The organism is Halopseudomonas salina (genome assembly GCF_008641105.1).
Genome location: NZ_VTTI01000003.1, coordinates 253,667 through 309,635 on the forward strand (window position 1 = coordinate 253,667; position 55,969 = coordinate 309,635).

58 protein-coding genes and 2 tRNA genes (2 of these 60 cut by a window edge) are annotated in these 55,969 nt (G+C 57.0%); 37 read left to right on the plus strand and 23 right to left on the minus strand.

All coding sequences use genetic code 11. The features are described 5' to 3' along the window. Positions 1–46, minus strand: the start of a protein-coding gene (gene ppnN / locus FZF01_RS06460) for a nucleotide 5'-monophosphate nucleosidase PpnN (protein ID WP_150277325.1). 1,322 nt of this gene lie to the left of the window's left edge; the window shows 46 of its 1,368 coding nt (coding positions 1–46); its start codon is at positions 44–46; its stop codon lies beyond the left edge, outside the window. A 364-nt stretch (positions 47–410) separates the two neighbouring features. On the opposite strand from ppnN, the gene FZF01_RS06465 reads away from it, so the two are divergent. The 3 genes from FZF01_RS06465 (at position 411) to FZF01_RS06475 (ending at position 3,608) form a co-directional block, all read left to right on the plus strand. Beyond that, entirely contained in the window at positions 411–959 is a 549-nt protein-coding gene (locus FZF01_RS06465) for a PRC-barrel domain-containing protein (RefSeq protein ID WP_150277326.1), read from the plus strand. Positions 960–1,107: 148 nt separating this feature from the next. After that, complete coding sequence (locus FZF01_RS06470; RefSeq protein ID WP_150277327.1) at positions 1,108–2,517, plus strand: dihydrolipoyl dehydrogenase; 1,410 nt, start codon at positions 1,108–1,110, stop codon at positions 2,515–2,517. Positions 2,518–2,600: 83 nt separating this feature from the next. Next, complete coding sequence (locus FZF01_RS06475; protein ID WP_150277328.1) at positions 2,601–3,608, plus strand: zinc-dependent alcohol dehydrogenase family protein; 1,008 nt, start codon at positions 2,601–2,603, stop codon at positions 3,606–3,608. 8 nt (positions 3,609–3,616) lie between these two features. On the opposite strand, the gene arsJ is transcribed toward FZF01_RS06475, so the two are convergent. The 4 genes from arsJ to FZF01_RS06495 form a co-directional block, all read right to left on the minus strand. Then, the gene (gene arsJ / locus FZF01_RS06480) at positions 3,617–4,843 is read right to left on the minus strand and encodes an organoarsenical effux MFS transporter ArsJ (protein ID WP_150277493.1); all 1,227 of its coding nucleotides are present in this window, start codon (positions 4,841–4,843) and stop codon (positions 3,617–3,619) included. Between the two features lie 20 nt (positions 4,844–4,863). Beyond that, positions 4,864–5,871 (minus strand): ArsJ-associated glyceraldehyde-3-phosphate dehydrogenase, encoded by a 1,008-nt coding sequence (locus tag FZF01_RS06485; protein ID WP_150277329.1) that lies wholly within the window; start codon positions 5,869–5,871, stop codon positions 4,864–4,866. 35 nt (positions 5,872–5,906) lie between these two features. Continuing rightward, positions 5,907–6,302 carry a metalloregulator ArsR/SmtB family transcription factor gene (locus tag FZF01_RS06490; protein WP_150277330.1) on the minus strand — a complete coding sequence of 132 codons (396 nt, stop codon included), beginning with the start codon at positions 6,300–6,302 and terminating at the stop codon, positions 5,907–5,909. 68 nt (positions 6,303–6,370) lie between these two features. Then, positions 6,371–7,279, minus strand: coding sequence for a CHAD domain-containing protein (locus FZF01_RS06495; protein ID WP_150277331.1), 909 nt, complete (start codon positions 7,277–7,279; stop codon positions 6,371–6,373). A gap of 241 nt (positions 7,280–7,520) precedes the next feature. Here FZF01_RS06495 and FZF01_RS06500 point away from each other — a divergent pair, with 241 nt between their 5' ends. Further along, positions 7,521–7,868, plus strand: coding sequence for a DUF3135 domain-containing protein (locus tag FZF01_RS06500; RefSeq protein WP_150277332.1), 348 nt, complete (start codon positions 7,521–7,523; stop codon positions 7,866–7,868). On the opposite strand, the gene FZF01_RS06505 is transcribed toward FZF01_RS06500, so the two are convergent. Next, positions 7,857–8,153 (minus strand): hypothetical protein, encoded by a 297-nt coding sequence (locus FZF01_RS06505; protein WP_150277333.1) that lies wholly within the window; start codon positions 8,151–8,153, stop codon positions 7,857–7,859. The two genes, FZF01_RS06500 and FZF01_RS06505, sit on opposite strands and share 12 nt — an antisense overlap. 103 nt (positions 8,154–8,256) lie before the next feature. Between FZF01_RS06505 and FZF01_RS06510 the strand changes: the two genes are divergently transcribed. Beyond that, positions 8,257–8,538, plus strand: coding sequence for a peptidylprolyl isomerase (locus tag FZF01_RS06510; RefSeq protein ID WP_150277334.1), 282 nt, complete (start codon positions 8,257–8,259; stop codon positions 8,536–8,538). A 41-nt stretch (positions 8,539–8,579) separates the two neighbouring features. Here FZF01_RS06510 and FZF01_RS06515 read toward each other — a convergent pair whose 3' ends face one another. Together FZF01_RS06515 and FZF01_RS06520 are read right to left on the minus strand one after the other, a co-directional pair. Next, a complete protein-coding gene (locus tag FZF01_RS06515; RefSeq protein WP_188434301.1) occupies positions 8,580–9,434 on the minus strand; it encodes a CAP domain-containing protein in 855 nt (284 codons plus the stop codon). A gap of 301 nt (positions 9,435–9,735) precedes the next feature. Then, positions 9,736–9,927, minus strand: coding sequence for a CsbD family protein (locus tag FZF01_RS06520; protein WP_150277336.1), 192 nt, complete (start codon positions 9,925–9,927; stop codon positions 9,736–9,738). A gap of 141 nt (positions 9,928–10,068) precedes the next feature. Here FZF01_RS06520 and FZF01_RS06525 point away from each other — a divergent pair, with 141 nt between their 5' ends. Then, positions 10,069–10,296 (plus strand): hypothetical protein, encoded by a 228-nt coding sequence (locus FZF01_RS06525; protein WP_150277337.1) that lies wholly within the window; start codon positions 10,069–10,071, stop codon positions 10,294–10,296. A gap of 18 nt (positions 10,297–10,314) precedes the next feature. Here the strand turns inward: FZF01_RS06525 and FZF01_RS06530 are convergent, their stop codons facing one another. Both FZF01_RS06530 and FZF01_RS19670 read right to left on the minus strand, forming a co-directional pair. Next, positions 10,315–10,743 carry a universal stress protein gene (locus FZF01_RS06530; RefSeq protein WP_150277338.1) on the minus strand — a complete coding sequence of 143 codons (429 nt, stop codon included), beginning with the start codon at positions 10,741–10,743 and terminating at the stop codon, positions 10,315–10,317. Between the two features lie 6 nt (positions 10,744–10,749). Further along, positions 10,750–10,878, minus strand: coding sequence for a hypothetical protein (locus FZF01_RS19670; RefSeq protein ID WP_263363760.1), 129 nt, complete (start codon positions 10,876–10,878; stop codon positions 10,750–10,752). Between the two features lie 11 nt (positions 10,879–10,889). Between FZF01_RS19670 and FZF01_RS06535 the strand changes: the two genes are divergently transcribed. Then, positions 10,890–11,255 (plus strand): GNAT family N-acetyltransferase, encoded by a 366-nt coding sequence (locus FZF01_RS06535; protein ID WP_223825434.1) that lies wholly within the window; start codon positions 10,890–10,892, stop codon positions 11,253–11,255. Positions 11,256–11,482: 227 nt separating this feature from the next. Continuing rightward, the gene (locus tag FZF01_RS06540; protein WP_190325444.1) at positions 11,483–12,199 is read left to right on the plus strand and encodes a TorF family putative porin; all 717 of its coding nucleotides are present in this window, start codon (positions 11,483–11,485) and stop codon (positions 12,197–12,199) included. A gap of 181 nt (positions 12,200–12,380) precedes the next feature. On the opposite strand, the gene dcd is transcribed toward FZF01_RS06540, so the two are convergent. Both dcd and apbC read right to left on the minus strand, forming a co-directional pair. Beyond that, positions 12,381–12,947, minus strand: coding sequence for a dCTP deaminase (gene dcd, locus FZF01_RS06545; protein WP_150277340.1), 567 nt, complete (start codon positions 12,945–12,947; stop codon positions 12,381–12,383). Between the two features lie 97 nt (positions 12,948–13,044). Further along, a complete protein-coding gene (apbC, locus tag FZF01_RS06550) occupies positions 13,045–14,139 on the minus strand; it encodes an iron-sulfur cluster carrier protein ApbC (protein WP_150277341.1) in 1,095 nt (364 codons plus the stop codon). A gap of 142 nt (positions 14,140–14,281) precedes the next feature. On the opposite strand from apbC, the gene FZF01_RS06555 reads away from it, so the two are divergent. Continuing rightward, positions 14,282–14,376 (plus strand) — tRNA-Sec (locus FZF01_RS06555). 30 nt (positions 14,377–14,406) lie between these two features. Here FZF01_RS06555 and dctP read toward each other — a convergent pair. Then, entirely contained in the window at positions 14,407–15,552 is a 1,146-nt protein-coding gene (gene dctP / locus FZF01_RS06560; protein ID WP_223825421.1) for a TRAP transporter substrate-binding protein DctP, read from the minus strand. 86 nt (positions 15,553–15,638) lie between these two features. On the opposite strand from dctP, the gene FZF01_RS06565 reads away from it, so the two are divergent. The 3 genes from FZF01_RS06565 (at position 15,639) to FZF01_RS06575 (ending at position 19,606) form a co-directional block, all read left to right on the plus strand. Next, positions 15,639–16,388: a TRAP transporter small permease gene (locus FZF01_RS06565; protein WP_223825422.1), complete on the plus strand. Its 750-nt coding sequence runs from the start codon at positions 15,639–15,641 to the stop codon at positions 16,386–16,388. Between the two features lie 15 nt (positions 16,389–16,403). After that, positions 16,404–17,684, plus strand: coding sequence for a TRAP transporter large permease (locus tag FZF01_RS06570; protein WP_150277342.1), 1,281 nt, complete (start codon positions 16,404–16,406; stop codon positions 17,682–17,684). Between the two features lie 296 nt (positions 17,685–17,980). Continuing rightward, positions 17,981–19,606, plus strand: coding sequence for a methyl-accepting chemotaxis protein (locus FZF01_RS06575; RefSeq protein ID WP_188434300.1), 1,626 nt, complete (start codon positions 17,981–17,983; stop codon positions 19,604–19,606). 22 nt (positions 19,607–19,628) lie between these two features. Here the strand turns inward: FZF01_RS06575 and FZF01_RS06580 are convergent, their stop codons facing one another. Continuing rightward, a complete protein-coding gene (locus FZF01_RS06580) occupies positions 19,629–20,264 on the minus strand; it encodes an alpha/beta family hydrolase (RefSeq protein WP_150277344.1) in 636 nt (211 codons plus the stop codon). A 366-nt stretch (positions 20,265–20,630) separates the two neighbouring features. Here FZF01_RS06580 and ccoN point away from each other — a divergent pair, with 366 nt between their 5' ends. From ccoN to FZF01_RS06645, 13 genes are all read left to right on the plus strand, one after another. After that, complete coding sequence (gene ccoN / locus FZF01_RS06585; protein WP_150277345.1) at positions 20,631–22,058, plus strand: cytochrome-c oxidase, cbb3-type subunit I; 1,428 nt, start codon at positions 20,631–20,633, stop codon at positions 22,056–22,058. A gap of 11 nt (positions 22,059–22,069) precedes the next feature. After that, positions 22,070–22,678, plus strand: coding sequence for a cytochrome-c oxidase, cbb3-type subunit II (ccoO, locus tag FZF01_RS06590; protein ID WP_150277346.1), 609 nt, complete (start codon positions 22,070–22,072; stop codon positions 22,676–22,678). 5 nt (positions 22,679–22,683) lie between these two features. Further along, positions 22,684–22,893, plus strand: a complete 210-nt coding sequence (locus FZF01_RS06595) for a cbb3-type cytochrome oxidase subunit 3 (RefSeq protein ID WP_150277347.1) — start codon at positions 22,684–22,686, stop codon at positions 22,891–22,893. Beyond that, positions 22,890–23,789: a cytochrome-c oxidase, cbb3-type subunit III gene (ccoP, locus tag FZF01_RS06600; protein ID WP_150277348.1), complete on the plus strand. Its 900-nt coding sequence runs from the start codon at positions 22,890–22,892 to the stop codon at positions 23,787–23,789. Before FZF01_RS06595 ends, ccoP begins: the two co-directional genes overlap by 4 nt. Before the next feature lie 135 nt (positions 23,790–23,924). Then, positions 23,925–25,337 (plus strand): cytochrome c oxidase accessory protein CcoG, encoded by a 1,413-nt coding sequence (gene ccoG, locus FZF01_RS06605; protein ID WP_150277349.1) that lies wholly within the window; start codon positions 23,925–23,927, stop codon positions 25,335–25,337. A 6-nt stretch (positions 25,338–25,343) separates the two neighbouring features. Next, positions 25,344–25,859: a FixH family protein gene (locus FZF01_RS06610; RefSeq protein ID WP_150277350.1), complete on the plus strand. Its 516-nt coding sequence runs from the start codon at positions 25,344–25,346 to the stop codon at positions 25,857–25,859. 3 nt (positions 25,860–25,862) lie between these two features. After that, complete coding sequence (locus FZF01_RS06615) at positions 25,863–28,313, plus strand: heavy metal translocating P-type ATPase (RefSeq protein WP_150277351.1); 2,451 nt, start codon at positions 25,863–25,865, stop codon at positions 28,311–28,313. Beyond that, positions 28,310–28,564, plus strand: a complete 255-nt coding sequence (gene ccoS, locus FZF01_RS06620) for a cbb3-type cytochrome oxidase assembly protein CcoS (RefSeq protein WP_150277352.1) — start codon at positions 28,310–28,312, stop codon at positions 28,562–28,564. The genes FZF01_RS06615 and ccoS overlap by 4 nt, the downstream gene beginning before the upstream one ends. Next, positions 28,561–29,307 (plus strand): sulfite exporter TauE/SafE family protein, encoded by a 747-nt coding sequence (locus FZF01_RS06625; protein WP_223825423.1) that lies wholly within the window; start codon positions 28,561–28,563, stop codon positions 29,305–29,307. Before ccoS ends, FZF01_RS06625 begins: the two co-directional genes overlap by 4 nt. A gap of 107 nt (positions 29,308–29,414) precedes the next feature. Then, a complete protein-coding gene (gene fnr / locus FZF01_RS06630; protein ID WP_150277353.1) occupies positions 29,415–30,146 on the plus strand; it encodes a fumarate/nitrate reduction transcriptional regulator Fnr in 732 nt (243 codons plus the stop codon). A 22-nt stretch (positions 30,147–30,168) separates the two neighbouring features. Continuing rightward, complete coding sequence (locus FZF01_RS06635; RefSeq protein ID WP_150277354.1) at positions 30,169–30,714, plus strand: adenine phosphoribosyltransferase; 546 nt, start codon at positions 30,169–30,171, stop codon at positions 30,712–30,714. 70 nt (positions 30,715–30,784) lie between these two features. Continuing rightward, the gene (locus FZF01_RS06640) at positions 30,785–31,663 is read left to right on the plus strand and encodes an ion transporter (RefSeq protein ID WP_150277355.1); all 879 of its coding nucleotides are present in this window, start codon (positions 30,785–30,787) and stop codon (positions 31,661–31,663) included. A gap of 126 nt (positions 31,664–31,789) precedes the next feature. Then, positions 31,790–32,434, plus strand: a complete 645-nt coding sequence (locus tag FZF01_RS06645; protein ID WP_150277356.1) for a response regulator transcription factor — start codon at positions 31,790–31,792, stop codon at positions 32,432–32,434. Here the strand turns inward: FZF01_RS06645 and FZF01_RS06650 are convergent. Next, a complete protein-coding gene (locus FZF01_RS06650) occupies positions 32,424–34,232 on the minus strand; it encodes a hybrid sensor histidine kinase/response regulator (protein WP_150277357.1) in 1,809 nt (602 codons plus the stop codon). The genes FZF01_RS06645 and FZF01_RS06650 overlap by 11 nt on opposite strands. Positions 34,233–34,386: 154 nt before the next feature. Between FZF01_RS06650 and FZF01_RS06655 the strand changes: the two genes are divergently transcribed. The 4 genes from FZF01_RS06655 (at position 34,387) to glpK (ending at position 38,218) form a co-directional block, all read left to right on the plus strand. Beyond that, positions 34,387–34,956, plus strand: a complete 570-nt coding sequence (locus tag FZF01_RS06655; protein WP_150277358.1) for a hypothetical protein — start codon at positions 34,387–34,389, stop codon at positions 34,954–34,956. 132 nt (positions 34,957–35,088) lie between these two features. Beyond that, positions 35,089–36,126, plus strand: a complete 1,038-nt coding sequence (locus FZF01_RS06660) for an NADP-dependent oxidoreductase (RefSeq protein WP_150277359.1) — start codon at positions 35,089–35,091, stop codon at positions 36,124–36,126. A gap of 76 nt (positions 36,127–36,202) precedes the next feature. After that, the gene (gene ybaK, locus FZF01_RS06665; protein WP_150277360.1) at positions 36,203–36,706 is read left to right on the plus strand and encodes a Cys-tRNA(Pro) deacylase; all 504 of its coding nucleotides are present in this window, start codon (positions 36,203–36,205) and stop codon (positions 36,704–36,706) included. Between the two features lie 30 nt (positions 36,707–36,736). Next, entirely contained in the window at positions 36,737–38,218 is a 1,482-nt protein-coding gene (gene glpK, locus FZF01_RS06670; protein ID WP_150277361.1) for a glycerol kinase GlpK, read from the plus strand. 29 nt (positions 38,219–38,247) lie between these two features. Here the strand turns inward: glpK and FZF01_RS06675 are convergent, their stop codons facing one another. Then, on the minus strand, positions 38,248–39,408 hold the full coding sequence (locus tag FZF01_RS06675; protein ID WP_150277362.1) for an AI-2E family transporter: 1,161 nt from the start codon (positions 39,406–39,408) through the stop codon (positions 38,248–38,250). A gap of 196 nt (positions 39,409–39,604) precedes the next feature. Here FZF01_RS06675 and FZF01_RS06680 point away from each other — a divergent pair, with 196 nt between their 5' ends. Together FZF01_RS06680 and FZF01_RS06685 are read left to right on the plus strand one after the other, a co-directional pair. After that, entirely contained in the window at positions 39,605–40,717 is a 1,113-nt protein-coding gene (locus FZF01_RS06680; RefSeq protein ID WP_150277363.1) for a YcjF family protein, read from the plus strand. Further along, positions 40,695–42,245, plus strand: coding sequence for a GTPase family protein (locus tag FZF01_RS06685; protein WP_150277364.1), 1,551 nt, complete (start codon positions 40,695–40,697; stop codon positions 42,243–42,245). Before FZF01_RS06680 ends, FZF01_RS06685 begins: the two co-directional genes overlap by 23 nt. 8 nt (positions 42,246–42,253) lie before the next feature. Here FZF01_RS06685 and FZF01_RS06690 read toward each other — a convergent pair whose 3' ends face one another. Beyond that, positions 42,254–43,420, minus strand: a complete 1,167-nt coding sequence (locus tag FZF01_RS06690; protein ID WP_150277365.1) for a nucleotide sugar dehydrogenase — start codon at positions 43,418–43,420, stop codon at positions 42,254–42,256. A gap of 318 nt (positions 43,421–43,738) precedes the next feature. Here FZF01_RS06690 and FZF01_RS06695 point away from each other — a divergent pair, with 318 nt between their 5' ends. Next, positions 43,739–45,793 (plus strand): TonB-dependent receptor family protein, encoded by a 2,055-nt coding sequence (locus FZF01_RS06695; protein ID WP_150277366.1) that lies wholly within the window; start codon positions 43,739–43,741, stop codon positions 45,791–45,793. A gap of 99 nt (positions 45,794–45,892) precedes the next feature. On the opposite strand, the gene FZF01_RS06700 is transcribed toward FZF01_RS06695, so the two are convergent. Further along, the gene (locus FZF01_RS06700; RefSeq protein WP_150277367.1) at positions 45,893–46,843 is read right to left on the minus strand and encodes a DMT family transporter; all 951 of its coding nucleotides are present in this window, start codon (positions 46,841–46,843) and stop codon (positions 45,893–45,895) included. A gap of 110 nt (positions 46,844–46,953) precedes the next feature. Between FZF01_RS06700 and FZF01_RS06705 the strand changes: the two genes are divergently transcribed. Further along, on the plus strand, positions 46,954–47,898 hold the full coding sequence (locus tag FZF01_RS06705; protein WP_150277368.1) for a LysR substrate-binding domain-containing protein: 945 nt from the start codon (positions 46,954–46,956) through the stop codon (positions 47,896–47,898). A 131-nt stretch (positions 47,899–48,029) separates the two neighbouring features. On the opposite strand, the gene FZF01_RS06710 is transcribed toward FZF01_RS06705, so the two are convergent. Then, positions 48,030–48,106, minus strand: a tRNA-Pro gene (locus tag FZF01_RS06710). 78 nt (positions 48,107–48,184) lie between these two features. Continuing rightward, on the minus strand, positions 48,185–48,772 hold the full coding sequence (gene mobA, locus FZF01_RS06715; RefSeq protein ID WP_223825424.1) for a molybdenum cofactor guanylyltransferase MobA: 588 nt from the start codon (positions 48,770–48,772) through the stop codon (positions 48,185–48,187). A gap of 68 nt (positions 48,773–48,840) precedes the next feature. On the opposite strand from mobA, the gene moaB reads away from it, so the two are divergent. Together moaB and FZF01_RS06725 are read left to right on the plus strand one after the other, a co-directional pair. Further along, on the plus strand, positions 48,841–49,377 hold the full coding sequence (gene moaB, locus FZF01_RS06720; RefSeq protein WP_150277370.1) for a molybdenum cofactor biosynthesis protein B: 537 nt from the start codon (positions 48,841–48,843) through the stop codon (positions 49,375–49,377). Further along, positions 49,374–50,582 (plus strand): molybdopterin molybdotransferase MoeA, encoded by a 1,209-nt coding sequence (locus FZF01_RS06725; RefSeq protein ID WP_150277371.1) that lies wholly within the window; start codon positions 49,374–49,376, stop codon positions 50,580–50,582. Before moaB ends, FZF01_RS06725 begins: the two co-directional genes overlap by 4 nt. 59 nt (positions 50,583–50,641) lie before the next feature. Here the strand turns inward: FZF01_RS06725 and grxD are convergent, their stop codons facing one another. After that, on the minus strand, positions 50,642–50,962 hold the full coding sequence (gene grxD / locus FZF01_RS06730; protein ID WP_150277372.1) for a Grx4 family monothiol glutaredoxin: 321 nt from the start codon (positions 50,960–50,962) through the stop codon (positions 50,642–50,644). An 88-nt stretch (positions 50,963–51,050) separates the two neighbouring features. Beyond that, positions 51,051–53,141 carry a molybdopterin oxidoreductase family protein gene (locus FZF01_RS06735; RefSeq protein WP_150277373.1) on the minus strand — a complete coding sequence of 697 codons (2,091 nt, stop codon included), beginning with the start codon at positions 53,139–53,141 and terminating at the stop codon, positions 51,051–51,053. A 261-nt stretch (positions 53,142–53,402) separates the two neighbouring features. Here FZF01_RS06735 and argF point away from each other — a divergent pair, with 261 nt between their 5' ends. Then, complete coding sequence (argF, locus tag FZF01_RS06740) at positions 53,403–54,308, plus strand: ornithine carbamoyltransferase (protein ID WP_150277374.1); 906 nt, start codon at positions 53,403–53,405, stop codon at positions 54,306–54,308. A gap of 13 nt (positions 54,309–54,321) precedes the next feature. Continuing rightward, entirely contained in the window at positions 54,322–55,449 is a 1,128-nt protein-coding gene (locus FZF01_RS19770; protein WP_150277375.1) for an ABC transporter ATP-binding protein, read from the plus strand. 28 nt (positions 55,450–55,477) lie between these two features. On the opposite strand, the gene FZF01_RS06750 is transcribed toward FZF01_RS19770, so the two are convergent. Continuing rightward, positions 55,478–55,969 carry the end of a serine hydrolase domain-containing protein gene (locus FZF01_RS06750; protein WP_150277376.1) on the minus strand. 771 nt of this gene lie beyond the right edge of the window, so only the last 492 of its 1,263 coding nucleotides appear in the window; its start codon lies off the right edge, out of view; the stop codon is at positions 55,478–55,480.

Consider the following 55,969-nt stretch of genomic DNA (forward strand, 5'->3'; position numbering starts at 1 on the left):
CGAGGGTGCCCTTGGGACTGACTGATACGTTAATTACGTTGCGCATTCGTGATTCCGGTCTATGAATATGTGCCCATCTTATCAGCCCGGGGAGACTGGCGTGAAAGCCCGTATCAGCTGGCTATCGAGCCTTTGAAAAGCCGGGCGTTCGCTGCAATGAAATTGATGCAGATGAAATTCAATGGAATTTTTTGAACTGGGTGTCGTCACAGTGTTGCCGTTTTGTGAATTCCGGCATGTCTTCAGGGCCAACACAGTTCCTTGCGAGCCTGACCTGATTCCTGAAGAGCAATGCCGTTTTGAGAAACGACGCTTGACAGCTCAACCGTCATATCGGTTGAACCGCAAGCACTGATCACAGTCCCATGCAGGGCTGAAGATCACTTTTAAAGCAATTGAGGAGATACATTATGACTACACATACAATGCGCAAACTGGGTATTCCACTGCTGGCCGGCGCCATGGGTCTGAGTTTCTCGGCCATCGCCGATGACCACAACATGCATGCCCAAGGCCTGTATTCGGCAGAAGACCTCCTCGGGGCCGAAGTATTCGACGCGAACGGCGATGAAGTCGGCAATGTTGAAGACATTCTGCTCGGTAATGACATGGGCCTGCACTCCATCGTAGTCCAGACCAACGAATTTCTCGGTATTGGCGAGCGTGACGTCATCGTCAACCGCGGCGATTTCACAGCCCGCGTAACCGATGACAACCCCATGTTCGGTGATGTCAGCTACAACGTGCACGTCACCTCCGCTGGCGAAGAGCTGAAGGGCTTTGAAGAGTACAGCGAAGAGTGGTGGAACAATACCCAGAAAGAGCTTAACAAGGCTTGGGAAAGCACCAAGGACACCACTGAAAGCGCTTGGGAAAATACCAAGCACGCTACCTCATCAGCCTGGAACAACACCAAGCAAGCGATGCAGCGTGAAGATGATATGGCCGGCGAAGAGTAATTTCGCCGCCTGAGCCATGGTACTGCCCCCAAGGGCAGTATTACCTGGACTCAGCAAACCGCCTGCCGGACACGTCCGCTGGCGGTTTTTTTGTGCCTGGCATTCACAGATCGCCTAGGATAGAGAAAACCGTTTTTCTGGAGGACGCATGGCTGAACATTGGGATGTCATTATTATCGGGGCTGGTACAGCAGGTCTCGCGGCACTGCGCGAAGTATCAAAAGAGACTGACAAGGTACTCATGATCAACGCCGGCGCCTACGGCACAACCTGCGCACGCGTAGGTTGCATGCCCTCTAAGGTACTGATCGAGTCGGCCAGGGCATTGCATGATTGCAACAAGCTGGCCGGGGTTGGCATTCGCGGGGGCCAGCACGTGGCCGCTGACATTCCGGCCATGCTGCAGCACGTAAGGAAGCTTCGCGATCACTTTGTCAGTGGCACCCTGGAGGCGACAGCTACCCTGGGCAAACGCAATATTCAAGGCCTGGCCCGGTTGCTTGGGCCTCAGACAGTCGAGGTAGAGGGCCAGACACACCATGCCGAGCGTATTATCCTGGCCACAGGCTCCAGCCCGGTCATGCCTGCCCCCTGGAAGGCACTCGGTGACCGGGTGCTGACTACCGACACCTTTTTCGAACAGAAAACTCTCCCTGAACGCATGGCTGTCATTGGCCTGGGGCCAATCGGGCTGGAAATGGCGCAGGCCATGGCATATCTGGGCATCGAGGTACACGCCTTTGACAAGAGCACCAGCCTGGCCGGCATAAGCGATCCAGAGGTAAGCAAGGCACTGCGTGAGGCGCTGGAAAAGGACTTCAGCATTCACACCGGCGCGGATGTTTCCTTGCACGCCGATGGCGACGGCGTGCGCGTGGATACTGGAGCGTTCAGCATTCTTGTGGACCGTGTACTGGTTGCCGTGGGCCGCAAACCGAACATCGACAGCCTCAACCTGGCGGCCCTCGGCGTACCCCTGGACGAGCGCGGCATGCCGCCATTTGACCCCGCCACAACGCAAATAGGCGAGCTGCCGGTTTATATAGCCGGAGACGTCAACCAACATGCGCCCATCCTCCACGAAGCTGCCGATGAAGGTTATATCGCAGCGCACAACGCGATGGCTGATAAGCCTACGGCGTTTCCGAGACGTACACCCATGGGAGTGGTATTTATCGAGCCGGGGGTGGCCTTTGTCGGGCAACGATTTGCAGAGCTCGATGCAGATGCACTGATCGGTGAGGCGAGCTTCGTTCGTCAGGGCCGTGCCGTGGCAGCGCAACGCAATCAGGGGCTGATGCGTATATATGCCAGGGGCAAGGACGCGGTGCTGATCGGTGCCGAGATGTGCGTGCCCGCAGCTGAACACATGGCGCACCTGCTGGGCCTGGCAATCAGCGAGGGGCTCACCGTCCATCAGGTGCTACGCATGCCCTTCTATCATCCCGTACTGGAAGAGGGCCTGCGCAGTGCGCTAAGAGCGATAGTCAAACAGGTGCCCTGTAACGACGCTGACCTGGCAAAATGTGGCGAATTCAGAATCCAGGCGCTGGACTGAGCCAGGGCTGGCCAACTTGACAGCAGTCCCTGTGTCGCCTGCTAGGCTTAGGGTTTTCAGACGTATCAACAGCGGAGAGCGTTATGCAGGCTATTGAATTGAAATCCCCGGGCGGTCTCGAACGTTTACAGGTTGTGGAGCGTGATGATCCTGGCCAACCGGGCCGTGGGGAAATCCGCGTTCGCATTCACGCCAGCTCGCTCAACTTCCACGACTACCTGGTGGTGACCGGGAAAATCCCCAACGCAGACAGACGGATCCCGATGGCAGATGGGGCCGGAGTGGTCGAATCGGTTGGCAAGGGAGTCGAAGAATTCAAGGTTGGTGACGCCGTAGTGTCTTGCTTTTTTCCCTGGTGGCAGGAAGGTGGCCCCATGGACGGCTTTGCCAGCGGCGTGCCTGGGGATGGAATGGACGGCTATGCCCGAGAGGTAGCCGTTACCCCGGCCCATTGGTTTACCGAGGCGCCCAGGGGTTATAGCCACGCAGAAGCGGCCACTCTGACCACGGCGGGCTTGACCGCCTGGCGCGCGCTGGTTGTAGATGGCGGCATCAAGGCTGGGGACACCGTACTGGTCCAGGGCACCGGCGGCGTGTCGATCTGCGCGCTGCAAATGGCTCGCGCCATGGGTGCCGAGGTCATTGCCACCTCATCTTGCGGAGCGAAGATGGACCGTCTCAAGGAAATGGGCGCCTCCCATGTACTCAACTATAAGACCGAAAAGAAATGGGGAGCGCGCGTCCGGGAGCTGACAGGTGGACGCGGCGTGGACATCGTTGTCGAGGTTGGCGGCCCAGGTTCGCTACCGCAATCGATAAAGGCCATCAAGGTGGGCGGCCATATTGCTCTGATCGGCGTGCTGACCGGCATGATTGGCGAGGTGCCCACCGCCGAACTGATGTATCGACAGGCTCGTATTCAGGGGGTAACTGTTGGCAGTCGCAGGCATCAGCTGGATATGATTCGGGCGCTGGAAAGAATCGATATGCGTCCGGTAATCGACCGCAGCTTTGCATTGGACAAGATTGCCGACGCCTTCCGCCACCAGGAAAGCGGTGCCCATTTCGGCAAGATCTGCCTGGAGTTCTGAGTGCCGCCCTAAGGTCTCGTCAGCTCGTGGGCACGGGGAAGCCCCAGGGAAATCACGGCAGCCATCGCCACAAAGGCGCTGGACACCCAAAGACAGGCCTGCAGTCCGTAGGCCTGGTACACCCAACCCGACAGGACTGTACCTATCAAACGGCCCATCGCATTGGACATGTAATAGAAGCCGACATCCAGCGAGACGCCGTCATCCTTGGCATAGCTGACGATCAGGTAGCTGTGCAAAGAGGAGTTGACCGCAAACAGCACTCCGAACACCAGCAAACCGATGACGATGACTGCCTGCGTTGACCACTGTGAATCCATGCCCAGAGCAATGGCTGCAGGCAGCCCAGCGAGCATCAGCGCCCAAAGCATGGCCGCCCGCCCATCGGGTACACGCCCATCCTTGCGGCGGGTGATCAGTGGTGCAGCCGACTGTACTATGCCGTAACCGATAATCCAGGTGGCCATAAAGCCGCCCACCAGCCAGAAACTCCAGCCAAATATGGTACTCAGATAGACAGGCAAGGCGATCACGAACCAGACATCTCGCGCGCCGAACAGAAACATACGGGCTGCAGAAAGAATGTTGATCGCCCGGGATTTGGACAACAGCTCGCGAAACTTGGGCTTGGCACTGGCCTTGCCCAGGTCTTTCTTGAGCGAGATGACGCTGAATATCCAGATGACCGCCAGCGCTCCAGCCATGATCAACATTGCGCCGCGGAACCCTGCTGTCGCTAGCAATAAACCACCCAGAAAAAAGCCAACACCCTTGAGCGCGTTCTTCGAGCCGGTCAGTATGGCTACCCACTTGTAAAGAGTGCTTTGCTGATCACCTGGCACCAGGAGCTTGATCGAGCTCTTGGCAGACATCTTGTTGAGATCCTTGGCTATGCCCGACAGTGCCTGGGCGCCCATGACCAGAGGAATACTCAGCCAGGCAGTAGGCACTGTCAGTAACAGCAGTGCAATCACCTGGATGGCCAGACCGATATTCATCGTTCGGTTGAGCCCTACCCAGGCACCCAGATAGCCGCCCACCAGATTGGTAACCACCCCGAAGATTTCGTAGAACAGAAACAGTGCTGCAATCTCCAGCGGCGTATAACCCAGGGTATGAAAATGCAGCACCACAAGCATGCGTAACGCGCCGTCGGTCAGCGTGAATGCCCAGTAGTTGCCTGTTACCAACAGGTACTGACGTACCTGCGGACTCAATGCCGCCAATGCTTTGATCACGTCTAGGCTCCTGCCTGTCAGTCGGCGCTGCCTACCATTCTGGCCAGCTCAACCGTGCGGTTGGCATAGCCCCACTCGTTGTCGTACCAGGCATAGATCTTCACCTGGGTACCATTGATCACCATGGTTGAAAGCGCATCGACAATCGAGGAACGCGGATCCGTACGGTAGTCGATCGAGACCAATGGGCGCTCCTCGTAGCCGAGGATATCCTTGAGCGGGCCAGAGGCCGCGGCCGCCTTGAACAATTCGTTTACCTCCTCCACCGTGGTCGCCTGCTCGACCTCGAAGACGCAGTCGGTCAGTGACGCATTGGCCAGAGGCACCCGTACCGCGTGGCCGTTGAGCCGCCCCTTGAGCTCGGGGAAAATCTCTGCAATCGCAGTGGCAGACCCAGTGGAAGTGGGTATCAGGCTCATGCCACAGGCACGTGCCCGGCGAAGATCCTTGTGTGGCTGGTCGAGAATGCTCTGGGTGTTGGTGATGTCATGGATAGTCGTGATCGATCCATGCCGAATTGTCAGGTTCTCGTGGATCACCTTAACGACCGGGGCCAGACAGTTGGTTGTGCAGGAAGCGGCGGTGACAATGCGGTGCTTGGCTGCCTCGAACAGATGATCATTGACACCGAGCACCACGTTCAGCGCCCCAGCCTCCTTGACTGGAGCGCTGACCACTACTCTCTTGACCCCCTGTTCCAGGTAGGCCTGTAGCACAGCGACAGTTTTCATCTTGCCACTGGCTTCAATAACCAGATCACAACCTGACCAGTCGGTGTCGGCAATAGCCTTGTTGGCCGTTAGCTTGAGACGCTGCCCATCAATCAGCAGATCATTACCTTCGCTGCTGGCTTCATGCAGCCAGCGCCCGTGGACCGAATCAAAGTTGAGCAGATGTGCATGTGTCGCCGCGTCGCCAGCAGGATCGTTTATCTGCACAAACTCCAGCTCGGGCCAATCCCACGCCGCACGCAACGCCAGACGCCCGATGCGGCCGAAACCATTGATGCCTACCTTGATGCTCATGTTTGCTCCTCCGGGTGTAACGGATCTGGTTTATTTCAGCAGCCGCGAATACCACATACATCCGCCCTGCCAGGCCGGCCCGCCATCTTCGCGAGACGGCGGCTGTCACTCTCAAGCCACTGCTGGTTGGCCTGCATGACTGGAGTCAGCATGGCCAACACCCATTCGGGTAAGTCGGAATGAAGGCGGTAGTACACCCACTGGCCACGCCGCTCATCCTCGAGAACACCACAGGTGCGCAGCTGAGCGAGGTGTCGTGAAATTTTGGGTTGGCTCTCATTCAGGGCTGAAGTGAGTTCACACACACATAACTCCCCTTCACGGGCGATCAACAACGTCATGCGTGCACGGGTATCATCAGCCAGGCATTTGAATAACGCTGTGGGCGTGAGCTCCTCGCCGGCATCTGACGTTGCCACTGTGTTCCCCATACTCTTTACCTACCTGCATATGCGTTTATCCGAATATATGGGAAAACGAATATAAGGTAAAGCCCCGTTCAGGTCTTTTCGGCGCGCGCAATTTTCCAATAACGTCCCCAACGTTTGCACAACGCCGCTGGCGACTCGGCATATAAACGTAGACCTAGTCTGAACGCGCTATGTTGCAACTCATCGCGTCGTTTGCCGGCAATTTCAAGCAACTCCTCGCGCTGCTGCGCGGAACCAAACAGCGTTGGCTCCTTGTCCAGCATGGTCTGCAACATCGAGAGGTCATGATCCTGCCCCAGCAGGTCAGCGAGATCCTTGAGCATGGCCGTACGGGCATCGAGAGCTGCCGGCCAGGCGGACTTCAGCAGCCGGGTGTGATACCAGTGATCTTTCACTCGCTTGCGCCAGTCATGCAGCCGGTCATCGGAAACCGAATCGCACGCCGCTTCCAGGGCTCTGCGACCATCCGCCGTGGTGCGCTTCAACCCATCTGAGACCAATGCAAATGTCTCACCCTTCGCTGGCCAGGCCGCAACCGCATCCTCTGCCTTTGCCAGATCCTCGATTACTTCATTCAGAATCTGATGCGACTCCTCTACCGTCTGACCACCATCCTGGCCGCGAACAACCAGGCGCTGGCGCACATCGCGCTTTTCCTGCGAGGCAAAGCGCTCCGGTTCAGCATCGGCAAGAATGTCCCAGATTTCAATCAGGGCGCCAGCATCACGCATGCTAGACAGCTTGCGATTAATGTTACGAAAACGCCGATTCTCCTCCTTGAACGTCTCTCCAAGCGGCTTGCGTACAAGTCGGATCAGGGCTCGTACCTCCTTGAGTCGCTTGCGAGCCTGATGTATGCCGCGAGCGCGATCTTGCGGTGGCAACATTAACGCCTTCCGCGCCTTATGCAGCCTTTCCAACGCCACGCGTCGCACCTGTTTAGTCGCTGATTTACGGGGCTTGATTCGATAGGCCATCGATAACACCTGAGAGTCTGATCACTGGTGGCGCGAAGTGAGCGCCGCATATTGATACCTGGAATATAGCTCATGGGACTATTCCCGTGAGGAAGACCCAACTTTCTGATTCATGCTGAATTACTTTCAGCAAATGCGGTCTTTAGCTGTAGCAGAGCAACAGCGGTGTTCGTTTCCAAGCGCTGATCCAGCCCTGTGTTGACGTGCCGATTGCCAGTCGCCACCCCCAGAGGATAGAACGATGGCCAAGATCACAATGCAATTACCCAGCTTTGAGGAAATGCAAACCATGGCGCAACAACAACCCGAAGCGCTGGAGAACTTGCGCAAAACCTTGACCGAGGAGCTGATCAACAACGCATCCCCCGCGAGCAGACGAAGGTTACGGGGGCTGGCATTTGTTATCGAGGGCGAGCGGCTCAGAGCTCGCAACCCCCTCCAGGCTTGTATGAGACTTTCGCAATTGATGCTCGATTCGACTGTTGAGCTACAGGCAACTCTGACGTCCCTGCAGAGTCCCGGTTTCGTCCTCGACAATACCCCCTCAGCTAGGGTGATTCCTTTTGTCAGGCATCGCTCAGGCGCCTGAACCAGCGAACCCCTGCCCTTGCCGAAGCTTGCCGTATCCTGGACGGGTGATCAGCACCAGATTGACGGTGGTTGGATATATCTGACCAGTGGCTTTGAGCAACTGAATCTTGTCCGCATGCTGTACTGCCGGCAGATAGAAATAATCCTGTCCTTCCACCAAATGCTGGCGACCGGCCTTGAAGAGCCTGAAGGCCGTGCCTTTGGTAAAACCGTTCAGGTAATCAATCTGGCAGAAACTCAAGGTTTCGGTGGCGGCATGCAAAATAGGCTCGTCGCGGGACATGACACTCTCAGCGGTAGCATGGAAGGGATTGTGGCCTGGAGCGCTTTCGGGTGACAGCTGATTGCGGTAACCTCCTGCCCTTCAATCACAGGAGCACAAACCCATGCCCAAAGCCAGCGCACGTCACATTCTCGTGGCTACAGAAGACAAGTGCAACGAACTCAAGAGCGCCATTGAAGGCGGAGCCGATTTCGCACAGGTTGCAAAAGATAACTCCTCTTGCCCATCAGGTCGTCAGGGCGGTGACCTGGGTACCTTCGGACCAGGCCAGATGGTCAAGGAGTTCGATACAGTGGTGTTCAGCGCACCCATCAATGTTGTGCAAGGTCCGGTGAAAACCCAGTTCGGGTATCACCTGCTGGAAGTGACCAGCCGTCAGGATTGATCCTGCTGCCCGGCCGTTGCAGGCCGGGCACATTTCCGGCTCTAGCGCTCGCTCGCAAACACCTGAGTCCAGTAGATAGAACTCTGCGGCCGGCTTTCGAATGCAGCGCCCATGTCCGTAAACTCGGGGTTCATGATGTTCGCGCAGTGCCCCGGGCTGTGCAGCCAGGCCTCAACTACCTGTTTTGGCGAGCTTTGGCCCACTGCAACGTTTTCACCCAATTTACGCCATTCGTAGTTCACCGCATCCACCCGCGCTTGTACCTGCTCTCCGGTAGGCCCAGCGTGACTGAGTACGGCACCCTCCGCCATGTAGCCACTGTGCTCATGTGCGGCCCGCGCGAGGCGAGCATCCCAGGTCAGTGGGTTCGCCGCAGCAAAGGTCTGGTCGCCACAGGTGCGCGGCTCCCGACGCGCAAGATTGACCTCAGCCAACACCTCCTGCCCAACGTCCATCCAGTCGCGATCCATGAATTCTCTGGAAATCAATGGGCTGGCAAGCACTATCTGCCACTCGTTACCAGAGCGAGACACACCGATTTCGGCATATTGACCACTGCGCAATACCTTACAGAAACGGCTCTGAATCATGGTCATCGCCTGTCGGGCATCAGCAGGACCTGACAACTGAACTAACTGAGCGGCCGAAGCCTGGTAGCCCGATTCTTGCAGAGCAACCTGCCAATCAGCCGAGGACAGATCGGCCTGAGCCAGTGCCGAGTTGGGTGCCAACGGACCGGTACCGGCCATCTCTTGCCCTGCGCACTGGGCCGCAGAATCGCGATATTCGTTGATCAGATTGACCAGCTCGGTGTTTTGCTCGGCTGCCACGCCAGACGTCCAGAACAGGCCCGCACTTGCGAGCAGGCTGACTGCCAGACGCGAAATCGGAGACATGGCATCAGCGCGAGGAGCTGATGATTGCTGTTTGCAGTGGGAGTGAAGCATGTGGAAACCTCGTAAGCCATTCGCCAGATTGCGGGCTTTTCAGACCGCGTCAGCAAAATAGGTTTTTTGAACGAATTCATCACAGTGACAGCATTTACACCGCCACAGTTCCATCTGCCCAACTTGATACAGCACCAGAGTCCGACTGTGACCGTACGTGACAGAGGATTAAAAGCGGAACGATGGCCACAAAAAAGCCGGTAGGGAAACTACCGGCTTTGATCAGCAACTTACTACTATCAGACCCGAGTTACGCGTTATCCACGCCCTTCTTGATCTTTTCCTTGGCTTCACCCTTCACACCCTGGGCCTTGCCTTTGGTTTCCTGGAGATCGCCTTCAGCTTTAAGGTCCTCGTTGTCAGTTGCTTCACCAACGCCCTGCTTACCTTTGCCGATAGCTTCGTTGGCTTTACCTTTCAACTTGTCTTCTTTATCGCTCATGGTATACCTCACATATAAATTGGCTTACACCCAATCGACCAGGAGGGGGCGGAATTAGTTCCAACGAATCGGGAAAATGTGCGGGAAACAGGTATACTCGCGCGCCCTTATATCCACTTTTTTTCTATCACGGATTGCGCCATGACTGAGCACCTGCCACTCGAACAAACGGTTGCCAAAAATACCGATTCGATCGAGACCCACGCCAAGACTGAGGTCCCGGCTTTCAAGTTTCCCTTCGCCCCGGCCAACTTTGCGCCAAAGCAGGCTCCAGCTCAGCCCTGGCACCAGAAAGGCAGCAACGCCCGCCATGAAAAGAAAATCGGCATGGCGCCCAAGGGGACCCGCAGGTCCATGGGTAAACGCTGAAGCGTGGGTGCGGCCCAGTTATTTGACCAACAAGACCGGTATCGGCGTCTCATGCACAACCTGGCTGGCCACGGAGCCCAACACCAGGTTGCCGAGACTACCCATGCCCCGGGTACCCATCACAATCATGGTGCAGCCGAGCTTGCGGGCAGCGTCAACCAGCTCACTGACGACCTCACCCATTATTTCATGGGTCTGAACGGCCAGATTCGCGGCGCGCAATTTGTCGGCCACCTTCGCGTTTACCTCCGCCGCGTGATCTAGCGCACCCGCATTCAGCTGGTCCAGCATGGTCGGCGATACGTAGTTGCCGAAGAGTTTTGGTTCTGTCTGGACATTGACCACATGTACGGTAACGTCACCAAGTGTCGCTGAAAAATCGACCAGATACTCAGCTGCGCGCATTGCGCTTTCCGAGCCGTCAAAGGGTAGCAATATCGTATGCATTTGCGCTTACTCCAGATTGTCCATTTTGATGATTACACTCTGATCATTGTGGCAGACCGGACGTGATGCCGCTTGATGCACATCAAGCTCGCCGTGAACCGAGCGATAGTTATCCTTGCGCAGTACTGCAGCCAACCGAGCGACCCCTGGCAGACAAATTTTACCGGCTACATGGCAGCCGGATGAAAACACGCCCCGAGCATACAGTGTGGGCGATGCGCTCGGATCAGTTAGTTGCCTGTCTCTGTCTACAGCCGATGGCTCATGGACAATGGCTCACGAGCCTGTTCGTGGACCCCCGCATGCGCCGCCAGGGGCTGGCAGGTCACCTGCTTGAAAATGCCTGTGCTTCAGTCACTGGACCCATCTGGCTGTTTTGCCAACCCGGGCTTGAACAGCTGTACCGCAGCCACGGCTTTGCTCACTGTCCCAGCCTTCCCGAATCCCTCGCAAGCAAACTTAAGCGCTACCAGAGAAGCAAAGACCTAGTACCCATGTGGCTGGATAACTGACAAGTCTGGGGTACGCACCAGCATAATCACCTGGGCTGGAAAGCGGCACTACTTTAGGGCGAACCCCAGCCCGCCAAAACTGGTAGAGTGCTGAATTATTCTCAAAATATTAACCTAAACACATGATTTATATAATAAAGATAAAACCTGGCAAGCAAAATGCTATGTGTCCCATGCCAACGCATTTTGAACCACTACAGCAATCATAAAACATGGGGTACACGAAAATGATGAAAAAACTGACAGCCGCCATCGCCACTGCGAGCACACTCGGCTTTGCCAATATGGCCCATGCGGAAACCTTCGAGACTGCCATTGGTGAGATCGATGCCAGCATGACCGCCACTCTGGCCTCTGATTACATCTGGCGCGGCCAGTCACAGACCAACGGTGCCGGCGCGGTTCAGGCGAGCTTGGACTTTGCCCACGAAAGCGGCGTATTCCTTGGTGCCTGGGGCTCTAACGTCGCTGATGAAGATTTCGGCGGAGCCAGCATCGAGCTGGACTACTATGTCGGATACGGTGGCGCCATCACCGAAGACATCAGCTACGCGGTTTCCTGGAACACTTACACTTTTCCCCAGGGTATTGATGCGGTTGACGAATGGATCGCTCACGTAGACGCCTACGGCTTCAGTGGCGGCGTCAAGTACGCCTATGAGCCCCAAAGCGCGCTCTACACTTACATCGGCTATGGCTTTGAATTGCCCTACGATATCGGCCTGGGTCTGCATTATGGTCGCACCGACACGAAGGATCCGATCGGCGCCAGCAGCGATGAAGATTATGCTGACTGGGCTGTGACTCTGGGCAAGACAATGCTAGGTATCGATTGGGCATTGATGTACAGCGACACCAACCTTGGCAACGAGTGCACAGCAATATACGTTGATAGCGATTCTTGCGACTCCAACGTTACTCTGTCTGCTTCAAAGAGCTTCTGATTTAGTACGGCGCCCATTGGGCGCCGTGTTTGCTTCTCAGCTTTTAACCGGAATCGTGGCAAACACGGCTCCGGTTTTTTTAGGCTCTGGTTTTCTTCAGGCCTCGGCAGCCCGTCGACGGATGCCCAGATCAACCTTCATGCATATTGCCGAGATTAAGAGAAAGCCGGCATGCTGCCGGTCAAGCCCGCGGCAGTGTGACGCCGCGCTGCCCCTGATACTTGCCACCCCGGTCACGGTAAGACACTTCACAGGGCTCGTCAGACTCGAAAAACAGCATCTGTGCTACGCCTTCATTGGCGTAAATCTTGGCAGGCAGCGTGGTGGTGTTGGAAAACTCCAGCGTCACATGGCCTTCCCATTCTGGTTCCAGGGGTGTGACGTTGACGATGATGCCACAGCGCGCATAGGTGCTCTTGCCCAGACAAATAGTCAGTACATTCCGCGGAATGCGGAAGTATTCGACAGTACGTGCCAGCGCAAAGGAGTTGGGCGGAATGATGCAGACATCACTGGTGATGTCGACAAAACTCTTCTCGTCGAAATGCTTGGGATCAACGGTGGCCGAGTGGATGTTGGTGAACACCTTGAACTCGTTGGAGCAGCGCACATCGTAGCCGTAGCTGGAAACCCCATAGGATATGACTCGATTACCCTCGTCGCCACGCACCTGACGCTCGACGTAGGGCTCGATCATTCCCTGTTCCTGGGACATGCGACGTATCCAACGGTCAGACTTGATGCTCATGATGTGCCCTGCGATGTGCCGAAAAGAGACCGCATGTTACCGGGTATTGCCAGCGGGAAAAAGCCCCGCCGGCACCTGCAGACATGCCTGGGGAAACTCACTCATCACTGATGCTGATGTCGGGCATAGCACCACCCGTCCTGGCGCGCTCAGCGATGCGCGCGCCGACGTGACGGGCCATGTCCTGATAGAGCATGCTGATCTGACACTCGGGCTCGGCAACAACCGTAGGCGCACCGGCATCGGTCTGCTCCCGAATCATCATGGACAGTGGCATGGAGGCCAGCAGGTCAACACCGTAATCGTTGGCCAGCCGCTCACCTCCGCCCTCACCGAACAAGTGCTCTGCATGCCCACAATTGGAGCAGATGTGGATTGCCATATTTTCCACAATCCCCAGTACCGGGATATTGACCTTGGCAAACATTTCAATGCCCTTCTTCGCATCAAGAAGAGCCAGATCCTGAGGGGTGGTGACAATCACCGCACCAGTAACCGGCACTTTCTGCGCCAGGGTGAGCTGGATATCACCCGTACCCGGGGGCATATCCACTACCAGATAATCCAAATCATCCCAGGCTGTTTGCGTCAACAACTGCATCAGTGCCCCCGAGACCATAGGTCCACGCCAGACCATGGGGGTTTTGTCATCCACCAGAAATGCCATGGACATTACCTGCACGCCATGGGCTCGCGGCGGCACAAAGAATTTCTGGTCCTTGACCTCTGGCCGTGTGCCCTCGGGCAGACCTAACATCAGCCCCATACTGGGGCCGTATATATCTGCATCCAGGATACCCACCCTGGCCCCCTCTCGGGCCAGCGCCAGCGCCAGATTGACCGCAGTGGTAGATTTACCCACACCTCCTTTCCCGGAGGCTACAGCGACGATGTTCCTGACATTCTCCAGAGCAGCTATGGAGCCTTGAGCAGGGGCTGTCTGAATTTCACAGCGCACACTGATACGTGCGGAGCTGACGCCCTCAAGATTTTCCACAGCCACCTGGAGCATCTGCTCGATACCGCTCCTGATGCCCGCAGCTGCATAGCCAAGGACGAACTCGGCTTGAACTTCAGAGCCGATAATATCGAGACTGCGCAGGCAGCCTGCATTGATCAGATCCGTCTGGAGGTAAGGGTCCTGATACTGGGCCAGGGCTTTTTCTACAGCGGAGCGCGATATGTCAGTCATAATCCATCCGGAGACATGAATAAGTGTGTGTATCCTACTGGCGGACCGCGAAGCATGAAAGACCATGCACAGGACAAACAGACATAAAAAAAGCGACAGACTCTGAGTCTGTCGCCTTCTCTATGCTAGCCTAGCGGCCAACGGAAGGGCATCGTCCCCGGTGGGGCGCCCGGATTTCAAACCCGGTGAGATGCGCAAGGCGCGTCTGGTAGGTTCGACTCCTATTCCCTTCCGCCAATCAGGCCCGTAAAGCGCGGATATAACGCCTTACATTTCGGCTGCTTCGGTCTCCATTTCGGCTTCCTCAGCCATGTCGGAGCCGTCCTGGTCTGCGGAATCGTCGGCTGCGCCGGCGTCTTCCTCATCAACCAGGTCGATCAGCACGTTCATCAGGCGAGTACCGCGCTCACCTACCATTTCGGCGAAGGTGTCACGCACCGGCAGGCTCAACTCGCGGAAGGCTTCACGCTCCTCGGGAGTGAGATACACCAGCTCGATATCGCTGTTCTCGGTGATGATTTCCAGACGCTCCTCGTTCAGACGGGTCTGAACATCGTGAATGTAAGGAATGAGTTCGACAACGGTCTCGTCAACCGCTTCCTTGTGCTCTTCAGCAAGCCCTTCGTACCAGTCCTGATTGGCCATGAAAGTCGCGATGAACTGCGCTTGATTTGCGAAGATCAAGTAATCCTGAACCTGGTAGAAGTCCATTTCCTGGTGGGCAAATACCGGCTGAATGTTGCCATCAAGCTGACCTAACTGCATGCCGCTGAACAACTCGCCATATTCCATGGTAGTCGGGTCGGCGCCATAGGCGCTGTAGGTTTCGCGCAGCAGGCGGTTATCCATGGTACGGATTGCCATGCCGTCGAAGTCCTCAGGTGTGCGAACCGCCTTGTTGGCGCTCCATACCTGCCAGCCCTCGGGCACAATGGCCAACGGATGCAGATCACGCTCATTGAAAGCGGCAACCAGATCAGGGTGCTGGCGGAAGGCGGGATCATTGAGGATTTCCGTGTTCTTCATTTCATCGTCAGTAAGAACAAAGTTGAGACTGAAGAGTTGCGACTCGGGAACCGTGCCACCCAGGAAGCCAGATCCGAATGCGAGTTCGATTGCACCTGCCTGCACCTGGTCGTAGATATCAGTCAAGCCGCCGAGCTGCCCGTAGGGAAACAGCTGCACTTCAACTTCGCCGTCCGTCTTTTCGTTAATCAACTCGGCAAATTTGGCGCCGTATTCATACTGAACGCTGCCTTCAATTTCTTCCAGACCAATGCGCCAGGTCTGCACCGTGGTTTCAGCAGGCTCGGGGGCCGCTGATGTTTCTGGTGCGGTGGTCTCGGGTTCGTCGCCGCCGCACGCAGCCAGCGCTAACGCAGCCATACCTATAAATCCATTACGCAATTTCATGGAACGCTCCTTCTGAATTGTTCTGGTTAACCACCAAACCATAACACATGCCCGGCGCTTGTCCATTTTGTGCAAAGACAATCCAGATGCGCTATGTTGAAAAAAGGAACATTCACCGTGCCAGAGCGATCCACCTGACTGCACGCAACGAAAACGACCCGAGGTCACAGCAAACCCGGGTAATGCCGGTATCCGATACAGCCCTTGAGGTGCAGCGGATTTCTGGCCCAGCAAAGGACAAACCCATGCCCGGGAGCGCTGACCCCTCAGCCGCTGGAACGTTCAAGCGCGCTGCTAAAAAGGTTTTTTCCGTACTAGACCGGTTAGCCGAATATATCGAGGAAGGCATCCTCGGCTTCACCATACTCTTTGTCGCCGGCATGTTGATTGTCCATGTCATTGGGCGGCAGCTTTTCAGCACGGGGGTGACCGGCCAGGTCGAGCTGACTCAGATGAGCATGGTCATCATCACCTTTGCCGGCCTGGGCTACGGGGTACGCAAGGCCCGGCACATCTGCATGTCGGCACTCTATGATCAGTTGAACGGTTTACCCCGCAAGGCAGCGCTGGTCACTATCAGTATCCTGACCGGCGCATTGATGTTCTATTTCTGCTGGCACGCCTGGAGCTACGTCGAGGCAATCCAGTCGCGCGGCCGCACCTCCTCAGCGCTGCAGATCCCTCTCTGGATTCCCTACATGGTTGCCCCCATAGGTTTTGCACTGGCAGGCATTCAGTATTGGCTGACCGCCGTGCGCAATCTGATTTCCAAGGATATCTACCGCTCCTTCAATGAAAAGGAACGCTACGAGGAGGTTGACGTTGAGCACATCTGAACAGGGGATCTGCGCATGCTGACCTTCATCATTATCACGATGATCGTACTGCTGCTGTTGGGCTTTCCGATGATGGTCCCGCTGCTCACCGCCAGCCTGATGTTATTGTTCCTGGTACTCGACATGAGCAATGTCGGGCTGCTGATGGGCCAGATGATCAGCGGTGTGCAGTCCTGGGCACTGGCGGCAGTGCCGCTGTTCATCTTTGCTGCAGATCTGATGACACGTGGCCATACGGCCAATCGCCTGCTGGATCTGGTGCAAACCTTCGTGGGCCACTTGCGCGGCGGCCTACCCATAACTACTGCAGCAGGTTGCACCCTGTTCGGGGCAGTCTCCGGCTCCACTCAGGCCACTGTAGTGGCGATGGGCGGCCCGATGCGCCCCAAATTGCTGCAAAAGGGTTACTCCGACGCCTTCAGCATCGCATTGATCATCAATGCCAGCGATATTGCTCTACTGATTCCGCCGAGCATCGGCATGATTATCTACGGGGTGGTTTCCGGCGCATCTATCGGCGATCTGTTTATTGCCGGGATCTTGCCCGGCTTTCTGATTCTGTTGATGTTTTCCATCTACTGCTGGATCGGATCCATCCGCATGGGCATCGAGCCTGAAGAACGGGCGGACTGGAAAACGCGCTGGGAGGCGCTGAAAAAGGCGCTGCTACCGCTCGGCTTCCCCGTGGTAGTGGTTGGTGGTATCTACGGAGGCTTGTTCAGCCCTACCGAGGCCGCGGCCATTGCCGTGCTCTATGCACTGGTTCTTGAGGTGGTAGTGCTGCGATCAGTCAAGGTGCGTGAGCTTTGGGATATTGCGTTGTCTACCGGACTTATCACCGGGGTGGTATTTATTCTGGTTGCTGCGGGTAATGCATTTACCTACACGATTTCCTTTGCCGGTATTCCCCAGGCCATTCTAGGGCCGGTGATTGAGACGATCGGCGATAGCCAGACCCTGGTTCTGGCCCTCATTGCTATTTCGTTTTTCGTGGGCTGCATGTTTGTTGACCCAATCGTTGTCATATTGATTCTTACACCTCTGTTCAAGCCTGCGGTAGAAGTCGCAGGTCTGGACCCCATCCACGTCGGCGTTATTGTCACCCTGCAGGCCGCAATCGGATCGGCAACACCACCCTTTGGCTGTGACATCTTTACCGCAATGGCAGTATTTCGCAGACCCTATTTCGATGTCATCAAGGGCACGCCACCCTTTATTCTGATCCTGCTCCTGGCGACAGTGCTGCTGATCATGTTCCCCTCCATATCCCTCTGGCTACCCTCTCTGGCAGGCTGACGCGGTGGCGACCGGTTTTAATCGGTCGCTCCTGCCGTGTAGGCGGTTTGTACCGGAAAAATGGCAGAATAAGCATTCATTCAAGAGCGCAATTGGCCGATAACCCTTACACGGAGTAGTCCTTGAGACCTTATACTCCCCAAAGGCTGCCGGCACAGGCAGCCATATAACAATAATGCTTGCATAACTGCGCAGAGGAACACATGAACAGTACAGCTGCCTCGAGCAAGGAGCACACGAACTGTGCCGCCCCAGCCTCCCCCCCGATACCCCCCGCGGTCCCATTAGTGGCCCTGATGATTTGCCAAGTGTTCTTTATCGCCACACTACTGTCACAGACCTCCGGCCTGTTATTCGGGCTGAGTCTGGTGCTGGCCCCCGTGGCCCTGCTTCTGGCATGGCAGACGCGGGGCGCCATGTCCGATAACAGCCCGGTGCTTCAACGTTTGCAATCAATCAATGGCGAAACGCTCGATCTGTCTGCCCGCGACCCTGCAAGCACCGGCTCCCACACTGGCTTGAATCAGGTCGATGAGCTTGCCGGGCGGTTGCGCGACATGATGATCAACTTCCAGCAACAGTGTCTGCGCATAGCCTTCACTTCTGCACAAAGCCGCCTGCTGGCTGACCAGGCTGCAACGGACGCAAAGAAACAACAGGACTTGTCCGAACTGGTCTTTCAAGCTTCGGAACAAACCACCAGCGCACTGCAGGACGTTTCCAGCCGCGCATCGGACATCACCCGCATGAACAGCAGCAACCTGGACGTGGCACGCGAGTCCAGCGAACAGCTCGGGACAGCTCGGGATCAGATGCTGCAGATCAGCCAGTCCATGTCCGGCTTCAAAGACAACATCACCGCCCTGGACAATACCTCCGGCCAGATACGACAGATTCTCAAGACCGTGCAGGATTTTTCCGCCCAGACCAATATGCTGGCCCTGAATGCCGCTATCGAAGCCGCCCGTGCCGGCGAGCAGGGCCGGGGCTTTGCCGTGGTGGCTGATGAGGTACGCAACCTGTCGATAAAGGTGGGCAGTGCCGCGGATCAGATTGGACAGCTAATGGAACAGATGTTGACTGCGATGTCTGGTGCCGACAAGCAGACCCAAAGTATGCAGGAACAGTCTGACAATGCTGGCAATGCCGTCAGCACCGCGGCCGAGCAGTTCGAGAAAATGGTGTGCGATTTCCAGAAAGCCAATGACGACCTTCTGATGGTCAGCAGCGCGCTTGAACAACTGACGGTGACCAACAGCGAAACCCACGAGCATGGCAGTGCTATTCGCGATCTCAGCCTGACCATCAGCCGGCGTATGGCTGATAGCCTGGCCCAGACCGATACCCAGCGGGAAAATACCAATCAGATTCTGCAGGAGCTGTGCCGTTTCCATCTCGGACAGGGCAACCTTGAGGCGGCCACTGACAAGCTGATGGGACGCCGTCACATCATCGAGAGCGAACTGGAAGACCTGCAGAATAAAGGAGTGAATGTATTTGACCGGCATTACACGCCAATTTCCGGTACCAATCCGCCCAAACACGACGTGAGCTGGGCGGATGCCTACCGCAAGCGCGTGCAACCACTGCTGGATGAATGGGACTCACAGGGACAGGACGGTGTTATCTACATGGTACCTGTAGATGATCATGGCTATCTGGGCGCCAGCCGGACTGTAACCTCCCAGGCGCCGACTGGCGACCCCAGGGTAGATGCCGCCAAGAGCATGCACAAACGCTTCGTGGTAGCCAAGGGCTGGGAGCTGGACAACCTCAACAGCTGCAAACGCATCGGCATGGGCAGCTTCGTCCTGCCCGGCAGTACTACCATCGTATTCGTGCTCTATGTTCCGCTGGTGGTCGGTGGCCGGCGCTGGGGCACACTGAGCGCAGGTATCCTGCCCCAGGCGTTGGGCGTCTGAAGAAGGCCTCGCCGCCTGCGCGTCAGCGTAGGCGGTTTTCCAAAAACTCGAGCACCGCACTGGCAGCCTGACCAATCATCACGGACTGATCATTCCCGCTTTTTTTCAGCGGCTGGAAATCATGGTCTGCCGTATCAAGCCAATGCAGCGCTACTGTCGGAGCAAGCGCGTAACCTGACACTTGCGGGGGCTTGCCAAACGGGTCACGCGTACCCTGAACAATCAGTGCCGGCGTGACTAGCGTCAACAGATGATCCACACGTGTTTTCTCGGGCTTGCCGGGTGGATGGAAAGGATAACCGAAACACACCAGACCGGCCGCACCCAGCTCATCAGCGAGCATACTCGCGACCCGTCCCCCCATGGACTTGCCGCCAATCAGCAGCGGCCCTGTATGGCCCGCCTGAAACTCCCTCCACTGCTCGCGAAAGCTCTCGAGCAACCGCGGCATGGGGTTAGGCGGAGAACGCTTGCCTGAGAGTCGCCGGGAGTGCATGTAGGGGAATTCGAAGCGCGCCACATCCACGCCACAGCTATTGAGCGCCATGACCATCTGTTGCATGAAGGCACTGTCCATTGGCGCGCCCGCTCCGTGGGCCAACAGCAGTGTGGCGCGACGTGAACTGCGAGTTGAGGTATTGATAATCAGATGACTCATGTCAGAAACACTGCATGGCTGTGCGACAAGATGCCACGGTCTCTTTGGGGGTATTTACTTCACATATCATCATATGGCCACTAAGCTTCAACTAGCCCTCTCCCCGTCTGCCGTACCGGGATGGATGGAAAGGGGCCGACCATACAACTATATATCCGCGTCGGTTACCAGTCTTGCGCAATGCAGCCAGATGTAGAGCTTGGGAATTCATCGTTATAGCAATCCGACACAGAGTCTGTAATGGCCGGCCAGAGCGGTCCCAACCTGTCGTAACCTTGACCTGTGTCATTGCAATGATAAGAGCCTTTGCTCATACTTGCCGCCGCTTCAGAACCCATAAACCCATTGCTATCCGTGGAATCTCGCATGAGCACAGCTACCACTTCGACAGCCTATAACTACAAGGTAGTACGCCAGTTCGCCGTCATGACGGTTGTCTGGGGTATTGTTGGTATGGCCTTAGGTGTCCTACTTGCCGCCCAGCTAGTCTGGCCAGCCCTCAACTTTGATTTGCCCTGGACGAGCTTCGGCCGACTGAGGCCGCTGCACACCAATGCGGTGATTTTCGCATTTGGTGGCTGCGCGCTGATGGGCACCTCGCTTTATATTGTCCAGCGCACCTCGCAGGCCAGATTGATGTCTGACGCCTTGGGCGCTTTTGTGTTCTGGGGTTGGCAGGCAGTCATCGTACTTGCAGCAATTACGCTGCCCTTGGGCTTCACATCGACCAAGGAATACGCAGAGCTCGAGTGGCCGATCGACATTCTGATTGCCATTGTGTGGGTCTCCTACGCACTGCTGTTCTTCGGAACAGTCATGAAGCGCAAGATGAAGCACATCTACGTAGGCAACTGGTTCTTCGGCGCCTTCATCATTACTGTAGCTGTGTTGCACATCGTCAACAGCATGGCCATGCCGGTCAGCCTGTTCAAATCCTACTCTATGTACTCGGGTGCGACGGATGCGATGATCCAGTGGTGGTACGGGCACAACGCAGTGGGCTTCTACCTGACTGCGGGCTTCCTGGGCATGATGTATTACTTCGTACCCAAGCAGGCCAACCGTCCGATCTACTCCTACCGCCTGTCGATTGTGCATTTCTGGGCATTGATCGCGATCTATATCTGGGCCGGTCCTCACCACCTGCATTACACCGCGCTGCCTGACTGGGCGCAGTCCCTGGGCATGGTGATGTCCCTGATCCTGCTGGCTCCCAGCTGGGGCGGCATGATCAACGGCATGATGACCCTCTCCGGTGCCTGGCACAAACTGCGTACCGATCCGATCCTGCGCTTCCTGGTTGTCTCCCTGGCGTTCTACGGCATGTCCACCTTTGAAGGCCCGATGATGGCCATCAAGACAGTGAACGCATTGTCGCACTACACGGATTGGACTATTGGCCACGTGCACGCCGGTGCTCTGGGCTGGGTTGCGATGATTTCCATCGGCGCCATGTACCACATGATACCCAAGGTCTTTGGCCGCGATGAAATGCACAGTGTTGGACTCATCAACGTGCACTTCTGGCTCGCTACCGTAGGTACCGTGCTGTACATCGTCTCCATGTGGGTTAACGGCATCACCCAAGGCTTGATGTGGCGCGCAGTCAACGTCGACGGCACCCTGACGTACAGCTTTGTCGAAGCACTGGAAGCCAGCCACCCGGGCTACATTGTCCGCATGATCGGCGGCCTATTCTTCCTGACCGGCATGTTGCTGATGGCATATAACGTCTGGCGCACCATTCGCGCACACCAGCCGGCTGAAGCACAAGCCGCTGCGCAAATGGTCTGAGGAGCATATCGATGAAGCATGAATTAGTAGAAAAGAACCTGGGGCTGCTGGTTGTGCTGATCGTGATTGCGATCAGCTTCGGTGGTCTGACTCAGATCGTTCCACTGTTTTTCCAGCAGGAGACGACACAGCCAATTGAAGGTCTGCGGCCCTATACCGCGCTGGAGCTGGAAGGTCGTGACATTTACATTCGCGAAGGCTGTGTAGGTTGCCACTCGCAGATGGTCCGCCCCTTCCGCTCGGAAACCGAACGCTACGGCCACTATTCGGTAGCTGGTGAAAGCGTCTGGGAACATCCCTTTCTTTGGGGTTCCAAGCGTACTGGTCCAGATCTGGCCCGTGTCGGTCAGCGCTACTCTGACGACTGGCACCGCGCTCACCTGATCAACCCGCGTGATGTAGTTCCGGAATCAAAGATGCCGGCCTACCCGTGGCTACAGGAGAACGTCCTGGATGGTGATGACACAGCTGCCAAGTTGCGTGCCATGCAACGCCTGGGTGTTCCTTACACTGACGAGGATATTGCCGGCGCTGCCGAGATGGTGCGTGGCGTGCCTGAGATGGACGCGCTGATTGCCTACTTGCAGCACTTGGGCACCGTTCTCTCGGATCGTCGGTAACTATTATGGATATCAACACTTTGCGCGGTATTGCCACCATCCTAGCGATGCTGGCGTTTATCGGTATCACCGTATGGGCCTACAGCTCCTACAAGAAAAAGGATTTCGACGAGGCAGCCCTGCTGCCCTTCGCCGACGAGCCTGATGAAGCCGAAAAGCCTTATAACGAAAAAAAGCCCAGTGAGAAGAACGACGCTAGGAGTAGCAAGCAATGAGTAATTTCTGGAGCGGATACATCATTGTCCTCACCCTGATCATGCTGGGCCTTACGTTGTGGCTGATGTTCGCCACACGCAAGGGCCAGCGACCGGAGGAGACGGAAGAAACGCTCGGCCACTCGTTCGATGGCATCGAGGAGTATGACAACCCCCTGCCCCGGTGGTGGTTCATGCTGTTCCTGGCGACGATCGTGTTCAGCGTTATCTATCTGATTCTCTATCCTGGTCTGGGTAAGTTTCCCGGAGTGCTGGGCTGGACCCAGGTAGGTCAGTACGAAGAGGAAGTTGCCGACGCCCGCGAACAGTTTGCTCCGATCTTTGCAAACTATGCGGACATGACTGTAGAGCAGGTCGCTCAGGACCAGGACGCACTGCGAATCGGTCAGCGGTTGTACGCCATCAACTGCTCGGTATGTCATGGCTCGGATGCGCGCGGCGCATACGGCTTTCCGAACCTGACTGATAACGAGTGGATCTGGGGCGGTACGCCGGACCAGATCAGAACCACTCTGAACCAGGGACGGCAGGCTGCAATGCCCGCCTGGTTAGCGATCATCGGCGATGATGGTGTACGCAGCACAGCCGCTTATGTACGCGAAATGGCAGGTCTGGAGACGGACGGCGTTGACACCACCCTGGGTGCACAGGTGTTCAATACCAATTGCGTGGCCTGTCATGGTCCTGAAGGCAAGGGCAACGCATTGATTGGCTCACCAAACCTCACAGATGATGTCTGGTTGTATGGCTCCAGCATGCTGCAGATTCAGCAGACCCTGCGTTATGGCCGTAACGGTAATATGCCTTCCCAGGCCCACCTGGGTGAGGACAAGATCCACATGCTTACCGCTTATGTTTACAGCCTCTCCCAGGGTGATAACGAAGCCGAGCAGTAACAGAAAAAGCGCCTGCCGCGACGCCCTGTCGCATGGCGCAACCTGACCGGCCACACTACTCTTGCGTGGCCTAGTAAGACAGTCCCGGCCGGATTACCGGCCGGGCCCTTCCTGCACAGACCAGGACAGATTCCCATGAGCAAAAAGATCCCCGTCAAGAACGTCACCCCGGGTGATGCTCAAGCCGTTGAGTTGTACGCCAAGCGCGAGAAGATCCACCCGCGCTCCTATACAGGCCTGTTTCACAAGATACGCCTGCTGGGTGTCGGTTTTCTTTTCCTGCTCTACTTCGGTACCGCGTGGCTGCAATGGGGTGATCGCCAGGCAGTGCTGTTCGATCTGCCAGCACGCCAGTTCCACGTCTTCAGTGCTACCTTTCAGCCGGAAGACTTCTTCCTGCTGTCCTTTTTGCTGATTATCTGTGCCTTCGGTCTGTTCTTCATCACCGTCTTTGCCGGTCGCGTGTGGTGCGGGTACACCTGCCCGCAAACCGTCTGGACCTGGATTTTCATGTGGGCCGAAAAGGTCACCGAGGGTGAACGCAACGCGCGGATCAAGCTCGACAAGGCGCCGATGGACGCGAACAAGCTAGCGAGGCGTAGTGCCAAACATAGCATCTGGCTTGTGGTATCACTGGTTACCGCTCTAACCTTCGTGGGCTATTTCACCCCGATTCGCCAGCTGGTACCGGATACCTTTACCCTTGATATCGATGGCTGGACGCTGTTCTGGGTCTTCTTCTTCACCATGGCCACCTACATCAATGCTGGCTGGATGCGTGAACAGGTGTGCTTCTACATGTGCCCCTACGGCCGCTTCCAGAGTGTGATGTTCGACAAGGACACACTCATTATCGCCTATGATCCGCGGCGCGGCGAAGCACGTGGCGCGCGCAAGAAAGGCGTGGACCCGGCAGAGGAAGGTCTCGGTGACTGCATCGACTGCACCATGTGCGTCCAGGTCTGCCCGACGGGGATCGATATCCGTGACGGCCTGCAGTACGAGTGTATCGGCTGCGCCGCCTGCGTCGATGCCTGCGACGACATCATGGACAAGATGGATTACCCGCGCGGCCTGATCAGTTACACCACTGAGCACAACCTCAGCGGCGAGAAGACGCATATGCTGCGCCCTCGCCTGCTCGGTTACGGCGCGCTACTGGTAATCATGATGGGCCTGTTCGCAGCAACCGTCACCAGCCTGTCGAAAGTATCGCTAGACGTTGCGCGGGACCGGAACGTGCTGTTCCGCGAAGCCAATGGTGGCAATATAGAAAACGTTTACATCATCCGCATATTCAACAAGAGCCAGGAACCTCGCAGCTTCATGCTGTCCGTCGAAGGTCACCCCGAATTGCGCATGAATTTGCAGGCCGATCGCTTGAGCCTTGACGCCAACGAGCACCTGCAGCTGCCAGTCAACGTGCAGCTCGATCCACAATTCATGAGCAGCACCAATATGCCCGTTGAATTCAGGATCACCGCGGTAGACGACCCGGACATTACAGCCGAAGCGGAAAGCCGTTTCATGGGCCCCAGACTCAGGTAACACACTATGCAAGATGATATTGACATCGCACCCTGGTATAAACAGTTCTGGCCGTGGTTTTTGATCGGCATCCTGGTCTTCGCGGTCGTGATCGGACTGGGATTGCTGTTCATCTCCATTGCATACCAGGACAGTATGGTGCGCGACAACTACTACAAGGAAGGTCGTGCGATAAACATGCATCTTGGCCGGGACAAGATGGCCAGCGATCTTGATTTGGCCGCTTCTTTCACCATCGACGAGATGACCGGCGAAGTCAGCCTGACACTGACAGGCGATCTTCCGTCACAGCCGTCGGCCCTGCAGTTCGACCTGATTTCGCCCTCCCACGCTGACCGCGACAGGGTAATCGTGCTCAACAGAGTCGCCGAGAATGCATACGCAGGCCAGATGCCCGAGCGTATCGAGGGTCGGCATTATGTTGACCTGAGTGACCCTGCGCGCCCCGGCGAGGCCGGCTGGAGATTGACTGACGAGGTCTTTCTGGCCAGCGACCGCACTTATCAGCTCGACACTAAATGATCCATGGCCGAGCCCTGCTACCACTGCGGTGAACCGGTACCTGCCGGTTCACACTGGCAATGCCGCATTCTGGGCGAAACGCGTCCGATGTGTTGTCCAGGCTGCCAGGCAGTGGCCGAGGCGATAGTGGCTGGCGGGCTGGATTCCTACTATCGGCACCGCACCGAAATCTCGGCCAACCCCCAGGCACTGCCCCAGGCGGTTCAGGAGGAGCTCGAGCTTCTTGACCGGCCGGACGTGCAGGCACGCTATGTGCAAACTGATGGCTCCGAACAGCAAATTCAGCTACTGATTGATGGGATCAGTTGTGCGGCCTGCGGCTGGTTGATCGAAAAGCGGCTGATCCAGTTGCCTGGCGTGACTGACGCGACCTTGAATCTGGGCAACCACCGACTGACCCTGCGCTGGGACGCCTCACAGGCCCGGCTTTCCACCCTCCTTGCCGAAATCAAACGTATTGGCTATGCCGCCCAGCCGTGGGAGCAGGACAAGGCAAGCGAGCAGATTGCGGCCGAAAACCGCCGTTATTTGCGACGCCTGGGCCTCGCCGGCCTGATGTTCATGCAAGTCATGATGGCCACCATGGCGCTGTACGAAGAGTTCAATCAGGATCTGACCGAAGACATGGCCATCATCCTTCGCTGGGTGAGCCTTCTGATGACAACACCTGTGGTCTTCTACAGCTGCGTGCCCTTCTTCCAGGGGGCGTGGCGGGACCTTAACAACCGTCGCCTGAGCATGGACGTATCTGTGTCCCTGGCTATCGGCGGCGCCTACCTGGCCGGCATATGGGCCACGGTCACCAATACCGGAGAGATCTATTTCGACTCGGTTACCATGTTTGCGTTTTTCCTGCTGGCCGGTCGCTATCTTGAGCGCCGCGCCAGGCAACGTACGGTAGAAAGCACCGCCCGATTGGTGAGCCTGCTACCGCCCAGCGCAGTGCGCATTGACGGTGCGGGCCAGCCAGAGCGCATCATGCTCGATGAGGTCCGTCCTGGGGATCTGCTTGATGTGCGTCCCGGCGAGAGCATTCCAGCTGATGGCGTTATTGTCGATGGCATCAGCAGCATCGACGAGTCGGCGCTCTCAGGCGAATACATGCCGCTGGCTAAAAGACAGGGCGACAACGTTACCGCCGGAACCCTCAATGTGGAAAGCCCCCTGCGCATCCGTGTTGACGCAGTCGGCGACAAGACCCGGCTATCGGCTATTGTCCAACTACTCGAGCGCGCCCAATCCGACAAGCCCCGGCTGGGTCGCCTGGCCGATCAGGTGGCACAATACTTCCTGCTCGTGGTGCTGAGCGCCGCCGTCATTGTTGGCGGTTTGTGGTGGTGGACTGTCAATGGCGAAACAGCTTTCTGGATTGTGCTCGCCATGTTGGTGGCTACCTGCCCATGCGCACTATCACTGGCCACTCCGACCGCCCTGACCACAGCGACGGGTAGCCTTCAGAAGCTCGGGTTATTGATCACCCGTGGTCACGTACTGGAAGGCCTCACTCGTATTGATACCGTTGTGCTCGACAAGACCGGGACCCTGACCGAAGGGCGCATGACGCTGGAGCGCGTCGAGCCGTTCCCCGGGGAGATGACCGAGCAGGTCCTGGAGCTGGCCCAGCGCCTCGAAGCCCGTTCCGAACACCCAATAGCCCGCGCCTTTGGCCGCACGACTGGTCAGGCAGATTCCATTGTCAGCCATCCCGGCCGAGGCCTGGAAGGCCGTTGTGACGGAAGGTTACTGCGTATCGGCAAGCCCGACTATGTGGCCGAGATCAGCAACAAGACCGCCCCTGCTCTACCTGATCAGCCAGGCCAGTGGCTATTACTCGGCGATACAAACGGCCCCCTGGGCTGGTTTGTTCTCAACGACCGGGTACGACATGACGCGGCCCAGCTTATCCGCAGTCTGCTCGATCGCAGAATGCGCGTGATACTGCTGTCGGGCGACTATCCCCACGTAGTGGATGCGATGGCCGAGCGGCTGGGCATCCCCGAGGCTATCGGCAATGCCAGCCCCGCCGACAAGCTGGCTTTTGTGCAGCAATTGCAAGCTAATGGCGCGCGGCTGCTGATGCTTGGCGATGGCGTCAACGATGTACCGGTACTGGCCAGTGCCGATATATCCATTGCCATGGGTGAAGCATCAGACCTGGCCAAGACCAGTGCCGACGCCGTGTTGCTCAGCAGCCAGTTGGGTGTGCTGCTGCGCTCAATGGACATGGCTAGCCGCACCCGCCGTATCATGCTGCAAAACCTGTTCTGGGCCAGTGCCTACAATGCCAGCATATTGCCACTGGCCGCGCTGGGCATGGTGACGCCGGCGTGGGCAGCCATCGGCATGTCGGCAAGCTCGCTGCTGGTTGTTCTCAACGCCTTACGCCTTACCCGAATCAAGTCGTTGCCGACAGTCCGGACGCCAGAGCCGGACATGCAGGAGTCCGTGGCATGACCGTACTCTATATTCTGATTCCAATCGCTGTGGTGCTGGTCATCGTTGCCATCTGGGTATTTACCTGGGCGGTCAATACCGGCCAGTACGACGACCTGGACGGGCCGGCGCACAGCATCCTGTTCGACGATGAGGATCCGGCTCACCTGGAAGCCCGCAAGCAGGTTCAGGAGCCGGAGGAGCACGAAACACCAACCCGGGAGCAGAACCAGATGCAAAACCGGGACGACCCATCGGAGCCACGTTCTTGACCGCTGAATTACTACCCCTGTTCCTGACGGCCCTGGCCCTGGGCCTGCTTGGCGGTGGCCATTGCATCGGCATGTGCGGCGGACTGATGGGCGCGCTGACCATGAGCATACCGGCTCAGCAACGCAAGGGTTGGACCCTGTGGCGAATTCTGCTGGGCTACAATATGGGCCGCATCATCAGCTATGCGGCTGCGGGTGCGCTGGTGGGGAGTCTTGGCTGGTTGGCACAGGATCTTGGGCTGGGTATGGCTCTGCGCACCATTGCCGGTCTGCTGATGATCGCCATGGGACTCTATCTGGCCAACTGGTGGTCCGGCCTGACTCGCATAGAACACGTTGGCCGCGGTCTATGGCGGCATATCGAGCCACACGCCCGCAAGCTCCTGCCGGTAAGCACAGCGCCGCGGGCATTGGCCCTCGGCACCCTGTGGGGCTGGTTGCCCTGTGGCCTCGTATATAGCACCCTGATCTGGGCGAGCAGCCATGGTAATGGCTTGCTCTCGGCTGCGCTGATGCTGACATTTGGCCTGGGTACCTTACCTACCCTTCTGGCTACCGGCCTTATGGCTGAGCGCATGTTGGCTGTCCTGCGTAATCGCAGTGTGCGTGTTACCGCCGCAATACTGGTAATCCTTTTCGGCGTCTGGACGCTACCCGGCCCCCACAAGGCCTGGTTGATGGGGCATATGAATCAACCGACCTCCTCCCAGGAAGCATCTGAGACCGATATGCACCATCACTGAGATACGACTACAAACAGCAGGCTCACTGATTTGCATCTCGAAGCATGGAACAAGCCGCATCCATGATGTAACCTTGCGTGACAGTTCCTGGCCAATCAGGTAGTGATATGAGTAATTCCATCCGCCTTCGTCCCCTTCCTGAAGCACACTGCAACGACTGCACCTTGTCCGGCATGTGCCTGCCCCTGGCGTTACAGACCGAGGAGCTGAACATCCTTGACGAGATCGTCAAACGTGGAAGGCCGCTGAAGAAAGGCGAACTGCTGTTTCGACAGGGCGACCCTTTTACCTCCATTTATGCATTGCGCTCCGGTGCGCTGAAGACCTTCAGCGTTTCCGATACCGGCGATGAACAGATTACCGGCTTCCACCTGGCCAGTGAAATGATCGGGCTGTCCGGCATGGATGATCAGCAATACCCCGTTTCCGCAGTTGCGCTGGAGACAACTTCAGTCTGCGAGATCCCATTCGAAAAGCTCGATGATCTGACCGCCGTCATGCCCCAGTTGCGCAAACAGGTCATGCGGATCATGAGCAGGGAAATACGTGAAGATCAGCAGATGATGCTGCTGTTATCCAAGAAGACGGCCGATGAGCGGATAGCGACTCTGTTGATCAATATGTCAGCCCGTTTTCGCGCCCGCGGCTATTCGGCACGTGCCTTTCGCCTGGCCATGTCGCGTAACGAGATTGGCAACTACCTGGGCCTGGCGGTCGAAACGGTGTCCCGGGTCTTCACCCGTTTTCAGCAACAGGGACTGATCGCCGCAGAAGGCAAGAATATCGAAATTCTCGAACATACCGAGCTCTGCGCGCTTGCTGGCGGCGACCGCGAGTAAGCTATGAATCAGGATAAACCGCATGATTTTTGACGAATACACCATCAAGTCCCTGGTGCGCCCGGTTCCGGACTTCCCGAAAGCAGGCGTAACCTTCCGCGACATTACACCCCTGTACCGCTCGCCCAAGGCAATGCGTATGGTCGCTGATAGCCTTATTCAGCGTTACGTGGAATCCCCCGTCACCCACATTGGCGCCATTGATGCGCGGGGCTTCCTGTTGGGTGCGGTTATCGCCTACGAGCTTAACAAGCCATTGATCCTGTTTCGCAAAGTCGGCAAGTTGCCCGGTGATACACTGAAAGATACCTACGCTACCGAATACAGCAAGGCCGAGCTGGAGATCCAGAGTGATTCGTTTGCAGGGGGTGAGCAGGTGCTGCTGCTAGACGATCTGATCGCTACCGGTGGCACCTTCCTGGCGGCCGCCCGACTGGTCAAACAGCTAGGCGCCTCCGTATACGAAGCCGCCGCGATAATTGACCTCCCTGATCTGGGCGGCTCACGCAAGATGCAGGATGCGGACATTCCTACCTACAGCCTGTGCGCGTTTGCCGATAACGAGTAGATAGCAATTCCCGATTGCTTACATTGACCTGAGGCGGTTTGCCCTCCGCGACCACGTGTGCAGAATCAACATGAAAAACAGTCTCGAGTTACAACACTCCTGGCGTCAGCGTCTGGGCGCCTGGATTGCGCAAAACCGTATACAGAACATCATCATGGCGCTGATTCTGGTCAACGCTGTGGTGCTGGGGCTGGAGACCTCGGACTACATGATGCAGCACTGGGGCCGGCCGCTGAGAACCGTCGACACCGTCATTCTGAGCATTTTCGTTATCGAAATCGCGCTGCGTTTTGTTGCCCACGGCTGGCGCCTGCTGCGCGATCCCTGGGGCTTGTTCGATACCTTGGTGATTCTGATCGCGCTGGTTCCGGCCAGCGGACCTCTGGCCGTATTGCGCGCCTTGCGCGTGTTGCGGGTTTTGCGTCTTATAACCGTCGTGCCAAGCATGAAAATTGTGGTGCAGTCATTACTCACCTCCCTGCCCGGCCTGGGTAGCATTGTTGCGCTGCTCGGCCTGATCTTTTATGTAGCCGGTGTTATTGCCACGCAACTGTTCGGGGATGCCTTCCCGGAGTGGTTCGGTACCCTCGGTGCAAGCCTCTACACCCTCTTCCAGATCATGACGCTGGAAAGCTGGTCGATGGGCATAGTGCGACCAGTGATGGAGGTACATCCCTACGCCTGGCTGTATTTTATTCCCTTCATTCTGATCGCTACATTCATGATGCTGAATCTGTTCATCGCCGTGATAGTCGATGCCATACAGACCCAGCGTGAACTGATTGCTGCCAGTAAAATGGCCAAGGAAGGCAAGACACTAACGCCTAATCACGTTGAGGATCCCCATCACAGCTCACTATCGGGCACCAACCAGCAGCTCCTGATGCAGGAAGTTCAGGAGATGCGGGCAGAACTGAAAGAGCTGCGTGTGCTGTTGCGGGAACGTTGATGGGATGGGCCGCCAGCATTTCTGGACCCCAGGGTCCAGTTTGCTTATGATCAGCCAACAATAAAAATCGATATGTCTGCCTTGATAGCCAGGCACTACGATACCGCTGTTCAAGGAGCGCTTGGCATGGTCAGTCCCGTGTTGCCACAAGATACCCGCCTGCTACTGATCGATGACCACCACATTTATCTGGACGGCCTGACACTGACATTGCAGAACCTGTGTCCGGGCGTAACTCTAGACCACGCCCACACTGGCGCAGAAGCCGAGAGACAGGTACGGGCCAACGCCTATGACCTGGTACTGCTGGACCTGCAGCTACCGGACAGCAGCGGCCTCGCTCTACTGCAGAAACTACACAAGCTTGACTCTCTGGTGCCTATTGCGATTCTGACCGCCAGCAACAGCCCCAGTGACCTTGATGCCGCCATGCACCTCGGTGCTGCGGGCTTTATCAGCAAGACGGCCGACGGTGCCATGCTTCTTGAGGCCGTCACCCGGCTGCTGTTCGGTGAGCAAGTGGTGATCGGCAACGGGACCCAACCGCTGGACCGCCAAGGTTCGGCCAGAGAGGTTGGCGTTACCCCCCGGCAGCTTGAAATCCTTGATCTGCTGGCCGAAGGACTGCCTAACAAGGTGATCTGCCAGCGCCTGAACCTGTCAGAAGACACCGTCAAGACACATCTCAAGGCCCTGTTCAACACGCTTGGCTGTCACAATCGTACCGAGTGCGTCAGCACAGCCCGTAAGCTCGGTCTGGTCAGTTTCTAGGACCACCATCGGGCTGAGCTGGCTGGAGTAATTGCTGAATCGCTCGTCTTAGCCGCGCTGGCAATACCGGCTTGTTGATCACCTCGATATCAGAGAGTCTCGCCTGCTCGTTAACTTCGTCACTGGTGTCTGCAGTAACCAGTAGTGCCGGCCCGTTGTGGCCATGGGACGCGCGAAGCGCACGTATGAGTGCTATGCCATCACGTGCACCTTCCAGCCGGTAATCACTGATCAGCAGGTCCAGACTCTCTGGCTCTATATTTTCCAGCGCCTCTTCGGCGCTGCTATAGCTGGTGATTTCGCACCCCCACTGACGGAGCAGGGTTTCCATTGCCTCCTGATTGATAAGATCGTTTTCAACCAGTGCAATTCGTCCGCCGAGTTTTTCTTGCAAACTCCGACTTGGCGTAACGACGGTCTCCACCCAGTCGCCGGTCGGTACCTCGATCCAGAAATTAGCGCCTTCGTCGGGCGCAGACCGCAGTCCCGAGGGATACTCCAGCAGATGAATCAGCTGGCGGCATATCGACAGACCCAGGCCTACTCCCTTTTCCAGGGTACGTGCAGGATTGCGCAACTGGGTAAACTCCTCGAAGATCCGGTCCTGCTCGGCTTCGGTCATTCCCCGGCCGTTGTCTACCACCGCCAGACGTATGCGGTCCTCGACACGAAACACCTGGATCTTCACCTCGGTAGCTTCGGAATGCAGCAATGCATTATTGAGAAAGTTGCGCACCAGTCTCTCCAATAACAGGGGGTCACTGGTCACAGCAATGCGCGGTGGGCATTCAAGGTCGATCACCACTCCCCGCTCCTCGGCACTCACCTCAAGGGTACCCAGGATCCGCTGTAACCAGGGATAGAGGTTGAACTCACGCAATTGCGGCCTGACCATGCCGACACTCAAGCGGGAAATATCCAGAAGAGAGTTGAGCATTGCCTGAAGCAGATGCGTCGAGTCGGCCAGACGCTTGACCGTTAGTCTTACCGGAGGGTCGCTGATGCGTTCATCCAGATGCTGAATGAACAACGACATCGCATGCAGAGGTTGACGTAGGTCATGACTGGCGGTGGCAAGGAATCGCGTCTTGCCCTGGCTTTCCCGTTCAGCCCTGGTTCTGGCAGCATCCAGCAGTCGCTCATTGAGAAAGGCGCTACGCATCATGTATTCGTATATGTAGGCGCCCAGACTGCCGATCAACGTAAAGCAGGTCAGAAACAGCGCATTGCCAATGATGAGGGTGCGCCCACTGCCGACCATGTATTCGCCCCACAGGTATCCAATCACGATGGCCCAGCAGGAGACCACCGCATGCCGGGCCGGCAGCCCTAATAGAAAGAACCCCGAGAGCAGCACCAGATACAGCCCGTCGTGTGTCACCGGCACGCTCAACTGGGCAAGACGGCTCACACCGATGATCATGGCGACCATCCACCCTGCACAGACCAGACCCACCGAGGCAACGATAAAGGCATTGCGTGTTGGCACCCGGCCAGGCCGGTTGGAATACCAGAGGCAGAACATCACAACCAGAATCATGAATAGCCTGACCGGCACCGTGTAGTAATGAACGTATTCAGGCAGATAGGCGAAGTCTATCCAGATAAAAATCAGCATGAAGCCAATGCTGGAAAAACCCACCAGCCAGACCCGCCTGCACATTTTTTCATGAAGATAAGCCTGGAACGCGGGCTCGAACTGCTTGCTGAACCGCAGTCCGGCGAAGCGTCGCTGTTGAGCAAGCAGCGCGGGCTCGTCGATGGGTGCAGCGGGGGAAGTTATCGGGTCGGAAGCCATATTGTTATCCGTTATGTGGCACTACTTGATGTCATTTTTATATCATTGTGCGATATAGGGACAAGATGAATAACTAAATCATTTTAAAAACAATACATTACTTTGAACTTTTGCAGCTATGCTGCAAATAGGAACATGATCTGAAGGTGAATTTGTGACAGCAAGCCTTACTCTGACACATGAATGTATCACCCCGGCCGAGCAACCTCCGAGCCTCGGCAACACCATCAATATTCTGGCCCTGTCATCACCCGGCCTGTTACGAGAAGCAGTAATCCGGCCGACGCTGAATTACCTTGGTATCGCTTCGCGTGCGGCCGAGAATCTGCTTTTGGGTACCTTGCTGGCTACTACATCCCTACCCGCCCACAAACAGGCACAGGGCGGGATAGGCCCTTATGGCATATGTACTCAATTACACACCCGGATCTGGGATGACTATCTGGCGAGCAATCCCGACCAGGCAAGCCTTATCCGCGGCCTCGCCAGCCAGCGTTGCTTTCTGCACAACCCCCATGCCGAGCTCGGCTACAATTTCGCGTATGCCACTGCAATTGCCTGGTTGATCTATCATCAGCAACTGACTGAGCTGGAGGATGACATGGATATTGATGAGCTCGCACTTATCTGGGAGACCCGATACCCGCACCGCGGAGCTCTCAGTAGTGACTTTTTGGCGAGTTGGAACCGGGTTCGTGATGAAGAGTCTCTAGCCTTGGTCTGACTGCCCCACGCAGGTAATCCACGCCATCTCGTGCTGATCAATAACACACCATCAGGTATCAGCACGCAGGTTGACCCTGATGCGCCCGCCGCTCATTGTAGGTTGCCTTACAAGGCACATCAGGAGTTCGTCATGCCCCAATCAGACGCTATCAATCGCCAGATACTACTTGCTTCACGTCCGGTCGGCGCCCCAGGCCCGGACAATTTCAAACTGATTGAAAGTCCCGTACCTCGTCCTGCAGCAGGACAAATGCTGCTTCGGGCCCTGTGGATGTCACTGGACCCCTATATGCGTGGTCGGATGAGCGATGCGAAATCCTATGCCGACCCTGTTCCCGTGGGCGGTGTAATGACCTGCGCCTCGGTCTGCCGGGTTCAGGAGTCCAATCTTGATGGATATGCCAAAGGTGACCTGGTCATGTCTTTTACCGCCGGCTGGCAGGATTATTCTGTCTCTGACGGCGCCATGGTTTTCAAGCTTGATCCGAATATGCAAAACCCATCCCAGGCGCTTGGTGTACTGGGCATGCCCGGCTTCACCGGGTATATGGGGCTGATGGACATCGGACGGCCAAAAAAGGGTGAAACTGTAGTCGTTGCGGCGGCCACCGGGCCGGTTGGCACCGTTGTTGGCCAGGTGGCAAAGCTTCAGGGTTGCCGCGTGGTGGGTATTGCCGGGGGCGCCGAGAAGTGTGCCTACGCTGTGGACGAGCTCGGCTTTGATGCCTGCCTTGACCACAAGCAGAACAATCTCAATGACGAGTTGGCCAAGGCATGCCCGGACGGCATCGATGTGTACTTCGAAAATGTCGGAGGCAAGGTCTTTGACGCGGTGATGCCGCTGCTCAATGCCCATGCGCGCGTTCCCGTTTGCGGTCTGATCGCTCAGTACAATGCAACCGAAGCGCCCAGTGGGCCAGACCGGATGCCGCAACTGATGCGCCTGCTGCTCAGCCAACGGATTCGCATGCAGGGCTTCATCATCTTCGATAACTACGGTCCACATTTCCCCGAATTTCTCCGGGTAATGACACCCTGGGTTGCCGAAGGCAAGGTGCGCGTCCGTGAAGATCAGGTTGAAGGTCTGGAAAACGCGCCGCAAGCGTTCATGGGTCTGCTTGAGGGCAAGAACTTCGGCAAGCTGGTGGTCAAGATTGCTGATAAGTAAAACAGAAAACTGAGCACAGCCTTGGCGAGCGGGCCGGGAGTCATTACCCTGTAGCCAGGCTCGCCAGGAAACAACCATGACCCCCGCAACCAAAGCGCTGGACAAAGCCGGTATCGATTACCGGCTGCACCGCTACGACCATGATCCTGCAGCACAATCCTACGGTACAGAAGCCGCTGACAAGCTAGGCTTGGATCCCGCGCGGGTGTTCAAAACGCTCCTGGCCAGCGCCGAAACAGGGGAGCTACTGGTTGCAGTGGTGCCCGTCACTGGCAGTCTGGACCTGAAAGCCCTGGCTGGCGCCGCGGGAGTAAAGAAAACCGCCATGGCCGATCCCGCGGCAGCTCAACGCAGTACCGGCTACCTGCTTGGTGGAATCAGCCCGCTGGGCCAGAAGAAACGCCTGCGGACCTTTATCGACAACAGTGCAGAGCAATGGCCTACTGTGTACGTCAGTGGTGGCCGTCGCGGCCTTGAGATCGAACTTGCCGCGCAGCATCTGACCTTGCAGACCCAGGCGAAGGTCTGTCCGATTGCCCGCTTGGCGGGCGCAGCGGACAGCCACCCCACACAATCATAACAACCGCACAAGAACGGGAGCACCGCATTCATGGGTCAGCTTATCCTCGCCATCGACCAGGGCACCACGAGCAGCAGAGCAATCATTTTCAATGCTCAGGGCCAGCCTGAAACAGTCGTCCAGACCGAGTTCAAACAATATTTCCCGCAGGATGGCTGGGTTGAACATGACGGCGAGGAAATCTGGTCGAGCACCCTGGATGTCTGTCGCCAGGTGCTGAAAAAGGCCGGCTTGCAAGCACAGGATATCAGCGCCATTGGCATTACCAACCAACGCGAAACAACCCTGCTATGGGACGCTGAGAGCGGAGAGCTGTTATACCATGCGATCGTCTGGCAGGACCGGCGCACCGCCGATTTTTGTCACGCTCTCAAGCAAGCCGGTCACGAACCCATGGTGACCGAGCGCACCGGCCTGATCATCGACCCCTACTTTTCTGGCACCAAATTGCGCTGGCTGCTGGACAATGTCGAGGGAGCCCGTGATCGCGCGCAGGCGGGCAAGCTACGCTTTGGCACCGTCGACAGTTTCCTCCTCTGGCGCCTGACTGGCGGTAAGGTACATCGCACCGATGCCAGTAATGCATCGCGCACACTGATGTTCAATATCCATACCCAGCAATGGGATGCAGACATACTCGCGCTGCTGGACATTCCCGCCAGCCTGCTGCCAGAGGTAATGGATTGCGCGGCAGATTTCGGACACACCGATGCCAATTTGCTGGGCGCCAGCATTCCAGTCGCAGGCATGGCCGGTGACCAGCAAGCAGCATTGATCGGCCAGGCCTGCTTTGAACCGGGCATGGTCAAGAGCACCTATGGCACAGGCTGCTTTATGGTCATGAATACCGGCAATGTGCCGGTAACCTCCCGCAACCGGTTGCTGACAACAGTTGGCTATCGTATCCAGGGGAAAACCACCTACGCCCTGGAGGGCAGTATCTTTGTCGCGGGCGCAGCCGTGCAGTGGCTGCGCGATGGTCTGAAACTGATACAGCATGCCGGCGAGACGGAGGCGATGGCAGAGGAGACCGGTGACCAGTGCGGGGTCTATCTTGTACCGGCATTCACAGGATTGGGAGCCCCCTATTGGGACCCGAAGGCACGCGGCGCGATATTCGGTCTGACGCGCGATACCGGTATTGCGGAGATCGTTACCGCAGGCTTGCAGTCAGTATGCTTCCAGACACGCGACCTGCTTGACGCGATGACTGCCGACGGCGCCAACAGCACGGCAGCTTTACGGGTCGACGGTGGAATGGTGGTAAACAACTGGGTAATCCAGGCACTGTCCAATATTCTGGGTGTTCCTGTGGACAGGCCGCGCGTGACCGAGACGACTGCGCTAGGGGTAGCCTACCTCGCGGGTTTACAGATAGGCCTTTACCAGAATCTCGAGGAAATCGCCGAGCACTGGCAATGCGAACGGGCCTTCACCCCTGCCATGCCGGAAGCCAAACGCAATGAGCTTTATCGCGGCTGGCTGGATGCTATCAGGCGAGTTCGCGATTAGCACCGAGGCACCAATAAGGGCAACTCAGCTCAGAGCTCCCCTTTGCCATTGTTGGTGCCGGTCAGTGTCAGCTCGCCGGTGTGATCGCCGTCCGATTCCGATCTGTTCGGATTGTCTGAAGGGTGCCTGTCAACAAACCCATGATGTTCACGCGCGTCAGCGAACAGACTCCAGGCAGAGATGAACAGGGCCGCGATCATCGGCCCAATGACAAAACCGTTGATGCCAACCAACACCAGCCCGCCAATGGTCGAGATCAGGATCACGTAGTCCGGCAACTTGACGCTCTTGCCTACCAGAATGGGACGCAACAGATTATCCGCCAGCCCTATCACTATCACGCCGTAGGCAGTGAGTATCAGCGCCGGTACAAACTCCCCTGAAGCAAGATAGTAGATGGCCACAGGCCCCCAGATCAGGCCCGCGCCAACCGCTGGCAGAAGCGAAAGCACAGCCATGACAGCACCCCAGAGCAGTGCTCCTTCAAGACCCAGGATCCAGAAAATGACACCACCCAGCGCGCCCTGAACGAGCGCTACCAGCACGTTGCCCTTCACAGTGGCACGCACCACGGCGGTAAACCGGGCCAGAAGATGCTGCTTGTAGGGATCACCCAGGGGGATCGCCCTGCGCACCTCTTCAGCCAGGCGGGGACCGTCGCGCAGGAGAAAGAACAGCAGGTAGAGCATGACGAAGAAGCTGATTACAAACTGAAAGGTACCCTGACCAAGACTGAACATCCGGCTCGCAATTTGCTGCCCACCGCCCTCACCCATTTTAGAGAGCTGCTCCTGAACATTGGAAAAATCGGTCAGCCCGAAACGCGCCAGCAGATTCTGCAGGACCTGGGGCAAAGCGTTGACAACCTGCTCAAAATAGCTCGCCAGGTCCATATCGCCGGAACTGACCCGCTCATAAAGGTCCCTGCCCTCCTGTACCAGCATGCCGGTCAGAAGACCAACCGGAAGTATGACCATGAGCAGTATGATCAACACCGACAATAGCGCTGCCAGGGTTCGTCTTCCGTGAAACAGTTGCGCCAGGCATCGCTGCATTGGCCGGAACAGGATTGCCAGAATCGTCGCCCAGAATACCGCGCTGTAGAAAGGCAACAGCAGCCATACGAAAGCAACAGACACCAGTGCCAACAGCACAATAAAACTCTTCTCTTCCATTCTGGCATTGCGCATGGGTGTTCCGTCCTTTGCACTGGGGAGACTGGGTTCAGCCTATGAGAACGCAATTTAGCCACTGTGTTCCATCGCCTTCCACAAGAAAAACCAATCAGTGCGGTAACCCAGGGCCATGACCTACACTATAGGCAAATCACCGTACTGCGCCGCCGCGCGCCAGAGTTTTCGCTCACCGATACAAGCAGGACGGTCCATGAGTTATTTCCAGCGAATTTATCGCACGCTCAATCCAGCAAGAAAACCCGATCTGGAGCTCGCCTTCCGACACAATGCCGAGCACCTGCCGACCCTCTGGCTTATCGGCAAGACCGGAGCCGGCAAGTCGACCCTGATCCAGGCCGTCACCGGGCTTAGTGACATAGAGGTGGGACGGGGGTTTCGGCCCTGCACCAAGACAGCTACCCGTTATGACTTTCCTGCCACCACCCCGGTGCTTACTTTCATCGACACCCGCGGCCTCGCGGAAGCCGGCTACGACCCCACAGAGGACATCAAAGCCTGCGAAGGCAACAGCCACGCGCTGGTCGTCGTTATGCGCGCAGACGATCCGGAGCAGTCGGAGTTATTGGCAGCGCTGAAGCAGATCAGGCAATCGGGCAGAATCCGTAATGCATTGCTGGTGCATACCGGAATCGACCTGCTCGAAAACACCCGAGAAAGAGACAAATGCATAGCGCTCAATCAGGGCAATGTCGAGAAAGTCTGGGGTGAAATCGAGAGCGCCCCGGTGGATCTTGTCGGCCGGGACGGCCAACCGATCGGTATGGACGGTCTGGTCGAGAAACTCGCGCAGTTTCTGCCCATCGTTGCCGAACTGTTTGAGCAACGGGACAAGCAGTCGGCCGAGGAAGCCAACTTCCGCAAACTGAAAACCGAAATCATGTGGTACGCCGGCGCCGCCGGGGCGACCAACGCGGTACCCATCGTGGGTCTGGTTTCAGTGCCAGCGATACAGACCAAGATGTTGCACAGCCTTGCCAATCAGTACGGCCTGGAATGGAACAAACGTCTGCTGACCGAGCTGGGGAGCACCCTGGGGATGGGGTTCGGCGTGCAATATGCCTCCCGCCTGGGGCTACAACAGCTGATCAAGCTGATACCCGTGTATGGTCAGACCATAGGCGCCGCCTCCGCCGCCGTTACCAGCTATGGCGTGACTTACGCCCTGGGCCGCGTGGGCTGTATCTATTTCTTCAACAAGGCTTGCGGCAAGACCACCTCACCCGAGGAACTCAAGGCAACCTACCGCAAGGCCTTCGAACACATCATGCCAGTGGCCAGAGATGAAGCTGAAAACAACCTTTAACGCCTGGCGCGCGGCAGTCAGTTTTTCCGACCGGCTTAAGCCGTTCATGCTGATCGTCATACTGCCTCCGCTGTTGCTGCTCGCATGCTTCGGGCTGTACGCCATCATTCGCTACAACTACATTCTGACGTTTGTCGGGTTGCTGGGCCTTCTTACCCTGGCAGCGATGCTGCCGGTGATATTCCTGCGCAGGCGCAGAAATAAGGCTCCGCCGCCCGTTGATGACGCCCTTGTAGAGGCCATGGAAACCCCCGACTACTGGACGCCCCGGGACCGCCAGGCTCAATTGGCAGTGCTGCCGATGGTAAGCGAGTTGGCTGCGACCAATCCAAGCTGGCGCTCCATGTATGATGTCTCGCTGGTACTGGCCCAGGGCGTGGCCACCCACTACGGGCAAGGCAAGCGGCACGCTGAATGGGCATTCTCCCCGGTGGCCCTGCTGGCGATTGCCGAGCGACTCACGCAACGCTACCGACGCACGCTGAAGGAAAACGTGCCTGGCATAGACCACCTGAAAATTTCCCACATGTTCTGGCTCGAAGAGAAAAGCGACCAGTTTGCCCCGGCATTGAAACTGGTCAGCATCTACCGCAAGGTCCGTCTGCTCACTCCCGAAGGCCTGCTCGCCGAGCTGGGTAGCCAGGCCATCGGCCAGTCATTCGAGGGCCTGAGTGACGAGATGCAGCTTAAACTCAAGCGTCTACTGTTACTCGAGGTACTGCGCGCGGCGATCGATCTGTATGGCGGACATTTCCGCTTCGAAGATGACGAACTGACAGTCAGCGCCACCACATTGAAAGACGATACCCGCACCGCGGAAAAACCCGAACCCATCCGTATCTGCCTGCTTGGCCAGGTTGGTGCCGGCAAATCATCGGTGATCAACGCATTGACCGAAGGCTGGAACGCAGAAACCAGCGCCCTGCCTTCCACTGACCGCGGCCTGGTGTATGAGTGCAAGGTCGACGGCATTCCCTTTCTAAGACTGCTCGATCTGCCGGGGCTGAATGGCGACCCTAAAGTCGAGAAAATACTTTTCGAAGAGATGGTGCAATCTGACATGGTGCTCTGGGTGCTCCGCGCCAACCAGCCCGCACGCAAGCTGGACCAGGTATTCGGCGACCACTTTCGGGCCTGGGAGAGCAAGCACCTTCATCGTCAGGCGCCTACCATCATTGGTCTGCTCAATCAGGTCGACCGTCTGGGTAATCCCAACGACTGGGATCCGCCCTACGAGCTATCCGGTGAAAGCGATAAGGAAGCACTGATTCGTGAAGCTCTTGCGTTCAACAAGGAAGTGCTGGGCCTAGAGGATATTATTCCCCTTTGCGTGTCGCCTGACCGCGAGCAATACAACGTCGAGGCCCTGCGTGATTTGTTGAAGGCAAAGTATGGCAAGGCGCTGAACGTGCAGCTCAATCGTCGTAGGCGAGAAACCAGCGGCTTCTCTGCCGCACGGGAATGGAAGCGTATGCGCAAGGCGGCGGGGGCCGTTTTGTCCTTGATGAACAAGGACAAGGAGCGATAGCACCCTGTCTAATCACTGCCGAACAGATCCCGCGTATAGACCTTGTGTGCAACGTCCTCCAGCTCCGGCGCGCGACGGTTGGCAATAATCACGCAGCTTTTGCGCTTGAAGGTTTCAAGGTCCTTGATCACCGGCGAGTTAAAGAACATCTCCTGCTCCATCGCCGGCTCATAAACGAGAACCGGAATGCCTTTGGCCTTGATACGCTTCATCACACCCTGAACCGCAGACGCCCGAAAGTTGTCGGACCCTGACTTCATCACCAATCGGTAAATACCCACTGCCTTGGGGTTGCGCCTGATAATAGAATCGGCAATGAAATCCTTGCGGGTGCGATTTGCCTCCACAATGGCATGAATCATGTTACTGGGCACATTCTGGTAGTTGGCCAACAGCTGTCTGGTGTCCTTGGGCAGGCAGTAGCCGCCGTAACCGAAGCTCGGATTGTTGTAGTGGTTGCCTATACGGGGGTCCAGACAAACGCCATCAATAATCTGACGGGTATCCAGATCATGGGTTTCGGCGTAGGTGTCCAGCTCGTTGAAAAAAGCAATGCGCATGGCCAGGTAGGTATTGGCAAACAGTTTTATCGCCTCGGCTTCTGTGGAGTCGGTCAACAGAACCGGAATGTCCTGTTTGATTGCTCCCTGCTGCATGAGGCGGGCAAAGGTTCGCGCCCTCTCGCACTGTGCACCCACCACGATACGCGGCGGGTAGAGATTGTCGAGCAGGGCTTTGCCTTCACGCAGAAACTCGGGAGAAAAAACGATGTTGCGCGAGCCGGTAGCCTCACGCAGCGCACGCGTGTAACCCACGGGCACGGTGGACTTGATCACGATGGTAGCGTCGGGATTAATCGTCATCACATCGCCAATCACCGCCCCGACGCTACGCGTATCAAAACAGTTGGTCGCTGGATCGTAATCGGTTGGGGTGGCGATGATCACAAAATCAGCCCTCCGCAGAGCCAGCATCTTGTCGGTCGTCGCGCGCAGATCAAGCGGTCTGTTCTGAAGATAGGCTTCAATTTCCGCATCATTGATTGGAGACAGCCGGTCATTTATCAGATCGACCTTCTCCTGCACGATGTCCAGGGCCAGCACCTCATTGTGCTGGGCCAGCAATACCGCATTCGAAAGCCCAACGTAGCCCGTCCCGACCACAGCGATTTTCATGCGACCTGCCCCCCCGTTGATCGGCAGCGCCGTAACGCTTCTCGACTACTACTCAGGGTTATATCGGGCAGTTGTTACACTCAATGGTCGGTTTTCCTTCTCAACTCGGGGGCCGCCAGTACGGACCTTTCGTACGCTCCCGCTCCAAGCCAATCGACCCGTGACCCAAGACTGAAGCCTTCTAGATACTTATATATCTTATTCACTAATACGATTGACAATGATTATCATCAATCTTTAGAATCCGCGCGTGCTAACCGCAGACATCTCCTTCGCGGTCTGAGCCAAAAAATTCATAACCAACATCAGGAAAATGAGATGACGCCAACACCCTTATTCAAACGTCAGAACCTCGCCCTGGCAGTGGCAGTTGCACTGCTACCCCTCAGCGCTACTGCCCAGACACAAGACGTCCTGCGGATGCCGTCGATGGAGGTAGTAGGTTCTGAACAGGACGCCATCTCCAAACAATCCGGCGCTGTAGTGATTATCGACCGGGAACAGATCGAACGGATTCAACCCAAATCAACCGAGGACGTGTTGCGCAGGATCCCCGGTATACACGTTAAAACAGAAGAAGAGTCGGCCGTCGTCAGCAACGTCGGTATCCGCGGCCTGTCGGCCAGCGAAGCCAAATCACTGATTCTCGAAGATGGTGTACCGGTAGCTCCGGGTCTGTTCATCGGCAACGACCGCTATTACAACCCGCGTATTCAGCGCATGGAGGACATCGAGGTGCTAAAGGGTTCATCCTCTCTGCGTTATGGCCCTTCGACAATCGGCGGCGTGATCAACTACAAGACCAAAACTCCTGACGACGGCGTATCCGTTTCCGGCCGTGTGGGCTCTTTCAACACCCGCGAAACAACCCTCGAGGCTGGTGGACGCTCCATCTCGGGCGACGCTTTTGGTGGCGTGGTCGCTACCCATGCCCGTAGCGACGGCTTCATGGACAAAGACTATGAAATGACTGATCTGATGTTCAAGGCTGGCGTTGCCATGAGCGACACTCAGAGTCTGGGCATGAAATTCTCCTGGTACGAGAATGATGCGAATATTTCCTACCGTGGATTGCTGCTGGAAGATTACCGTGCGGGTCGTACCTACAATCCGGCACCGGACGATTATTACCTGACTGATCGCAAGGCTTTCGACATCAACCACGAATGGCATCTAAACGATCGGGCAACCCTCCAGACACTGGCCTACTGGAGCGAAGTGACCCGCGACTACTGGCGCTACAGCGTCGATAACGCAGCTTCCAATGCTGCCGGACGTTGGGTTTATACCGACAGTCTGACCGGCAACAACCGCACCTTCGAGCGTTTCGGTGTGGAATCACGCCTCTCCCTGGACCACGACCTGTTTGGCTGGATCAACGAAGCTGAATTCGGCCTGCGGCTGATGAAAGAGGAATCCGACGATAAGCGAATTCGTGCGACTCGTGCTCAGGACCGTACCGGCACCAACGATCGCCATATCGAAGATTCGGCAGAGAGCATCGCCGGCTATGTTCAAAACCGCATCATCTTGTCCAACCGACTGACCGTCACCCCGGGTCTGCGAATCGAATCCTATGAACAGACTCGCAAGGTACTGACACAGAACAACGAGTCGGCTGACACTAGAAACACCGAGTTCCTTCCTGGCATTGGCGCAACCTTCCAGTTGGTACCCGAAGCACAGCTGTATGGTGGTGTATACAAGGCATTCTCCCCTGCCTCCAACGGTGTAGCACTGGACGGCCTGACTGACCAGAAGCTCGATGGTGAGCGCTCGATAAACTATGAGCTGGGAGTGCGCGGCGCCTCGGGCCCAATGGACTACGAGCTTACCGGCTTTTACATGGACTTCGATAATCAGGTGGTCACCGGCAACAGTGATCCGAATCTCTCGCAATCCAATGCTGGGGAAACCCGCCACTATGGCCTGGAAGCCGCATTCGGATATGAACTGGGCATGGGCTTCGCCATTGACTCGAACGTAACCTGGGTACCGGTTTCCGAGTTCAAGACCGGTGACAACAAGGGAAATCGTTTGCCCTACGCACCCAAATATCTGGCCAACGTTGCACTGATGCACACCCACGGCAAGTTCTCGAATGCGTTGCTGGCCCACTATCAAAGCTCGCAATATGGTGACGCTACCAACCTAAAGGACATCCCCGCCGATGCTGCTGGCGGAATCTGGGGCGGCGAAATGAGCTCCTACACCGTCTATGATCTGACCAGCCAGTACCAGGTCAGCAAGAATCTGCGCCTGGAAGGCGCGGTAAAGAATCTGACCGACAAGCGGTACATCACAGGCTTGCGCCAGGGTATCTATGTAGGTCCGGAGCGCTCGTTTGAAGTTGGCTTCAACTACAACTTCTGATCAGCAGGAGGCTTGTCCGGAGCGGATGGTTGTCGCCATCGGCTCCGGTTTACAAGGATCACAGGCCCGCGCAATGCGGGCCTTGTTGTTTGTGGCGGATCACATCTTGCGCGCATCAGCGCTTTGTTTCACCGCGTCCGTCTCCGCAACCGCCGGGGCCGCGTGATAGCGGGTATCTCCCAGCTCATGATTGGTAGCGCGAAGGCGAATGCGCCGCTGCTGCAGTCCAATCATCAATAACGGCGCCACGATCATCGCACTGCCCGCCAGGAACCAGAGATCTGGCACCTCGGCAAAGAACAACCAGCCAATAATGACCGCCCAGATCAGCCCGGTGTACTCCGCACTGGTAACCTGATTGGCATCCACGTGTTTGTAAGCTAGTAGCACACAAACGTTATAGGCCAGGATAAATACCGAGGACCCCACCGCACTGATGAATACCGCATTGCTCCACACAGCGCCTTCCCATAGTGCCAGTGCCAGACACAGCGGCAGGATCATCAGGTAGTTGAGAAAGAGCTTGTGCGCTGTGGACTGCTGGCGGGGCAATTTGCGAACCAGTACCGCGTTGATCGCCAGCGCAGCAGCCGACCCCAACGCACCCAGTGCCGCCCAACTGAAATCCACGGGCCGCAAGATCACCAGGATTCCGGCAAACCCACTGATAACAGCTGCCAGGCTCAGTCTGGTCAGACGCTCGCCAAAAAAGATTACCGAAAGCACCATGACCAGAATCGGCGCGACATAAAACACGGCGTTGGCGGTAGCCAGCGGCAGGGCAATCAATGCATAGACCATGCAGATGATACCGACCAGATGCACATGCCCACGGACAAAATGCAGGCCCGCGCCCTCAAAGGGCTTACTGGTATTGATCTGCCGCCAGAACGGCAACAACACCAGCAGAGTAATGACACAACGCATCAAGGCGTACTGGAAAACCGGGGCGCCCTCCTCTAGAAACTTGATAAACACATCGGAAATCAGCGCCAGCGCATTTCCGATGATCAACAACAGGATTGCGCTGTTGATTGTTTTACCCGACATATCTACCTCTGGTTGTTCATATCACGTGCCGGGATTCTAGGCTTTACCGAGTATGTAGAGAAATGATATTTGACTAGTTAATATTAGTTATTTGGATAGAAAAAGCGCCTATGAAACTACCACCGCTGAAAGCATTACCGGTATTTGAAGCCGTGGCGCGCCTGAACAGCTTCTCCCTGGCTGCAGAAGAACTGGCCGTTGGCCAGAGCGCGGTAAGTCACCAGATCAAGCAACTGGAAACCTACCTGGGAGAACCGTTGTTTATCCGCACCGGGCGTTACCTGGCCCTGACCGAAGAAGGTCGTCAGTACTTTGATGCAATCAGTACCGCATTGCTGCAGATCGAGAGGGCCAGCGAGCACATACTGGGGCATGAAACGGCCCGCCTGCGGTTATCGGTATTCAGCTCCTTCGCCGTTCGCTGGCTGGTACCCAGGCTACCTGCCCTGCGCAAGGAATGGCCGCAACTGGACCTGTCGCTGGAGATGAGCGGGGAAAACCCGCAGCTATCCGATCGGGTGGCCGACTGCTTTATTACCGTCAGACCCACCTCCTCCGCTTTCAGCTATGAATTGCTTTATACAGAACGCTTGTTCCCGGTATGCAGTCAACAGTACTGGCAAACTCTCTGCCGTGAGCAAAATATCGATCCCAACCTGCAGCACGCCCAGACAGCTCCGCTGGCGTTATCAGCGCTTCAAGGCTTGCCCCTGCTTTCCACCCACAGCATATATAACAAGACCGGAGGCGACTGGGCGGCCTGGTACGAGGCCGCTGGCCAGCCCCTCCCGAAGGACACCCGGCTGCAGAATTTCAGCCATATGCTGCTTGCCCTGGAGGCCGCCCGCTACCACCAGGGCATAGCCTTGACCAACGACTATATGCTCAGCAATCGGTCAGATACCGCAGACTTTGTGCGCCTGCCTTGCCACCATGTCATGACCGGTGATCAATTCTATTTCGCCTGGAAAACCAGCCGCCGCCATGAGCCGGGCATACAGATACTGCGCCGCTGGCTGGTTCAGCAGAGTATTGAGTCGGGGTTGAAGCAGTGACTTGCCTAGTGAGTTGAATTAATGATGAAAACCCGTAGCCAGGAACAACAAAAGCAAAAACGCAAAAACCCGCACGAGGCGGGCTTTTGTGGGTTTCTGGATAAGTAGAGAGACAACCAGAAACAGGGCATTGGTCGGGGAGACTGGAATCGAACCAGCGACCTTCTCGTCCCGAACGAGACGCGCTACCAGGCTGCGCTACACCCCGATGATGTGTCGGCATTTTACCCAAAAGAGCCTTGTTCACAATACCCCTGCTGCAAAAAAAGGCTGTTCTAGCAGTGAGTTAGCTTTCCATAAGCCATTGCGCTGGGGTGTTGGCGTTGCATAGTCGGGGGTCATCAAGGTCCAGTTGAACGATGGCATGTGGCTGGTTCAGCAGCCAGCGCAAAGGGCTGCGTTGACCTAAGCTCCAGGCCAATTGCAAATCCGGCAGCAGGGCACTGGGTATCACTGTCAAAAGTGGTTGCCATTGCTCTCCTGCGCGCACCAGACAGACTTTGGCAGGCAGGCTGCGCGCCTGATCGACCAGCAACAACAGCAGCTCAGCATCAACTTGCGGCATGTCACAGGGAACAACCAGCAGATGTGTGCCGTTGCAGGCACGCAGGCCGGCAAGGATTCCGGCGAGTGGCCCGGGAAAATCGGGTTCATCGTCAAGGATCACCTGGTCGGCCCACTGCTGATAGATGTCCTGATTGCGATTGCAGCTGATCAGAACTTCGCTGGCGACCCCGGTGATAAGGGCGGTCAGCCGAGCTGCTATGGGTTCACCACGCCATGGCATCAGGCCTTTGTCACGACCGCCAAGGCGGCTTCCCTGGCCTCCCGCGAGCAGCAAAGCACTCAATCTGAAGATATTTACTGCCCCCACCAGCCGCCTCCCATTGCTGCGCTGTGATATAACAGCGCGTGAAAAATTGCCAAAAAGGATACTCTGCAATGGCCCATGATACTGCCGAATTCGTCCCATTGAATATTGCCGTGCTGACCGTCAGCGATACCCGTAACCTGGATACCGACAGCTCAGGCCAGTTTCTGTCAGATAACGTCAAGGTTGCAGGTCACGTTCTTGCCGATCGACAGCTGCATCCCGACGATATCTACCGGATACGTGCAGTGGTGTCGGACTGGATAGTGCGACCCGATGTGCAGGTCATCCTGATCACCGGCGGTACCGGTTTTACCGGCCGTGACAGCACACCTGAAGCGGTCACGCCATTGCTCGACAAGTTGGTCGACGGCTTTGGCGAGCTGTTCCGCCACGTATCCTGGGAGGAAATCGGCACCTCTACACTGCAATCAAGGGCATTGGCGGGTCTGGCCAATCGTACCCTGGTGGTATGCATGCCGGGTTCCACCGGGGCCTGCCGCACAGCCTGGGATCGCATATTGCGGGAACAACTCGATAGCCGAACCCGCCCCTGCAATTTTGTTCAGCATCTAGCCGCCGCGCCTGCCTGCGGAGCACGCTCATGAGTCTGATGGCCGTTAACGACGCATTGCATCGTGTGCTGGCCAGTGCGGCGAGCGAAAAACTGCCGGACACCGAGACACTTAAACTGGAAGATGCACTGGGCCGCGTGCTTGCCAGGCCGTTGCATTCTGCGCATGACGTCCCGCCCTGGGATAACAGTGCGATGGACGGTTATGCGCTGCACACTGAAGACCTGATCGACGCAGCGCAAACCGGCTTGCCGGTGAGCCAGCGAATTACCGCGGGCATGGCACCGGCACCGCTCGTACGCGGCACCTGCGCGCGTATCTTCACCGGCGCGCCAATCCCTGCAGGCGCCAATGCGGTCGAAATGCAGGAAAATATCAGCGTCGATGATCAGGGCCTGGCGCACTTCGCCAATGCAGTGCGACCGGGCCAGAACATTCGGCCGCAGGGTCAGGACATCCGCGCCGGCAACGTTCTGCTTGAGCCTGGTATACGCCTCAGACCTCAAGACCTGGGCCTGATCGCGTCGGTCGGCATGGATGCCGTCGATGTGTTCAAGCCCTTGCGCGTGGCCGTGCTCTCCACCGGTGATGAACTGGTGGAACCGGGTCAACCGCTGGGTCCTGGACAGATATTCAACAGCAACCGCTACACCCTGATCGGCTGCCTGCAGCGCCTGGGACAGCAGGTGGTGGATGCCGGCATTCTCGAAGACGACCCTGAGTCGACCCGTACAACACTACAAAGTCTGGCCGGCCGAGCTGATGTAATCATCACCTCCGGTGGTGTGTCGGTAGGAGAGGCTGATTTTCTGGGGCAGACACTGCGCGAGTATGGTGAGCTGGACATGTGGAAGTTGGCTATCAAGCCGGGCAAGCCGTTTACCCTAGCGCGCTTTTCCGGTACGCCAGTACTGGGCCTGCCGGGCAATCCGGCTGCGGTGCTGGTCACTTTTCTGCTTCTGGTAAGGCCCTACCTCTTGCGCCGGCTTGGCGTGCGTGACGTGGCTGCGCTGACGCTGGATGTGGCTGCAGGGTTTGACTGGAAACGGGTCGGTAATCGGGATGAGTACCTCAGAGCGCGGCTGGACAATGGCCGGGTGCTACTGGCCGGCAATCAGAGCTCAGGCGTACTGAGCAGCGCGAGTGAGGCTAGTGGTCTTGTCTGCATCAAGGCTGGAACGACGGTAAATACAGGCGATCCGTTATCCTTTCTGCCATTCGAAGGTCTGTTCGATTAGGCACAAAAAACCCGCGCCAGCCCCTGTGGGCTGGCGCGGGTGGTAACTTGAACGCTCCCTTACTCCGGGTTGACGGCGGCCTTGACCAGATTGCTCAACTCGCCGGATTCATGCAGTTCGATGATGATGTCGCTACCGCCTACCAACTCACCACCAATCCAGAGCTGCGGAAACGTCGGCCAGTTGGCGTACTTGGGCAGCTCGGTGCGAATATCCGGATTCTGCAGGATATCCACATAAGCGAATTTTTCGCCGCAGGCCATCAATGCCTGTACGGCGCGGGCAGAGAAGCCGCATTGGGGAGCGTTAGGAGCACCCTTCATATAGATCAGGACGGGGTTCTTGCCAATCTGTTCTTTAATGGTATCGATAGTTTCCATGATTCTTCCTCGGTAGCTGATGAAGGCAAGCTGGCCTGCAAATCGCGTCATTGTAGCGCATTAAGCTGGCCGTAAATACTCGCAGGCCTTATGCCGCTACCACCTCCACAGTCACGCCGTTGAGCGCAGCGTTCCCGGTAACCGGGTCCAGGTAGCACTCATCGGTAAGGTCATTGGCGCTGACACCTGCGTGCTTAGTGGCTGTATCCTGCGATGTACCGGGGCGGTTATGGCCCCAACCATGGGGCAGACTGACGACCCCGGCGAGCATTTCGTCGCTGGCGTTGACCATCACTGTGACCTCACCTACGCGGGAGCGCACCACCACCTGCTGGCCGTCAGCCAGGCCGCGACGGGCAAGATCATCCGGGTGCATAAGCAATTGATCGCGCGGTTTGCCCTTTACCAGCCGTTGATAGTTGTGCATCCAGGAGTTGTTGCTGCGTACGTGTCGACGGCCGATCAGCCGTAATTCACCCTCACGCGGTCTCAGCTGGTCGATATCTGTGGCAAAGCGCTGTAAATCTTCGAGCATGGTTTGCGGTGCACACTCGATTTGACCACTGTCGGTTCTTAACCTGCTTAGCAGATTGGGCTTGAGTGGGCCCAGGTCAATTCCATGGGGATTCTGCTCCAAAACCTCGAGGCTTAACCGATCGCCATAGGGGCCCGAACGCAGCCCTGCATCGATCATCTGGGCCGGCGGCATAGTCGCGCGTGCCTCTTGCCCTGTAACCCGTGCGAATGCCCTGCCCAGCCCGACAAAAATTTCCCAGTCATGCAGAGCGCCTTCGGGTTTGGACAGAATCGGTTGATTTATCCGCGTGACATTGCGCACCGCAAAGGTATTGAAGGTGATGTCGTAGTGATCGTGCTCAAGGGAGGACGTGGGTGGCAGGATGATATCGGCATGGCGAGTCGTTTCGTTGATGTACAGATCAACGCTCACCATAAATTCCAGACTATCCAGGGCACGGTCGAGCTGACGACCGTTCGGCGTTGAGAGCACCGGGTTACCTGCGGAGGTCACCAGCGCGCGGATCTGCCCTTCCCCGGGGGTGAAAATTTCTTCGGCCAGTGCCGCAACCGGCAGCTCGCCATTGAATTCCGGCAGGTTGGATACTCGGCTGCGCCATTGATCGAAGTGGCCAGGCTTGCCTGACACCACATCAAAGGCCGGTTCGGTACACAGCGCTCCACCTGGCTGATCCAGGTTGCCGGTAACCAGGTTGATTATCTGGATCAACCATTGGCACAGGGTGCCGTAACGCTGCACCGAGACACCCATACGGCCATAGCAAACAGCACTCTGGGCCGCGGCAAAGTCACGTGCCAGCTGCCGGATTTGCCGGGCATCGATTCCGCAGTGCTCAGCCATGGCTTCAGCCGTAAAAGCGGCCACTGCAGCCTTTACCTCCTCCATGCCCACGGTGGCCTGAAGGGCCGGACTGGTTTTGCCCAGCCCTTCTTCAAATAGCGTATTGAGCAGCGCCAGTAAAAGCGCAGCATCAGTACCGGGCTGGATAAACAGATGTTCGCTGGCCTGCTCTGCTGTCTCGCTGCGTCGCGGATCCACCACAACCAGTTTCCCGCCGCGTGCCTTGAGGGCCTTGATGCGCTTACCCACATCGGGCACCGTCATGATGCTGCCATTGGACGCCATCGGATTGGCACCCAGCATCAGGAAAAAATCAGTGTGGTCGATATCCGGAATGGGTATGGCGAGCATGTGACCATACATCCACAGGGAGATCAGATGGTGCGGCAACTGGTCTACCGAGGTAGCGGAATACCGCTGCCGAGTGCGCAGTTGGCCGAGAAAGTAGTTACCGTGGGTCATGGACCCATAGTTGTGCACATTGGGATTGCCCATATACACGCCTACCGAGTTACGCCCGTGCTCCGCCTGAATCCCGGCGAGCCGCTCGGCGATCAGGTCAAAGGCTTCTTCCCAGCCGATCTGCTCCCAGGCGTCGCCCACTTTCTTGACTGGCATGCGTAGCCGCTGTGGGTCATTCTGGATATCCTGCAGGGCAATTGCCTTGGGGCAGATATGGCCTCGGCTGAACGGATCCTGGGCGTCGCCCTTGATCGAGAGAATGCGATCCCCCTCGGTTTCAATAGCAAGGCCGCATATGGCCTCGCACAGGTGGCACGCACGGAAATGGGTAACAGGCATGAAGGTGTCTCTATTGTGAGATATTTTTAGCCCTCAACTCTAGGCCCAGCGGGATAGGGCGACAAGGGGCAAAATACGTCAGCATTCATTGCCCTGATCTGCCGGAGCATCCATAGAGCTCCCATGGGTATTTGCCTTACAGCAGATTTTACCGATAAGATCAGCCCCTTCTATTTTCGGGTTTGGCTTATATCGGGCCTTTGGGTCACGGTAGGGCTTTCTGTTTCCGGTTCCTGACCGGCCACTTTCCAGGTAGTAAACATGACTGTACGGCACTTTCTTTCGTTGATGGACTGCTCGCAGGCCGAGTTGATCGGACTGATCAAACGAGGCGTCGAACTCAAGTCGCTGCACCAGCAGGGCGTCATCTACGAGCCGTTGAAAAACCGTGTACTGGCGATGATTTTCGAAAAAGCATCAACGCGTACTCGCGTGTCCTTTGAGGCAGGCATGATTCAACTGGGCGGTCAGGCTATATTCCTGTCCCCGCGGGACACCCAGCTAGGCCGCGGTGAGCCGATCGAAGATAGTGCCCGGGTATTGTCCAGCATGTGCGATGCGGTGATGATCCGGACCTTCGCCCATCAGGACCTGGAGACCTTCGCTCAATATTCCCGCGTACCGGTAATCAATGGACTTAGCGACGACCTGCACCCCTGCCAACTGTTGGCCGATATGCAGACCTATCTGGAACATCGCGGCAGCATTCAGGGCAAGACAGTTGCCTGGGTCGGTGATGGCAATAACATGTGCAACACCTTCATCCAGGCGGCGATCCAGTTCGATTTCAATCTGCGGGTAGCATGTCCGGAGGGTTATGAACCGGATAAAGCGTTCCTTGACCAGGCAGGTGACAGGGTCACCGTGACCCGTGACCCGTTGGAAGCGGTGGCCGGCGCTCACCTGGTCAATACCGACGTCTGGGCATCCATGGGGCAGGAAGATGAAGCTCAAGCGCGCCTCAAGCGCTTCGCACCCTACCAGGTCACCCCGGCAATGCTCGATCACGCCGACGAGTCGGTATTGTTCATGCACTGCTTACCCGCCCACCGTGGCGAGGAAGTAAACGATCAGATCATGGAAGACCCGCGCAGCGTTGTTTGGCAACAGGCAGAAAACCGCCTGCACGCCCAGAAAGCCCTGGTGGAATTTCTGCTCGCCGACTGATCCAGGAGTCACCATGCCAGACACCCAAAGCATCGTTCTAGAGCTGAACCAGCTGGCTTGCGGCTACGCTGGTCAGCCCGTGGTAACAGGGCTTGATATCCATCTGCGCAATGGCGACATCGGCTGCCTGCTTGGCCCCTCCGGATGCGGCAAGACCACCATCTTGCGGGCGATCGCAGGCTTTGAGCTGGTTACCGGCGGTGAGATCAAGTTGAACGGAGAACGGCTGTCCAGTCCGGGCAGGCACATTCCCCCCGAACAGCGCCGCATTGGCATGGTCTTCCAGGACTACGCTCTTTTCCCTCACCTTACAGTGCACGACAACGTCGCCTTCGGGATCAATCGGCATCCCGAACGCAAGCGGATTGTCGAAGAGCTGCTGGACCTGGTGAAACTGACCCAGCTGGGTAAACGCTATCCCCATGAGTTGTCCGGCGGTCAACAACAGCGTGTAGCTCTGGCACGCGCGCTGGCCCCCGATCCCGAGCTGCTGCTGCTGGACGAACCTTTCTCCAATCTGGACGGCGAGTTACGCCGCAGACTGTCCGGAGAGGTTCGCGATATTCTCAAGCAAAGGGGTATCAGCGCACTGCTGGTGACCCACGATCAGAGCGAGGCATTTGCGGTCAGCGACCATGTGGGCGTCCTGCGCGACGGCAAGCTGCAGCAGTGGGACTCCCCCTATAACCTTTATCACGAGCCAGCGACGCCCTTTGTTGCCAGCTTCATCGGCCAGGGCTATTTCATCCGCGGGCAATTGCTTTCACCGGATACGGTGCAGACCGAACTCGGGGTCATCCGCGGCAACCGTGCCTACAAGCTACAGGCTGGCAGCGCAGTGGATGTGCTACTAAGGCCTGACGACATCGTCGGCCAGGATGACAGCCCGTTGAAGGCGAGTATCGTTGGCAAGACATTCCTCGGCGCCACGACGATGTACCGTCTGCAGTTGCCCACCGGCAGTATTCTCGAGGCTATTTTCCCCAGCCACGATGATCACCCGTTGGGAGAAAACGTCGGCATCCGCATTGCTGCCGATCACCTGGTGGTGTTTACCGCCCAGGGCAGCGTCAATGTGCATGCCCAGCTTCCCCTCGAGCAGATGCTCGACGCGGCCAAGCCGGACGCCGACGAGCGATAGCCTGACTATCGCCCGCGGCGCGCCTGCATCAGGGTGCGGGGCGGTAGAGGATATTGCTAACAGTCCCGTGTACCACGCGTGAATGCCGGTAGTCGGTATTCTGCATCATGCCCAGTACGATAATGTCGTTGGCCGGATCAATCCAGGCCCAGGGGCCATGAATCCCCCACCACCAATAGGTGCCGACCGGCAGGTATTGCGCTTTCTCACTGTCGTTGACCACTGCCACGTTCAAGCCGAATTCATTGCCCGGCGCCCAGTCGGGACCGGCAACGCCTGCCGGCAACTGGTTGCTGCGCATCATCTCGACGGTTTCAGGTTTGAGTAGCCGTACCCCGTCCAGCTCACCTTCATTCAACAGCATGCGGGCGAAGCGCAAATAGTCATCCATGGTTGAAACCAGACCGCCGCCGCCGTTGAGAAACGATGGTTTGCTCAACCAGGGCTCATTTGGGTACGGCTTGAGACTATCCTCGGTTGGCGTGTAGGAAACCGCAAACCGATCCTGCTTGCTCTCCGG

What these genes read in the sequence shown, in the direction of transcription:
- dcd (WP_150277340.1), bottom strand. Translation starts at nt 12,947, where the DNA reads ATGAGCATCAAGTCTGACCGTTGGATACGTCGCATGTCCCAGGAACAG.
- FZF01_RS06675 (WP_150277362.1), bottom strand. Translation starts at nt 39,408, where the DNA reads ATGCGCAATGCCAGAATGGAAGAGAAGAGTTTTATTGTGCTGTTGGCA.
- FZF01_RS06640 (WP_150277355.1), top strand. Translation starts at nt 30,785, where the DNA reads ATGAAAAACAGTCTCGAGTTACAACACTCCTGGCGTCAGCGTCTGGGC.
- FZF01_RS06475 (WP_150277328.1), top strand. Translation starts at nt 2,601, where the DNA reads ATGCAGGCTATTGAATTGAAATCCCCGGGCGGTCTCGAACGTTTACAG.
- FZF01_RS06650 (WP_150277357.1), bottom strand. Translation starts at nt 34,232, where the DNA reads ATGGCTTCCGACCCGATAACTTCCCCCGCTGCACCCATCGACGAGCCC.
- FZF01_RS06705 (WP_150277368.1), top strand. Translation starts at nt 46,954, where the DNA reads ATGAAACTACCACCGCTGAAAGCATTACCGGTATTTGAAGCCGTGGCG.
- ccoP (WP_150277348.1), top strand. Translation starts at nt 22,890, where the DNA reads ATGAGTAATTTCTGGAGCGGATACATCATTGTCCTCACCCTGATCATG.
- argF (WP_150277374.1), top strand. Translation starts at nt 53,403, where the DNA reads ATGACTGTACGGCACTTTCTTTCGTTGATGGACTGCTCGCAGGCCGAG.
- FZF01_RS06500 (WP_150277332.1), top strand. Translation starts at nt 7,521, where the DNA reads ATGGCCAAGATCACAATGCAATTACCCAGCTTTGAGGAAATGCAAACC.
- FZF01_RS06490 (WP_150277330.1), bottom strand. Translation starts at nt 6,302, where the DNA reads ATGGGGAACACAGTGGCAACGTCAGATGCCGGCGAGGAGCTCACGCCC.
- apbC (WP_150277341.1), bottom strand. Translation starts at nt 14,139, where the DNA reads ATGACTGACATATCGCGCTCCGCTGTAGAAAAAGCCCTGGCCCAGTAT.
- FZF01_RS06515 (WP_188434301.1), bottom strand. Translation starts at nt 9,434, where the DNA reads ATGTCTCCGATTTCGCGTCTGGCAGTCAGCCTGCTCGCAAGTGCGGGC.
- FZF01_RS06570 (WP_150277342.1), top strand. Translation starts at nt 16,404, where the DNA reads ATGCTGACCTTCATCATTATCACGATGATCGTACTGCTGCTGTTGGGC.
- FZF01_RS06595 (WP_150277347.1), top strand. Translation starts at nt 22,684, where the DNA reads ATGGATATCAACACTTTGCGCGGTATTGCCACCATCCTAGCGATGCTG.
- dctP (WP_223825421.1), bottom strand. Translation starts at nt 15,552, where the DNA reads ATGAAATTGCGTAATGGATTTATAGGTATGGCTGCGTTAGCGCTGGCT.
- ccoS (WP_150277352.1), top strand. Translation starts at nt 28,310, where the DNA reads ATGACCGTACTCTATATTCTGATTCCAATCGCTGTGGTGCTGGTCATC.
- ccoO (WP_150277346.1), top strand. Translation starts at nt 22,070, where the DNA reads ATGAAGCATGAATTAGTAGAAAAGAACCTGGGGCTGCTGGTTGTGCTG.
- moaB (WP_150277370.1), top strand. Translation starts at nt 48,841, where the DNA reads ATGGCCCATGATACTGCCGAATTCGTCCCATTGAATATTGCCGTGCTG.
- FZF01_RS06645 (WP_150277356.1), top strand. Translation starts at nt 31,790, where the DNA reads ATGGTCAGTCCCGTGTTGCCACAAGATACCCGCCTGCTACTGATCGAT.
- FZF01_RS06510 (WP_150277334.1), top strand. Translation starts at nt 8,257, where the DNA reads ATGCCCAAAGCCAGCGCACGTCACATTCTCGTGGCTACAGAAGACAAG.
- fnr (WP_150277353.1), top strand. Translation starts at nt 29,415, where the DNA reads ATGAGTAATTCCATCCGCCTTCGTCCCCTTCCTGAAGCACACTGCAAC.
- FZF01_RS06735 (WP_150277373.1), bottom strand. Translation starts at nt 53,141, where the DNA reads ATGCCTGTTACCCATTTCCGTGCGTGCCACCTGTGCGAGGCCATATGC.
- ybaK (WP_150277360.1), top strand. Translation starts at nt 36,203, where the DNA reads ATGACCCCCGCAACCAAAGCGCTGGACAAAGCCGGTATCGATTACCGG.
- FZF01_RS06505 (WP_150277333.1), bottom strand. Translation starts at nt 8,153, where the DNA reads ATGTCCCGCGACGAGCCTATTTTGCATGCCGCCACCGAAACCTTGAGT.
- FZF01_RS06695 (WP_150277366.1), top strand. Translation starts at nt 43,739, where the DNA reads ATGACGCCAACACCCTTATTCAAACGTCAGAACCTCGCCCTGGCAGTG.
- FZF01_RS06495 (WP_150277331.1), bottom strand. Translation starts at nt 7,279, where the DNA reads ATGGCCTATCGAATCAAGCCCCGTAAATCAGCGACTAAACAGGTGCGA.
- FZF01_RS06660 (WP_150277359.1), top strand. Translation starts at nt 35,089, where the DNA reads ATGCCCCAATCAGACGCTATCAATCGCCAGATACTACTTGCTTCACGT.
- FZF01_RS06470 (WP_150277327.1), top strand. Translation starts at nt 1,108, where the DNA reads ATGGCTGAACATTGGGATGTCATTATTATCGGGGCTGGTACAGCAGGT.
- FZF01_RS06580 (WP_150277344.1), bottom strand. Translation starts at nt 20,264, where the DNA reads ATGAGTCATCTGATTATCAATACCTCAACTCGCAGTTCACGTCGCGCC.
- FZF01_RS06530 (WP_150277338.1), bottom strand. Translation starts at nt 10,743, where the DNA reads ATGCATACGATATTGCTACCCTTTGACGGCTCGGAAAGCGCAATGCGC.
- ccoG (WP_150277349.1), top strand. Translation starts at nt 23,925, where the DNA reads ATGAGCAAAAAGATCCCCGTCAAGAACGTCACCCCGGGTGATGCTCAA.
- grxD (WP_150277372.1), bottom strand. Translation starts at nt 50,962, where the DNA reads ATGGAAACTATCGATACCATTAAAGAACAGATTGGCAAGAACCCCGTC.
- FZF01_RS06575 (WP_188434300.1), top strand. Translation starts at nt 17,981, where the DNA reads ATGATTTGCCAAGTGTTCTTTATCGCCACACTACTGTCACAGACCTCC.
- FZF01_RS06680 (WP_150277363.1), top strand. Translation starts at nt 39,605, where the DNA reads ATGAGTTATTTCCAGCGAATTTATCGCACGCTCAATCCAGCAAGAAAA.
- glpK (WP_150277361.1), top strand. Translation starts at nt 36,737, where the DNA reads ATGGGTCAGCTTATCCTCGCCATCGACCAGGGCACCACGAGCAGCAGA.
- FZF01_RS06690 (WP_150277365.1), bottom strand. Translation starts at nt 43,420, where the DNA reads ATGAAAATCGCTGTGGTCGGGACGGGCTACGTTGGGCTTTCGAATGCG.
- FZF01_RS06685 (WP_150277364.1), top strand. Translation starts at nt 40,695, where the DNA reads ATGAAGCTGAAAACAACCTTTAACGCCTGGCGCGCGGCAGTCAGTTTT.
- ccoN (WP_150277345.1), top strand. Translation starts at nt 20,631, where the DNA reads ATGAGCACAGCTACCACTTCGACAGCCTATAACTACAAGGTAGTACGC.
- FZF01_RS06610 (WP_150277350.1), top strand. Translation starts at nt 25,344, where the DNA reads ATGCAAGATGATATTGACATCGCACCCTGGTATAAACAGTTCTGGCCG.
- FZF01_RS06565 (WP_223825422.1), top strand. Translation starts at nt 15,639, where the DNA reads ATGCGCTATGTTGAAAAAAGGAACATTCACCGTGCCAGAGCGATCCAC.
- FZF01_RS06540 (WP_190325444.1), top strand. Translation starts at nt 11,483, where the DNA reads ATGATGAAAAAACTGACAGCCGCCATCGCCACTGCGAGCACACTCGGC.
- FZF01_RS06525 (WP_150277337.1), top strand. Translation starts at nt 10,069, where the DNA reads ATGACTGAGCACCTGCCACTCGAACAAACGGTTGCCAAAAATACCGAT.
- FZF01_RS06465 (WP_150277326.1), top strand. Translation starts at nt 411, where the DNA reads ATGACTACACATACAATGCGCAAACTGGGTATTCCACTGCTGGCCGGC.
- FZF01_RS06725 (WP_150277371.1), top strand. Translation starts at nt 49,374, where the DNA reads ATGAGTCTGATGGCCGTTAACGACGCATTGCATCGTGTGCTGGCCAGT.
- FZF01_RS19770 (WP_150277375.1), top strand. Translation starts at nt 54,322, where the DNA reads ATGCCAGACACCCAAAGCATCGTTCTAGAGCTGAACCAGCTGGCTTGC.
- FZF01_RS06520 (WP_150277336.1), bottom strand. Translation starts at nt 9,927, where the DNA reads ATGAGCGATAAAGAAGACAAGTTGAAAGGTAAAGCCAACGAAGCTATC.
- FZF01_RS06700 (WP_150277367.1), bottom strand. Translation starts at nt 46,843, where the DNA reads ATGTCGGGTAAAACAATCAACAGCGCAATCCTGTTGTTGATCATCGGA.
- FZF01_RS06635 (WP_150277354.1), top strand. Translation starts at nt 30,169, where the DNA reads ATGATTTTTGACGAATACACCATCAAGTCCCTGGTGCGCCCGGTTCCG.
- FZF01_RS06615 (WP_150277351.1), top strand. Translation starts at nt 25,863, where the DNA reads ATGGCCGAGCCCTGCTACCACTGCGGTGAACCGGTACCTGCCGGTTCA.
- FZF01_RS06485 (WP_150277329.1), bottom strand. Translation starts at nt 5,871, where the DNA reads ATGAGCATCAAGGTAGGCATCAATGGTTTCGGCCGCATCGGGCGTCTG.